General features: G+C 66.2%; 54 protein-coding genes (1 of these 54 running past the window's edge). 40 read left to right on the top strand and 14 right to left on the bottom strand.

The window, feature by feature from the left end; all coding sequences use genetic code 11:
* Positions 1-350: hypothetical protein (locus VVD47_RS06005; protein ID WP_327602489.1), on the bottom strand; the 350-nt coding region annotated here is incomplete at its 3' end.
* Positions 351-1,084: 734 nt separating this feature from the next.
* Positions 1,085-1,858, bottom strand: coding sequence for an SDR family NAD(P)-dependent oxidoreductase (locus VVD47_RS06010; protein ID WP_327602490.1), 774 nt, complete (start codon positions 1,856-1,858; stop codon positions 1,085-1,087).
* Positions 1,859-2,305: 447 nt separating this feature from the next.
* On the opposite strand from VVD47_RS06010, the gene VVD47_RS06015 reads away from it, so the two are divergent.
* From VVD47_RS06015 to VVD47_RS06045, 7 genes are all read left to right on the top strand, one after another.
* Positions 2,306-3,235 (top strand): TauD/TfdA dioxygenase family protein, encoded by a 930-nt coding sequence (locus tag VVD47_RS06015; RefSeq protein ID WP_327602491.1) that lies wholly within the window; start codon positions 2,306-2,308, stop codon positions 3,233-3,235.
* 97 nt (positions 3,236-3,332) lie between these two features.
* Positions 3,333-4,376 carry an ABC transporter substrate-binding protein gene (locus VVD47_RS06020; protein WP_327602492.1) on the top strand — a complete coding sequence of 348 codons (1,044 nt, stop codon included), beginning with the start codon at positions 3,333-3,335 and terminating at the stop codon, positions 4,374-4,376.
* Positions 4,377-4,397: 21 nt separating this feature from the next.
* Positions 4,398-5,264, top strand: a complete 867-nt coding sequence (locus VVD47_RS06025) for an ABC transporter ATP-binding protein (RefSeq protein ID WP_327602493.1) — start codon at positions 4,398-4,400, stop codon at positions 5,262-5,264.
* Complete coding sequence (locus VVD47_RS06030) at positions 5,257-6,147, top strand: ABC transporter permease (RefSeq protein ID WP_327602494.1); 891 nt, start codon at positions 5,257-5,259, stop codon at positions 6,145-6,147. Before VVD47_RS06025 ends, VVD47_RS06030 begins: the two co-directional genes overlap by 8 nt.
* Complete coding sequence (locus tag VVD47_RS06035) at positions 6,144-7,532, top strand: amidase (RefSeq protein WP_327602495.1); 1,389 nt, start codon at positions 6,144-6,146, stop codon at positions 7,530-7,532. The genes VVD47_RS06030 and VVD47_RS06035 overlap by 4 nt, the downstream gene beginning before the upstream one ends.
* A 60-nt stretch (positions 7,533-7,592) precedes the next feature.
* Entirely contained in the window at positions 7,593-8,648 is a 1,056-nt protein-coding gene (locus VVD47_RS06040) for an ABC transporter substrate-binding protein (protein ID WP_327602496.1), read from the top strand.
* A 344-nt stretch (positions 8,649-8,992) separates the two neighbouring features.
* On the top strand, positions 8,993-10,342 hold the full coding sequence (locus tag VVD47_RS06045; protein ID WP_327602497.1) for a sulfatase family protein: 1,350 nt from the start codon (positions 8,993-8,995) through the stop codon (positions 10,340-10,342).
* 19 nt (positions 10,343-10,361) lie between these two features.
* Here the strand turns inward: VVD47_RS06045 and VVD47_RS06050 are convergent, their stop codons facing one another.
* Positions 10,362-11,030, bottom strand: coding sequence for an O-methyltransferase (locus VVD47_RS06050; RefSeq protein WP_327602498.1), 669 nt, complete (start codon positions 11,028-11,030; stop codon positions 10,362-10,364).
* 91 nt (positions 11,031-11,121) lie between these two features.
* Positions 11,122-12,012, bottom strand: a complete 891-nt coding sequence (locus VVD47_RS06055) for a class I SAM-dependent methyltransferase (protein ID WP_327602499.1) — start codon at positions 12,010-12,012, stop codon at positions 11,122-11,124.
* A 313-nt stretch (positions 12,013-12,325) separates the two neighbouring features.
* On the opposite strand from VVD47_RS06055, the gene VVD47_RS06060 reads away from it, so the two are divergent.
* The 12 genes from VVD47_RS06060 (at position 12,326) to VVD47_RS06115 (ending at position 25,715) form a co-directional block, all read left to right on the top strand.
* The gene (locus VVD47_RS06060; protein ID WP_327602500.1) at positions 12,326-13,288 is read left to right on the top strand and encodes an aliphatic sulfonate ABC transporter substrate-binding protein; all 963 of its coding nucleotides are present in this window, start codon (positions 12,326-12,328) and stop codon (positions 13,286-13,288) included.
* Positions 13,289-13,656: 368 nt separating this feature from the next.
* Complete coding sequence (locus tag VVD47_RS06065) at positions 13,657-15,339, top strand: rhodanese homology domain-containing protein (RefSeq protein WP_327602501.1); 1,683 nt, start codon at positions 13,657-13,659, stop codon at positions 15,337-15,339.
* A 22-nt stretch (positions 15,340-15,361) separates the two neighbouring features.
* The gene (locus tag VVD47_RS06070; RefSeq protein WP_327602502.1) at positions 15,362-16,282 is read left to right on the top strand and encodes an AraC family transcriptional regulator; all 921 of its coding nucleotides are present in this window, start codon (positions 15,362-15,364) and stop codon (positions 16,280-16,282) included.
* 157 nt (positions 16,283-16,439) lie between these two features.
* Positions 16,440-17,000, top strand: a complete 561-nt coding sequence (locus VVD47_RS06075; RefSeq protein WP_327602503.1) for a carboxymuconolactone decarboxylase family protein — start codon at positions 16,440-16,442, stop codon at positions 16,998-17,000.
* A gap of 2 nt (positions 17,001-17,002) precedes the next feature.
* On the top strand, positions 17,003-18,097 hold the full coding sequence (locus VVD47_RS06080; RefSeq protein ID WP_327602504.1) for an acyl-CoA dehydrogenase family protein: 1,095 nt from the start codon (positions 17,003-17,005) through the stop codon (positions 18,095-18,097).
* Entirely contained in the window at positions 18,094-18,939 is an 846-nt protein-coding gene (locus VVD47_RS06085) for an ABC transporter ATP-binding protein (protein ID WP_327602505.1), read from the top strand. The genes VVD47_RS06080 and VVD47_RS06085 overlap by 4 nt, the downstream gene beginning before the upstream one ends.
* A 57-nt stretch (positions 18,940-18,996) precedes the next feature.
* Entirely contained in the window at positions 18,997-20,250 is a 1,254-nt protein-coding gene (locus VVD47_RS06090; RefSeq protein ID WP_327602506.1) for an ABC transporter substrate-binding protein, read from the top strand.
* A gap of 39 nt (positions 20,251-20,289) precedes the next feature.
* The gene (locus VVD47_RS06095) at positions 20,290-21,045 is read left to right on the top strand and encodes an ABC transporter permease (protein WP_327602507.1); all 756 of its coding nucleotides are present in this window, start codon (positions 20,290-20,292) and stop codon (positions 21,043-21,045) included.
* Between the two features lie 181 nt (positions 21,046-21,226).
* Positions 21,227-23,290: a carbon starvation CstA family protein gene (locus VVD47_RS06100; protein WP_327602508.1), complete on the top strand. Its 2,064-nt coding sequence runs from the start codon at positions 21,227-21,229 to the stop codon at positions 23,288-23,290.
* On the top strand, positions 23,283-23,657 hold the full coding sequence (locus VVD47_RS06105) for a YbdD/YjiX family protein (RefSeq protein ID WP_327602509.1): 375 nt from the start codon (positions 23,283-23,285) through the stop codon (positions 23,655-23,657). The genes VVD47_RS06100 and VVD47_RS06105 overlap by 8 nt, the downstream gene beginning before the upstream one ends.
* A gap of 323 nt (positions 23,658-23,980) precedes the next feature.
* Positions 23,981-25,171 (top strand): hypothetical protein, encoded by a 1,191-nt coding sequence (locus VVD47_RS06110; RefSeq protein WP_327602510.1) that lies wholly within the window; start codon positions 23,981-23,983, stop codon positions 25,169-25,171.
* Between the two features lie 76 nt (positions 25,172-25,247).
* Positions 25,248-25,715 carry a hypothetical protein gene (locus tag VVD47_RS06115; protein ID WP_327602511.1) on the top strand — a complete coding sequence of 156 codons (468 nt, stop codon included), beginning with the start codon at positions 25,248-25,250 and terminating at the stop codon, positions 25,713-25,715.
* A gap of 496 nt (positions 25,716-26,211) precedes the next feature.
* Here VVD47_RS06115 and VVD47_RS06120 read toward each other — a convergent pair whose 3' ends face one another.
* The 3 genes from VVD47_RS06120 to VVD47_RS06130 form a co-directional block, all read right to left on the bottom strand.
* On the bottom strand, positions 26,212-26,496 hold the full coding sequence (locus tag VVD47_RS06120; RefSeq protein ID WP_327602512.1) for a hypothetical protein: 285 nt from the start codon (positions 26,494-26,496) through the stop codon (positions 26,212-26,214).
* Between the two features lie 118 nt (positions 26,497-26,614).
* Entirely contained in the window at positions 26,615-27,118 is a 504-nt protein-coding gene (locus VVD47_RS06125; RefSeq protein WP_327602513.1) for a hypothetical protein, read from the bottom strand.
* Between the two features lie 102 nt (positions 27,119-27,220).
* Positions 27,221-27,817: a hypothetical protein gene (locus VVD47_RS06130; RefSeq protein WP_327602514.1), complete on the bottom strand. Its 597-nt coding sequence runs from the start codon at positions 27,815-27,817 to the stop codon at positions 27,221-27,223.
* Positions 27,818-28,872: 1,055 nt separating this feature from the next.
* Here VVD47_RS06130 and VVD47_RS06135 point away from each other — a divergent pair.
* From VVD47_RS06135 to tauD, 14 genes are all read left to right on the top strand, one after another.
* Positions 28,873-29,733, top strand: coding sequence for a LysR substrate-binding domain-containing protein (locus VVD47_RS06135; RefSeq protein ID WP_327602515.1), 861 nt, complete (start codon positions 28,873-28,875; stop codon positions 29,731-29,733).
* A 352-nt stretch (positions 29,734-30,085) separates the two neighbouring features.
* Positions 30,086-30,598, top strand: a complete 513-nt coding sequence (locus VVD47_RS06140) for a tripartite tricarboxylate transporter TctB family protein (RefSeq protein ID WP_327602516.1) — start codon at positions 30,086-30,088, stop codon at positions 30,596-30,598.
* Positions 30,599-30,600: 2 nt separating this feature from the next.
* Positions 30,601-32,100, top strand: a complete 1,500-nt coding sequence (locus VVD47_RS06145; RefSeq protein WP_327602517.1) for a tripartite tricarboxylate transporter permease — start codon at positions 30,601-30,603, stop codon at positions 32,098-32,100.
* A 76-nt stretch (positions 32,101-32,176) separates the two neighbouring features.
* Positions 32,177-33,151, top strand: a complete 975-nt coding sequence (locus VVD47_RS06150; protein WP_327602518.1) for a Bug family tripartite tricarboxylate transporter substrate binding protein — start codon at positions 32,177-32,179, stop codon at positions 33,149-33,151.
* A gap of 9 nt (positions 33,152-33,160) precedes the next feature.
* A complete protein-coding gene (locus tag VVD47_RS06155; protein WP_327602519.1) occupies positions 33,161-33,946 on the top strand; it encodes an SDR family oxidoreductase in 786 nt (261 codons plus the stop codon).
* A gap of 54 nt (positions 33,947-34,000) precedes the next feature.
* Positions 34,001-35,572, top strand: a complete 1,572-nt coding sequence (locus tag VVD47_RS06160; RefSeq protein WP_327602520.1) for a rhodanese-like domain-containing protein — start codon at positions 34,001-34,003, stop codon at positions 35,570-35,572.
* A 194-nt stretch (positions 35,573-35,766) separates the two neighbouring features.
* Positions 35,767-36,690, top strand: coding sequence for a TauD/TfdA dioxygenase family protein (locus VVD47_RS06165; protein WP_327602521.1), 924 nt, complete (start codon positions 35,767-35,769; stop codon positions 36,688-36,690).
* A 68-nt stretch (positions 36,691-36,758) separates the two neighbouring features.
* Positions 36,759-37,802 (top strand): ABC transporter substrate-binding protein, encoded by a 1,044-nt coding sequence (locus VVD47_RS06170; protein ID WP_327602522.1) that lies wholly within the window; start codon positions 36,759-36,761, stop codon positions 37,800-37,802.
* 22 nt (positions 37,803-37,824) lie between these two features.
* Positions 37,825-38,700 (top strand): ABC transporter ATP-binding protein, encoded by an 876-nt coding sequence (locus tag VVD47_RS06175; RefSeq protein ID WP_327602523.1) that lies wholly within the window; start codon positions 37,825-37,827, stop codon positions 38,698-38,700.
* Positions 38,697-39,593: an ABC transporter permease gene (locus VVD47_RS06180; protein WP_327602524.1), complete on the top strand. Its 897-nt coding sequence runs from the start codon at positions 38,697-38,699 to the stop codon at positions 39,591-39,593. The genes VVD47_RS06175 and VVD47_RS06180 overlap by 4 nt, the downstream gene beginning before the upstream one ends.
* A gap of 90 nt (positions 39,594-39,683) precedes the next feature.
* A complete protein-coding gene (gene tauA, locus VVD47_RS06185) occupies positions 39,684-40,664 on the top strand; it encodes a taurine ABC transporter substrate-binding protein (RefSeq protein WP_327602525.1) in 981 nt (326 codons plus the stop codon).
* 97 nt (positions 40,665-40,761) lie between these two features.
* Positions 40,762-41,613, top strand: a complete 852-nt coding sequence (tauB, locus tag VVD47_RS06190; protein ID WP_327602526.1) for a taurine ABC transporter ATP-binding subunit — start codon at positions 40,762-40,764, stop codon at positions 41,611-41,613.
* Positions 41,610-42,473, top strand: coding sequence for a taurine ABC transporter permease TauC (gene tauC, locus VVD47_RS06195; protein ID WP_327602527.1), 864 nt, complete (start codon positions 41,610-41,612; stop codon positions 42,471-42,473). The genes tauB and tauC overlap by 4 nt, the downstream gene beginning before the upstream one ends.
* A gap of 17 nt (positions 42,474-42,490) precedes the next feature.
* On the top strand, positions 42,491-43,327 hold the full coding sequence (tauD, locus tag VVD47_RS06200; RefSeq protein WP_327602528.1) for a taurine dioxygenase: 837 nt from the start codon (positions 42,491-42,493) through the stop codon (positions 43,325-43,327).
* Positions 43,328-43,371: 44 nt separating this feature from the next.
* Here the strand turns inward: tauD and VVD47_RS06205 are convergent, their stop codons facing one another.
* Positions 43,372-44,658, bottom strand: coding sequence for a serine hydrolase domain-containing protein (locus tag VVD47_RS06205; protein WP_327602529.1), 1,287 nt, complete (start codon positions 44,656-44,658; stop codon positions 43,372-43,374).
* A gap of 126 nt (positions 44,659-44,784) precedes the next feature.
* Here VVD47_RS06205 and VVD47_RS06210 point away from each other — a divergent pair, with 126 nt between their 5' ends.
* Positions 44,785-45,759, top strand: a complete 975-nt coding sequence (locus VVD47_RS06210; RefSeq protein WP_327602530.1) for a LysR family transcriptional regulator — start codon at positions 44,785-44,787, stop codon at positions 45,757-45,759.
* A gap of 87 nt (positions 45,760-45,846) precedes the next feature.
* On the opposite strand, the gene VVD47_RS06215 is transcribed toward VVD47_RS06210, so the two are convergent.
* The 4 genes from VVD47_RS06215 to VVD47_RS06230 all read right to left on the bottom strand — a co-directional run bounded on the left by VVD47_RS06215 (position 45,847) and on the right by VVD47_RS06230 (position 50,179).
* On the bottom strand, positions 45,847-46,284 hold the full coding sequence (locus VVD47_RS06215) for an SRPBCC family protein (protein WP_327602531.1): 438 nt from the start codon (positions 46,282-46,284) through the stop codon (positions 45,847-45,849).
* 233 nt (positions 46,285-46,517) lie between these two features.
* Positions 46,518-48,137, bottom strand: a complete 1,620-nt coding sequence (locus VVD47_RS06220) for an EAL domain-containing protein (protein ID WP_327602532.1) — start codon at positions 48,135-48,137, stop codon at positions 46,518-46,520.
* Positions 48,138-48,496: 359 nt separating this feature from the next.
* On the bottom strand, positions 48,497-48,931 hold the full coding sequence (locus VVD47_RS06225) for a hypothetical protein (protein ID WP_327602533.1): 435 nt from the start codon (positions 48,929-48,931) through the stop codon (positions 48,497-48,499).
* Positions 48,932-48,994: 63 nt separating this feature from the next.
* Entirely contained in the window at positions 48,995-50,179 is a 1,185-nt protein-coding gene (locus VVD47_RS06230) for an esterase/lipase family protein (protein ID WP_327602534.1), read from the bottom strand.
* Between the two features lie 309 nt (positions 50,180-50,488).
* Here VVD47_RS06230 and VVD47_RS06235 point away from each other — a divergent pair, with 309 nt between their 5' ends.
* From VVD47_RS06235 to VVD47_RS06255, 5 genes are all read left to right on the top strand, one after another.
* The gene (locus VVD47_RS06235; protein WP_327602535.1) at positions 50,489-51,532 is read left to right on the top strand and encodes an amino acid ABC transporter substrate-binding protein; all 1,044 of its coding nucleotides are present in this window, start codon (positions 50,489-50,491) and stop codon (positions 51,530-51,532) included.
* 27 nt (positions 51,533-51,559) lie between these two features.
* A complete protein-coding gene (locus VVD47_RS06240; protein WP_327602536.1) occupies positions 51,560-51,694 on the top strand; it encodes a hypothetical protein in 135 nt (44 codons plus the stop codon).
* 186 nt (positions 51,695-51,880) lie between these two features.
* Positions 51,881-52,684: a sulfurtransferase gene (locus tag VVD47_RS06245; protein WP_327602537.1), complete on the top strand. Its 804-nt coding sequence runs from the start codon at positions 51,881-51,883 to the stop codon at positions 52,682-52,684.
* A gap of 11 nt (positions 52,685-52,695) precedes the next feature.
* Positions 52,696-53,715: an amino acid ABC transporter permease gene (locus VVD47_RS06250; RefSeq protein ID WP_327602538.1), complete on the top strand. Its 1,020-nt coding sequence runs from the start codon at positions 52,696-52,698 to the stop codon at positions 53,713-53,715.
* A complete protein-coding gene (locus tag VVD47_RS06255) occupies positions 53,712-54,773 on the top strand; it encodes an amino acid ABC transporter permease (RefSeq protein WP_327602539.1) in 1,062 nt (353 codons plus the stop codon). Before VVD47_RS06250 ends, VVD47_RS06255 begins: the two co-directional genes overlap by 4 nt.
* 183 nt (positions 54,774-54,956) lie before the next feature.
* Here the strand turns inward: VVD47_RS06255 and VVD47_RS06260 are convergent, their stop codons facing one another.
* On the bottom strand, positions 54,957-55,346 hold the full coding sequence (locus VVD47_RS06260; protein ID WP_327602540.1) for a hypothetical protein: 390 nt from the start codon (positions 55,344-55,346) through the stop codon (positions 54,957-54,959).
* Positions 55,347-55,394: 48 nt separating this feature from the next.
* Positions 55,395-55,829, bottom strand: coding sequence for a VOC family protein (locus tag VVD47_RS06265; protein WP_327602541.1), 435 nt, complete (start codon positions 55,827-55,829; stop codon positions 55,395-55,397).
* 429 nt (positions 55,830-56,258) lie between these two features.
* Here VVD47_RS06265 and VVD47_RS06270 point away from each other — a divergent pair, with 429 nt between their 5' ends.
* Positions 56,259-56,565: the beginning of a hypothetical protein gene (locus VVD47_RS06270; protein ID WP_327602542.1), read on the top strand. 1,484 nt of this gene lie beyond the right edge of the window; only the first 307 of its 1,791 coding nucleotides appear in the window; the start codon lies at positions 56,259-56,261; the stop codon falls past the right edge of the window.

Below are 56,565 nucleotides of genomic sequence, written 5' to 3' on the forward strand. Positions count from 1 at the left end.
GTGGCCAGCCGGAACAATGACTCGTCCTGCGGCCAGCTACCGTCATATGTGTAGGACTCTAGGCAGCTAATGTAGCCGTCCTTGACCCACAGGATCAGCCCGACGCCGTTCGGCAGCTCTGGGTGCTCCGCATGACCCTTGGGCATGTCCTCGATCTTCCAGCGTGCGTCATCTAGCAGTGGCGCGCCCGGTTTTACGGCAAGGTCCGTGTAAAGCCCAACGCCCGTGTAGTCGCGGGAAGCGCACTTGGCAGCAGCTAGCTGGGCAAGAATCACATCTCCGTGCGGGTCAGCAGTCGCTATGACTTCGATTGCTCGCCGCTCATACGCGCTGAGTTCTTCCATGGCCATCTAACTATCAATTTATCCGGCAGAACTGCTGGATAACCTGGCGCGTTGCCGGAGAACCACAGAGCCTGCCTTCGTTGGAAACGCCCTCCGGTCAAGGGTTTCGGCTGGAGCACTGTGTTCATGCACAGGTATAAATGCCTGCAAGAAGCAGCAGGCCTGCCGGAGTGTAGCCATGGCTGGTCCGGCATGTCACTTGGGTGCGGCCTCCCGGACAAGCACGGCCCCACTTCCCCTCTGCAGCCGCCGAGCAGCACAGCCATGACGAGGGATCGCGCGTAGCGCGACGGCGAGGACTGTCTGAGCACCGAGCGTAGCGAGGGCGAGTTCCGCAGCCGCTCGTCATGGCGCGCAGCGCAGGGGACCCTGCGAAGCACGGCGGCGGAAGTGGGGCGCGTTCTCTGCATACTCTCTGCCGCGCAGCAGAGAGTATGTCGCCCGCCGGGGCGAACTCCCGGCACTGCGTAACGGGTGAGCACGGGCTCCCCGGCGGGATCCGGTAGAGCACAACTTCAAAGACAACGTCGCTGGATTCCCGCCCTTCGGCAAGCTCAGGGACCGCGCGGGAATGACGGTGCGTGGCGCCTGCATGTGAATGCCCGCTTACCGTTCTGAGCGGGAATGACGGAGCTGGGGTGGTGCAGGCCTCCACCGTGTCCGCTCGGAAGACCACGCGGACATCTCGGCAAGCCAGAGTCTCGCTGCGACGCCGATGCACCGCGAGGGGCCTTGACCGGTCACACCACCCCCGACGTCCCCCCATCCACATTGACGCTCGCCCCCGTCACATAGCTCGCCGCATCCGACACCAGGAAGGCGATCACATTCGCCGCCTCACGCGCCTCGCCCACGCGTCCGAGTGGCACGTTGAGGCCGATCTTCGCGTAGTGCTCCTGCACCGTCACGCCAGCACGCGCAGCGGAACGCTCCTGCTGTCCGCTCTTGAACACGCCGACAGTCACGGTGTTAACAAGGATGTTGTCGGCGGCGTATTCCTTGGACAGCGCCTTGGTGAGTGCGATGCCCGCGGCGCGCGTCACCGACGTGGGCACCGAGCGAGCGGCCGGCTGCTTGCCGCCGATGGTGGTGATGTTGACGATGCGGCCACCGCCCTGCTTGCGCAGGTGCGGCAAGGCGGCGCGGCTGACGCGCACTGCCGCGAAGAGCTTGAGGTCCAGGTCCTGCTGCCACACTTCGTCGGTGACGTTCTCGAAGGCAGCGGCACTCGACGTGCCGGCGTTGTTCACCACGATGTCGAGGCGGCCGAAGTGCGCGACGGCTGCCTGCACAAGGCGCGTCACGTCATCCGGCTTCGTCACGTCGGCCACCACCGCCAGCACCTGTCCACCCGCGGCGCGGATCACATCCGCCACGTCGTTCAACGGCCCTTCACGCCGCGCGGCGATGACCACGCGTGCGCCTTCCGCTGCCAGCAGTTCCGCCGTCGCGCGGCCGATGCCATCGCTGCCGCCGGTGATGAGTGCCACCTTGTCGTCCAGTCCCAGATTCATGTTGCTTCCTTGTTGATGAATGTCGTGCGGTGTCTTGACTACCGTGGATTCCCATAAGCAATGCGCGCACCAGCATATGCCTGAACCCTGCGAAGCCTGATGGCAGGCCGGCACACGCGCGGCGATGCAGCCTGACATCTGAGCAGGGCGAAGCACGCCGGCCCGTTGGTGCTGATTCCTGCGCAGCACGCGCTCGTCCTGGCAAGGCCTCGTTCCACCCTGCATCACTTGCGGAGGACGATCACCGACAGCGGGCTGCATGTATGTCCGTATGACATGGAAAACCAGCAGGGCCGCGGCTTTTCCGTACATCGCGCACGTCATGGCGACACGCCCGACAGGTTGCAGGTTCCCTTGTCTCTCTCCTTGGCATGAAGGTTGCGGAATGGGTGCCACGCGTCTGCACAACGACGCAGACGCCTTCGCCACCCATATCAGGAGAACGACATGAGCATAGAAGTGATTCCCGTAGCAGGCCGCATCGGTGCAGAGATCCGTGGCGTGAGTCTCGCCCCCGATCTGGACGCGCAAACCGTCGCCGACATCCGCAAGGCGCTGCTGCAGCACAAGGTCATCTTCTTCCGCGGCCAACACCATCTGGACGACCTGAAGCAGGAATCGCTGACCACGCTGTTCGGCGGCAAGCCGGTGGCGCACCCGACCTCGCTGCCCAAGGCCGGCAGCGACAGCAAGGTGATCCTGGAACTGGACTCCAACCACGGTGGCCGTGCCGACTCCTGGCACACCGACGTGACCTTCGTGGAGGCGTACCCGCGCGCGTCCATCCTGCGGGGCGTGAAGATTCCGCCGGCCGGTGGCGACACAGTGTGGGCCAACACCGCCACTGCTTACGAGCGCCTGCCCGAGCACCTGCGCGAGCTGGCCGACAAGCTGTGGGCGGTGCACAGCAACGAGTACGACTACGCGCTGCGCCGTGGCACGCCGACCGAGGCGGAGAAGAAGCACTACGCGCAGTTCGCCTCCACGCTGTACGAGACCGAGCACCCGGTGGTGCACGTGCATCCGGAAACCGGCGAGCGCTCGCTGATCCTCGGCCACTTCGTGCGCAACTTCGTCGGCTACTCCAAGCCGGAATCCATTCAGCTGTTCAACCTGTTCCAGACCTACATCACCCGACTGGAGAACACGGTGCGCTGGCGCTGGGCCGAAGGCGACGTGGCGGTGTGGGACAACCGCGCCACGCAGCACTACGCGATCAACGACTACGGCGACCAGCACCGCATCGTGCGCCGTGTGACGGTGGATGGCGAAGTGCCGGTGAGCGTGGACGGTCGTCGCAGCGTGTCGCGCACGCAGGTGCCGAACCCCCGTCAGGCACAACAGGCTGCACAGCCGGCCGAAGCCGTCGCGGCCTGAGCCTTTCTCCGACGAACGACAACGCGAGACACGCCGGATACGCCATCCGGCGTGCCTCCCCCTCCCTCCAGAACTACCCCGAGCCCACGAGCCCATCATGAGAAAAATCGCATCGCTGTTGCTGAACCTCGCCGCCGTCGCCGCCGGCCTGACCGCCGGCGCCGTCTTCGCGCAGAACAACGCACCCAAGCTGGAAGTGAAGGAAATCCGCTACCAGGGCTGGGCCACGCAGGTGACCTTCCCGGAACTCGCCGAAGACCTCGGCTACCTGGCCCCGCTGAAACTGAACTGGGTGGGCAACACCATCAGCGGCCCGCAGGACGTGCAGTCGGTGGCCACCGGTGACATCGACATCGGCGGTGCCTTCAACGGCGCCATCCTGAAGCTGATCGCGGCCAAGGCGCCCATCAAGCCAGTGCTGGGCCACTACGGCATCGACGAGAAGAACTACCACGGCTTCTTCGTGCTGAACGACAGCCCGATCAAGAACGCCCGCGACCTCATCGGCAAGAAGGTGGGCGTCAACACGCTGGGCGCGCACATCGAGTTCACGCTGCGCGAGTACCTGTCGCGCAATGGCCTGACGCCGGCCGAGATCAAGCAGGTGACGCTGGTGGCGCTGCCGCCGGTGAACACCGAGCAGGCGCTGCGCCAGGGGCAGATCGACGTGGCCGCGCTGTTCAGCGTGCTGCGTGACAAGGCGGTGGAGCGCGGCGGCATCCGCACCCTCTTCACCGACTACGAGCTGTTCGGCAAGTTCACCGCCGGCACCTACGTGCTGAACGAGAAGTTCATCAAGGCCAACCCCAACGCGACCCGCCACCTGGTGACCGGCGTGGCCCGCGCCATCGACTGGGCGCAGACGCAACCGGTGGAAGTCGTGCGCGCCCGCTTCGAGAAGATCATCGTCGCCCGCAAGCGCAACGAAGACACCTCCAGCCTCGCGTACTGGAAGAGCACCGGCATCGCCAACAAGGGCGGCGTGGTGGATGACCGCGAGCTGCAGATCTGGATCGACTGGCTGGTCAAGGACGGTCTGCTGAAGCCGGGCCAGTTGAAGGCGAGCCAGGCCTACACCAACGCCTACAACGACTACGCGAAGAACCCGCCCGTCGCTTCGGCGAACACTTCAGCCAAGTAAGTACACGTCCAGGAGCCCGACATGAGCACCCCGACGAGCGCCATCAAGATCCGCTTCGAGCAGGTCGGCAAGCAGTTCACCGTGCGCGGCAAGCGCGGTGAGCCGGCGCAGACCTTCACCGCCCTGCAGGACATCTCGCTGGACGTGCGCGAGGGGGAATTCCTCACCCTCGTGGGGCCCAGCGGCTGCGGCAAGTCCACGCTGCTGGACCTGCTGGGTGGCCTCACCACGCCCAGCACCGGCCGCATCCTGCTGGACGGGAAACCCATCACCGGCTCCGGCCGCGACCGCGGCATCGTGTTCCAGCAGTACGCGCTGTACCCGTGGCGCACCGCCTTGCAGAACGTCGAGTTCGGCCTGGAGATCGGCGGCGAGAAGGCCAGCGTGCGACGCGAGCGTGCCGAGTACTACCTGTCGCTGGTCGGCCTGTCGGCCTTTGCGGACCGCTACCCGCACGAGCTGTCCGGCGGCATGAAGCAGCGCGTGGCCATCGCGCGCAGCCTGGCCTACGACCCGCAGGTGCTGCTGATGGACGAGCCCTTCGCCGCACTCGACGCGCAGACCCGTGAGTCCTTGCAGGAAGAGCTGCTGCACATCTGGCAGAGCACCGGCAAGACCATCATCTTCATCACCCACGGCATCGACGAGGCGGTGGTGCTGGGCCAGCGCGTGGCGGTGATGACGGCGCGCCCCGGCCGCATCAAGACGGTGGTGGAAGTACCGCCGGAACTGCATGCGGACACCGACGACGTGCGTGCCCTGCCCCTGTTCGGCGAAGTACGCCACCACATCTGGAGCCTGCTGCGTCATGAAGTGAGCCAGGCCCAGCAAGACAATGCCGGCGGCAAGCGTGCGCCGGCCAAGGAGGAGGAGTCCGCCCATGCCTAGTGCAGAACTGATTGCGGAACTGCCCGGCGCACTGGCGCCGGCCGGCAACGCACCGACCAATACGGAATCGGCCAGGGAAAGCAGCGCGACGCGACTGCTGTCGCGTGTCGCGGCCATCGCCTCCAACTGGTTCGACCGCTCCGTCGTGCTGCTGGCCATCGTCGCCATCTGGGAGATCGCACCGCGGCTTGAGCTCACCGACCCGGCCTTCCTGCCGCCGCTGTCCGAAGTGCTGCGGGCAGGCTGGGAGCTGGCGCTCAACGGGCAACTCGCCGAGCACACCGGCGCCAGCCTGCTGCGCGTCGGCGTCGGCTTCGCCATCTCGCTGCTGTATGCCATTCCCCTGGGGCTGGCGATCGGCTGGTACCCACGCGTGGCGCGCCTGCTCAACCCGCTGATCGAGATCCTGCGCAACACCGCGCCGCTGGCCCTGCTGCCGGTGTTCATCCTGCTGCTGGGTATCGGTGAGGTGTCGAAGATCTCGCTGGTGGTCTTCTCCTGCTCCTGGCCGCTGCTGCTGAACACCATCGCTGCCGTGCAACAGGTAGACCCCCTGCTGATCAAGTCGGCCCGCACCATGGGCGCAACGCCGCTGCAGCTGTTCACCAAGGTGATCCTGCCCGGCTCGGTGCCGACCATCTTCGTCGGCGTGCGGCTGGCCAGCGCGGCCGCGGTGCTGGTGCTGGTGGCTTCCGAGATGGTGGGCGCCAAGGCAGGTCTGGGCTTCCTCATCATCTACTCGCAGTACAACTTCCAGGTCGCCCAGATGTACTTCGGCATCCTCGGCATCACCGCCATCGGCCTGGTGTTCAACGCCACGCTGGTGTGGCTGGAACGCCGCCTCACCGGCTGGCGCCCCGCCACGGAAGGGAAGACAGCATGAGCGTGACGACACCCGCCACCCGTACGGCCACCAACCCGGCTGACCTCTCCGCCGTCGAACTCGCGACGCTGTATCGCCGCAAGACGCTGTCACCGGTGGAGGCCCTGCAGGCCATCCTCGCGCGCATCGAAGCCACGCAGCCGGTCTACAACGCCTACCGCTACGTCGATACCGGCGGCGCGCTGGCGCAGGCCGTGGCCTCGCAGCAGCGCTGGCTGCGCGGCACACCGCTGGGCCCGCTGGACGGAGTACCAGTGGCCTTCAAGGACCTGCTGCACGTGAAGGACTGGCCGACGCGCAAGGGCAGCCTCGCCACGCCGGACACCCCGCAGCCCGAGGACTCGCCGGCCGCCGCGCGCCTGCGCGAAGCCGGCGCCGTGCTGCTGGGCAAGACCAACACCGCGGAGTTCGGCTGGAAGGGGCTGACCGAAACCGCGCTCACCGGCATCACCCGCAACCCGTGGAACCCGGACTACACGCCCACCGGCAGCAGCGGCGGCGCGGCCGTGGCTGCCGCGCTGGGCCTCGGCCCGCTGCAGGTCGCTACCGATGGTGGCGGCTCGATCCGCGTGCCGGCTTCGGTCAGCGGCGTGTTCGGTCTGAAGCCGAGTTACGGACGCGTGCCGGGTTTTCCGCCGGCGCATAACGGCAACCTCTTCCACATCGGGCCGATCACCCGCTCGGTGGAGGATGCCGCGCTGCTGCTCAACGTCATCGGCGGTTACGACGCGCGCGACTGGACCAGCCTGCCGCAGAGCGGACGCGACTGGCGCGTCGGCCTGCAGGACGGCGTGCGCGGCCTGCGCATCGCGTGGAGCCCCACGCTCGGTTACGTGAAGCTGGCGCCGCACATCGAGTCCATCCTGCGCGAAGCGGTCAGCGTGTTCGCGCAACTCGGCGCCGTGGTGGAGGAAGTCGATCCCGGCTTCGCCGATCCGCGTCCCATCCTCGACGTGCTGGCCGCCGAGCGCGCGATCCGTCTGAAGCGCGAGATCGCCCCGGAGAAGTTCGACCAGGTCGATCCGGAGATCCGCGCCGCGGTGGAACGCGCCAGCGTCTACACGCTGTCGGACTTCGTGGCCGCCAACGAGCAGCGCCAGGAACTCGCCATCCACCTGCGCCGCTTCCACGAACGCTACGACCTGCTGCTGACGCCGGTGGTGGCCGACTCGGTGCCGAAGATCGGCGAGCGCGCCAACGCGCCCTACAACGTGCCTTTCAACCTCACCCAGCAACCCGCCGCCTCGGTGCCTGCCGGCTTCGATGCGCTGGGCCTGCCGGTCGGCCTGCACATCGTCGGTCCGCAGCATCGCGACGGCCTGGTGCTACGCGCGGCACGCGCCTTCGAATCGGCGCGGCCGACACGCTGGCCGGAGCCGCGCTGAGCCCTCATCCACCATCCACCACTTACAACGATCAGAAAAATGCGACTACACCAGATGTTCATGTCCCATCTCCTGCGCGGCGCCTGCCTGCTGCTCGGTCTCGCCGCCAGCGCGCTGCATGCTGCCGACCCCAGCGTCATCCGCATCGGTTCGCCGCAGGTCGGCGTGGGCCAGAAGTTCTTCCCCGGCGTCAATGCACTGGCCATCGCCAACGCCCACGGCTGGATCGAGGAGGAGTTCAGGAAGGACGGCATCGAGATCCAGTGGGTGTCCTTCCGCGGTGCCGGCCCGGCGGTGAACGAAGCGCTCGCCAACAAGCAGCTCGACATCGTGTCACTGGGCGACCTCGCCGCCGTCATCGGCAAGTCCGGCGGCACGGCGACGCGCCTCATCCTTGCCAACAGCCGCGGCGCCAACAGCTACATCGCCACCTCGCCGGGATCCGACATCAAGAGCGTGAAGGACCTGAAAGGCCGCAAGGTCGCGGTGCTGCTCGGCACCGCCTACCAACGCCGCTTCGAGCTGCTGCTGCGCGACGCCAACCTGACGCCGCGCGACGTGAAGCTGGTCAGCCTCGACTGGCCAACCTCGAAAGCCGCGGTGGTGTCGAAGGACATCGACGCCACCTTCGGCGGCAACGACCTGCTGCTCCTGCGCGACAAGGGCGTCGGCATCCCCGTGAGCACCAGGGGGCGCGGCGGCGACTACACCATCCAGTCCGGCATCCTCGCCAGCGAGGACTTCGCCAGCAAGCATCCGGAAGCCCTGACCCGCGTCGTCAGGCAACTGGTGCGCGCCGCCGCCTGGGCCTCGGAAGACGGCAACCGCGACAAGGCGCTGACGCTGTGGGCCAACGGCAGCGGCGTGCCGCTGGAGGTGCTGCAGTACGAGTTCGAAGGCGAGTCGGTGAAGACGCGCATCTCGCCGCTGCTCGACGAAGCCTGGGTGGAGGTCCTCAAGGGCGTCGCCGAGGACGGCCTGGAACAGAAGCTGATCCGTCGCGCGGTGGACGTGGATGCCTGGGTCGATGATCGCTTCCTGAAGGAGGCGCTGAAGCAGGCGAAGCTGGAACGCCACTGGACCGAGCTGGACCGCAACGGCAAGCCGAAGAAGTAGCTGGGGGAGCGTGCCCTGCGGGTGGCTACAGCGAGCGGCACGAAGAAGGCGAAGAGACAGTCTCGATGACAGGGAAAGTCATAGCACCGTCGTTCCCGCGAAAGCGGGAACCCAGTGACTTTCAAAATGCATCAACGACGCTGGGTTCCCGCCTTCGCGGGAACGACGGGATGTCAGATCGCGAACGAAGCGAGCGTCATCCCCGGCGCAGATCGCGAACGAAGCGAGCGTCATCCCCAGCGCCCCTTCGCAACCCCTTTACGTACCTCTGCGCCCTTCGCGGTAGTCACCCGCAAAGCCCAGATCCTCCCGCCGCAACACGATCGACAGGAATCGAATTCCACATGACCACACCCAGGCAACCCAACATCGTCTTCATCGTCGCCGACGACCTCGGCTACGCCGACCTCAGCGTCTACGGCCAGACCGACTACGAAACGCCGCACCTGGACCGCCTCGCCGCGCAGGGTGTGCGCTTCACACAGGCCTACGCCAACTCGGCCGTGTGCTCGGCGACGCGCTTCGCGCTGATGACCGGCCGCTACCAGTACCGCCTGCGTGGCGGGCTGGAAGAACCGCTGGCCAGCGCGAACAAATCCTACGGCCTGCCGCCGGAACACCCCACCCTGCCCTCGCTGTTGCGCGACGCCGGCTACACCACTGCGCTGATCGGCAAGTGGCACCTCGGCAAGCTGCCGGACTTCGGCCCGCTGAAGAGCGGCTACGACCGCTTCTTCGGCAACTACGGCGGCGCCATCGACTACTTCACGCACAAGCCGGCCGTGGGCGCGGAAGTGCCGCGCGATCTCTTCGAGGGTGAAGTTCCGGTGGAACGCATCGGCTACTACACGCAGATTCTCGCCGACGAATCTGCGCAGTACATCCGCGACGCGCAGGACGACAAGCCGTTCTTCCTGTCGCTGCATTTCACCGCGCCGCACTGGCCCTGGGTCGGACCGGAAGACGAAGCCGTCTCGCTGAGCCTCAAGGACCTGTTCCACTACGACGGCGGCAACCTGCGCACCTACGCGAAGATGGTGCGCTCGCTGGACGCAGCGGTCGGCCAGGTGCTCGCCGCGCTGGATGCACGCGGCATCGCCGACAACACCATCGTATTCTTCACCAGCGACAATGGCGGCGAACGCTTCTCGCAGACCTGGCCCTTCACCGGCCAGAAAACCGAGCTGCTGGAAGGCGGCCTGCGCGTGCCCACGCTGCTGCGCTGGCCGAAGGCACTGAAGCCGCAGGTACAGGACCAGGTGACGATCACCATGGACTGGCTGCCCACCCTGCTTGCCGCTGCCGGCACGAAACCCGACCCGGATTACCCGCCGGACGGCGACGACATCCTGCCGGTGCTGCAGGGCGAGAAGACGCCCTACCCGCGCGCGCTGTACTGGCGCTACAAGGCCAACGCCCAACGCGCCGCGCGCGACGGCAACTGGAAGTACCTCAGGATCAACGACAACGAATTCCTGTTCGACGTCGTCGATGACCAACGCGAACGCGCCAACCTGCGCGAACGCCACCCCGAGGTCTTCGAGCGTCTCCGCAAGCAATGGGCGGAATGGGACAGCGGCATGCTGCCGCTGAGCGACGAGATCTTCACCCACGGCCTGTCGCCGGACGTTCAGGCAGACCGCTATGCGCCGGAGGCAGAGAAACGGCGCCGTCCGCCGACACCGGTGAGTTGAGGAGAACGCTTGCGCGGGCTCAACCCGTCACCCGCAGCACCGCGAGGCCGTCGTAGCCCTTGCTGCCCACGGTCTGGATCGCAGTCGCCTCGACACGCGGGTCACCCGCCAGCCCGTCGAACAGCGTGCGCACGCCCTGCACGCTGGTGTCGCTGCTGTGCGCATCGATGACCGCGCCACCACGCACCACGTTATCCACCACGATGACGCTGCCCGGCCGCGTGAGCTTCAAGGATCCTTCCAGGTAGCCGCGGTTGTTTTCCTTGTCGGCATCGATGAACACGAAGTCGAAAGGGGCCACGCCTTCATCGTGCAGCGCCTGCAGGGTGCTGAGCGCGGGGCCGATGCGGATGTCCACCTTGTCCAGCAGGCCGGCGCGTTCGATGTTGCGGCGTGCAACTTCGGCATGCTGCGGGTCCAGCTCCAGCGTCACCAGGCGGCCATCTGCGGGCAACGAGCGCGCCAGCCAGATGGCGCTGTAGCCGCCCAGCGTACCGATCTCCAGGACGCGTCGCGCGCCCTGGATGCGGGCCAGCAGGTTCAGCAGCTTGCCCTGGTTGGGCGAAACGTTGATGGCGCGGATGCCGGCCGCTGCCGTGTCGGCCAGCACTGCGTCCAGCGCCGGGTCAGGCAAGGCCGTGGAGGCGACCAGGTACTCGTCCACCGCCGACCAGAGTTCCTGCGACATGCTTGTTCTCCTTGATACGCGCGGTCACGGCAGGACACCATGACCGCCACGACAGCAAGCCTACGCCAGACCGGTTGCGGAATGTCGTGGCTCAGATCGCCGCGGGGCGCCGCGCCGTCGCGAAGATCAGGTAGCGCTCCAGCTTGATGCCGTCGGCGCTGCGGAATGCCTCCAGCCGCTGGTTCACCGCGGCGACGAAGCGCGCCTGTTCGTCACCGTGGAAGCTCACCTGCGCATTGCCGAAGGAACTGCTGCGACTCCAGGCCAGCAGGTCGGCGGCATCCGGCACGTCATCGACGATGGTGCGCGTGCCGCCCTGGTAGTCGGTGAAGCCGGCTGCGGCCAGCAACGCCTGCAATTCGGCATTGCTCACCGCGCCGAGGTTGCGCCCGTCAGGTTGCTTGGCGGCGGGAATGCCGGCGTCCTGCGCGGCGTCCTTCAGCAGCTGCGCGGACTGGTGCGGCCGTTCCGCGTCTCCGCTGTTGAGGCCCAGCCGGCCGCCCGGCTTGAGCACGCGAAAGATCTCCGCCAGTGCGCGCGGCTTGTCCTCGATCCAGTGGAACACGCTGTTCAGGTACACCACGTCGAAGCTGGCATCGTCGAAACCCGACAGGTCCTCCGCGCGACCGACGCGCACGTCGAGGTTGCGCAAGCCGCGCTCGATCGCCTTGCCCTTGGCCAGCGCGACGCGGTGCGGCAGCGGGTCGACGCCGGTGACACGGCCGGCAGGGCCGACGCGTGCGGCGACGTACGACGACAGCAGCCCGGTGCCGCTGCCGATGTCCAGCACCTGCTCGCCTTCCTTGATCGCCAGATCGGCGATCAGCAGCTTTCCGTGGTTGTACTGGCGCACGCCGACGCGGTCGTAGGTGGCGGCGAGTTCCGGCGAATCGAGGTCGAAGCTCACCGGGCGTTTCTGATTGCCGGTAACGCTCCCGGTGGCACTGGCGACGGCGGTGTCGGGACTGGCGGTCTGGCTCATGGATGCTCTCCTGCATGGCGGCTGGGGGTGAGGCTGCGCTGCAATATCGGTGCCACGCACCCACCTGCATCGCGCATGGCCTTTCACCATCGCCCCTTCCACGCCATCGGGCACCGCGCGCGCATCACTCACCGCTACGCACGTCCTGATGCGCACGCAACAGCGCCGCGCCGGTCTGCGCAATCCCAAGCAGGACAAGGCACAGAAGCTAATCATTACTTCTTCGTTCGGTTCGCGCGATGCGCCGCCGAGAATGGCTCCCGACACGCCGGACTCGCGACTTGCGCCGGCGCCACACCAACAGGGAGATTCCATGAACACGTCCGCCCGCGGCTTCGCAGCCCGCGCCATCTCGTTGCTTGCAGCCAGCCTGCTCATCACCGGCAGCGCCGCCGCGCAGGAGAACACCATCCGCATCGGCTACCAGAAGTCCTCCACGCTGACGCTGATCGCCAAGGCGCGCGGCACGCTGGAGAAGTCGCTGGCCGCGCAGGGCTACAAGATCCACTGGGCGGAGTTCACCTCCGGCACGCCGCTGCTGGAAGCGGTGAATGTCGGCAGCATCGACGTGTCCGCCGACGTGGCCGACACCGTGCCGGTGTTCGCGCAGGCCGCCGGCGCCGACATCACCTACGTGGCGCTGGAAACCCCGTCGCCGGAAGCACAGGCCATCCTGGTGAAGCCGGATTCGCCGTTGAAGAGCATCGCCGACCTGAAGGGCAAGCGCATCGCCGTCACCAAGGGCGCGGGCGTGCATCTGCTGGTCACCAAGGCCCTGGAATCCGCCGGCTTGACGCTGAAGGACGTGGAACTCGCCTACCTGCAGCCGGCCGACGGCCGCGCCGCCTTCGAGCGCGGCTCGGTGGACGCCTGGGCCGTGTGGGACCCGTTCTTCTCCGAAGTGCAGAAGGCCTCCAGCGTGCGCGTGCTCGCCGACGGCAAGGGCCTCACGCCGTACCAGCGCTTCTACCTGGGCTCCAAGAGCTTCGTGACCAAGAACCCGCAAGCCGTGAAGGCCTTCTTCGACGAGATCAGCGCCACCGGCAAGTGGGCCAAGGCCAACCCCAAGGCCGCCGCCGAAGTGCTGGCCCCCGTGGTCGGCACCGACGCCGCCACCGTGGAACGCGCCAACAGCCGCCGCAGCCTGGACGTGCGCAACGTGCAACCGGCCGTGTTCGAGGAACAGCAGAAGATCGCCGACACCTTCGTCGCGCTGGCCGTGCTGCCGAAGCCGGTGGTGACGAAGAACGCGGCGGTGTGGGTGCCGGCGAAGTAAGACACGAAACACTCAAAGTCACTGGGTCCCCGCTTTCGCGGGGACGACGGTGCGGAGGCCACACCTGGCTCCGTCATTACTGTGCAGGCGTAGGTTGGGTTGAGCGCAGCGAAGCCCAACACCCGGACTCCCATACGACGCAGGCCGCTGTCGGGCTTGCTTCGGCAACGCTCGGCACAAGTCGCGTTGCTCAACTCACCTGCGAAGGTGCTCGGACGCGGCGAGGCAAGAAAGTCACTGGGTCCCTGCCTTCGCAGGGACGACGGTGTCCGGATCGATTCAGGGCCCCGTCATTCCTGCGAAGGCAGGAATCCAGCGACGTTGAACTCGCGTTGAACCTCGAACGGTAGCCAAACCACCGCATCACCATGTCGCAAACCACCGCAAAGCTCCCCACGAAAACCCCGCAGCAAGTCCGCGAAGCCCTGTTGGCGCGCCACGAGATCGCGTTGCTGGACGTGCGTGAGGAGCATGTGCATGCCCAGGCGCACCCGCTGTTCGCCGCGCACTTCAACTACGCGCGCATCGAGCTGGATGCCTGGACGCGGCTGCCGCGACGTGACGTGCCAATCGTTGTGATGGATGACGGGGACGGTGGAGACGGCGTCGAAGGACTCGCCGAGGCGGCCGCGCGCCGCCTGATCGCACTCGGCTACACCGACGTCGCGCTGCTGGAAGGCGGACTCGCCGGCTGGCGCGATGCGGGCGGCGAGCTGTTCCGCGACGTGAACGTCCCCAGCAAATCCTTCGGCGAGCTGGTTGAAGAACGTCGCCACACACCCTCTCTGGCCGCGGAAGAAGTCCAGGCCCTGATCGACGCGAAGGCCGACGTGGTGATCGTCGATGCACGCCGCTACGACGAGTACCAGACCATGAGCATTCCCGGCGGCGTCAGCGTGCCGGGTGCGGAGCTGGTGCTGCGCATCCGTGAACTCGCGCCGCGGCCGGAAACGCGCGTCATCGTCAATTGCGCCGGCCGCACACGCAGCATCATCGGCACGCAGTCCTTGGTGAATGCAGGCATCCCCAACCAGGTGGCGGCGCTGCGCAACGGCACCATCGGCTGGCTGCTGGCCGGCCAGAAGCTGGAACACGGCCAGCGCCGCAGCTTCCGCGACGGGCATCGATCACACCCGGAACACGACCCACAGGTGCAGGCCCAGGCCGCACGCGATGCGCGCAGCGTCGCCGACCGCGCCGGCGTGCGCCGGACCGACCCCGCCACGCTGGCCATCTGGCAGGCGCAGCGTGGCCGCACGCTGTATCTCTTCGATGTGCGCGGCCCGGACGAATACCGCCACGCCCACCTGCCCGGCAGCGTGTCCGCCCCCGGCGGACAACTGGTGCAGGAGACCGAGATGTTCGCGCCGGTACGCGGCGCCCGCATCGTGCTGGTGGACAGCGACGGCGCGCGCGCCAACATGACCGCGTCCTGGCTGGCGCAGATGGACTGGGAGGTCTACGTGCTGGACGGTGCCAGCAGCGCGCATTTCAGCGAACGTGGCGAGCGCGTGCTGCCGCGCCCCGCACCGCCCGCCATCACCACCGTGCCGCCCGCCACGCTGGCGGACTGGCTGGCCTCGCCGGACGCACCGCCAGTACTGGACTTCGCGCCCAGCCGTGACTACGTGGCCCAGCACGTTCCCGGCGCGCACTTCGTGCTGCGCTCGCAACTCAGGCAGGCACTCGCGCAGATTGTCGCCGCGCACGGCGGCGGCCCGATACGCCGCATCGTGCTGACCAGCCCCGACGACCTGATGGCGCGCTACGCGGCGGCGGAGCTGCAGACGCTCATCGAAGCGGCAGGCCACACGCAACTGAGCGATACGCAACTGTTCATCCTCGGCGGCGGCACGCAGGCCTGGGTGGCCGCAAAACTGCCGCTGGAGCATGGCGAGACGCGTCTCGCCTCGCCACGCATCGACCGCTACCGCCGCCCTTACGAAGGCACCGACGCGCCACGTGAAGCCATGCAGGGCTACCTCGACTGGGAGTTCGGCCTCGTCGAGCAACTGGGCCGCGACGGCACGCACCACTTCCGCGTGCTGTAGCGCGACCGTCCAGAAAGCAAGCATGTCCACCACGCCGCAAACCGGATTCGACAACGACCGCCTGGTCCACTGGCTGCTCGACAGCCTGGACCTGCAGACCACCGTCTTCCACGTCGGCCAGTACTGCGGCCGCTGGCGTGCCTCCACCGCCGGCCGCGAACTCGCGAGTTACCACCTGGTGCTGCGCGGCGACTGCTGGCTGCATCGCCCCGGTGAAGCGCCGCTACGCCTGCAGGCCGGTGATGGCGTGTTCCTGCTGCGCGACCTGCCGCACTTCCTTAGCGGCGATCCTTTGCCGCCGGCCGCGGGCACGACAGCCGTCATGCAGCCCTTGTCGGCCACCGCGGACGGCAGCACCGGGCTGGCCTGCGGCTTCTTCCATTTCCGCGGCGCGCTCAGCGCGCTGATGATGGGCTCCTTCCCCGACTGCCTGGTGATCCGCCGCGACGACCCGGCGCTGGCCGCCACGCATGCGCTCTTCGAACTGATGCTGGCCGAGGCCGGTGGCGACCCGGACCATCCTTCGCCGCTGGTCGCGCGCCTCACCGAGCTGCTGTTCTTCTACGTGATCCGCGAAGCGGCGCGACAGGACGAAGTGGCCAGCGGCCTGTGGGCCATCTCGCGGCGTGGCGAGTTCGCGCCCCTGCTCGACCAGTTGCTACGCGAGCCCGGCCGCGACTGGTCGGTGGAGGACATGGCGCAACTGGCGCACATGTCGCGCGCCAGCTTCTTCAAGCACTTCGTGGAAGCCTGCGGCCAGCCGCCTGCACAGTTCCTGCTGCAACTACGCATGAAGATCGCGGCACAGCGGCTCAATCGCGGTGACACCATCACGCGCGCCGCGGAGCACGTCGGCTACCAGTCCTACGCCGCCTTCTCGCGCGCCTTCAAGAAAGTCATCGGCCAGCAACCGGGGGCCTACCGGCGCGCCAACGCGCACTGAACCGGGCCGATTGACGGCACACGTCGGCAGACGAGACGCGCGAGCACAAAACTGCGACGCCGGTGCGTAGAACGCCACACGCGTGCTGCCGACAATGAGCGCTCACCCGAACACCGGACCGGACACGCATCCCGTCCACGCAGACACCGAGACCACCATGTCACGCCTGACCGTCCACACCCTCGACAGCGCCCCCGCCGACAGCCGCCCCTTCGTGGAGCGCGCCATCGCCAGCAACGGCTTCCTGCCCAACCTCATCGGCGTGCTGGCCGGTGCGCCGCTGGCGCTGGAGACCTACCTCACCGTGTCCGGCATCAACGCGCGCGCCAGCCTGTCGCTGGCCGAGCGCGAGGTGGTGCAGATCACCGCCGCCACCATCCACGGTTGCGAGTTCTGCGTCGCCGGCCACAGCGCCATCGCGCTGAAGAAGGCCGGCTTCGACAAGGCCGGCGTCATCGCCCTGCAACGCGGCGAGCCGCTGGGCGACCCGAAGCTGGATGCAGTCGCCGCCTTCGCGCGTGCCGTCATCGCCCATCGCGGCGCGGTGCCGGACGCCGCCTTGCGTGAATTCGAAGGTGCCGGCTACGGCGAACAGCAGGCGCTGGAAGTCGTGCTGGGCATCAGCCTCGCCACGCTGTGCAATTTCGCCAACAGCCTCGCGCAGAACAGCGTGAATCCCGAGCTGGACGCCTACCGTCCCGCCGTGCTGCAGGCCTGACGATGACGTCGCCCTCGCACGCTGCACTGCACGGCTGGCTGGCGCAGAACGCCGATTCGCTGGACCAGTCCGCCACCCACGCCGCGCAGGTCGTGCCGGCCCTGGCCGCGGCTGGTGTGCTGCGCGCCGGCGTGCCGGTCACGCTGGGCGGTGACGGTGGCGACGTGCGCGACGGCGTGGAAGCCATCGCCGCTGTGGCAGAACATTCGCTGTCGGCCGCCTTCGTGTTCTGGGGCCAGCGCGCCTTCATCGAATACCTGCTGCAGAGTCCCAACACCGCGTTGCGCGAGCGTCATCTCGCCGCCGTGCTGAGCGGCGAATGTGCCGGTGCCACCGGCCTGTCCAACGCGATGAAATTCCTGTCCGGCATCGAATCGCTGCAGATCGACGCCCGGCCGCGCGACGATGGCTGGACGCTGGATGGCCGCATCCCCTGGGCCACCAACCTGCGCAAGGCGGGCTTCGTGGTCGCGGCCGCCGTGTCGCGCGCCGACGGCCAGCCGCCCTTCATCGTCGCCCTGCCGCACGACCGCGCCGGCACCACCCGCAGCGCGGACCTGGACCTCATCGCCCTGCGCGGCAGCAACACCGCCGCGCTGACGCTGGAAACGGTGCACATCGACGCCCAGGACCTGATCCACGCCGACGCGCGCGCGTTCCTGCCGCGCGTGCGCCCCGCCTTCCTCGGCCTGCAATGTGGCCTGTCCATCGGCCTCGCACGCAGCGCGCTGGCGGTCGCCGACCAACTGGGCGGGACTGCACGGCCTGTGCTGCAGGAACCGTTGCACGCCGCACGCCGGCAACTGCGCGTACTGACCGACGCGCTGCTGGAAGGCCTCACCGACGAGCGCTTCGTCGCCCACCCCGCCAGCCTGTTCCAGATCCGCATCGGCCTCGCCGAGGTGGTGCAGCAGGCGGTCAGCCTGGAGCTGCAGGCCAGCGGCGGACGCGCCTATCACCGCGACCAGCCGCTGCACTTCGCGCGACGCTGGCGCGAGTCCGCCTTCATTCCCATCGTGACGCCCAGCCTCACGCAGTTGCAGGGCGAACTGCAGAAACACGCGGCGCGCGCTGCCGCGCCTGCAGCAGCGACATGAACGTCGGCACGCCCTCCGCCTTCCTGTCGCCCGCGCCGGCCGGCTCCGCCCTGCAGGCGCAGGGGCTGCGTTTCGGCTACGGCAAGCAGGGCGCAATCTTCGATGCGGTGTCGCTACAGGTGCGCCCGCGCGAGATCGTCGCGTTACTGGGCGGCAGCGGTTGCGGAAAGTCCACGCTGCTGCGCGTGCTGGCCGGCCTGGAGCAGCCCGCCGCCGGTGAAGTGCGCTTCCTCGGCGAGCCGCTGCGCAGCCCGCATCCACGCGCGGCGCTGGTGTTCCAGCAGGCCAGCCTGCTGCCCTGGCTGGACGTGCGCGGCAACGTGCGCTTCGGCCTGGATTTCGCGCACCAGCCGAAAGCCGGACGCAAGGCGCTGGACGCACGCGTCGCGCAGGCCATCGAAGCCGTGGGACTTGCCGGCCGCGAACACGCCTTCCCGGCACAACTCTCCGGCGGCATGGCGCAGCGCGTCGCCTTGGCCCGCGCGCTGGCCCGCGAGCCCGCATTGCTCTTCGCCGACGAGCCCTTCAGCGCGCTGGACGCGATCACCCGCGCGGAAATGCAGAACCTGCTGGTCGAACTGGTGCATCGCTGGCACGCCGCCACGCTGCTGGTGACGCACGACATCGACGAAGCCGTGCTGGTCGCCGACCGCATCCTGCTGATGGGCCGTGGCGCGCAGGACCAGCCCGCCGGCATCGTGCGCGAATGGACGGTGGATATCCCGCGCCCGCGCGACGCCCACCCGGCCGCCACCACCGCCTTGCGCCTGGACATCCTCGCCGCGTTGCGCAGCCTGCGCCACGCACCGGACGACATCGCGCTGCCCGCCAGCGCCTCGTAATCACTGCCTCGCAGTCACTTCACCGATCCACGCACGGAGCAACGGAGCCCCGCCACCATGTCCCACGATTCCAGCAACGCCCGCGACGCGCAAACGCCGCACATCTGCGCTTCCACCGACTGCGATTGCGGCTTCACCCGCCGCGACTTCCTGCGCCTGTCCGCACTCACCACCGCAGCCGTCGCATCGCCGCTGCTGCTGGCCGGCGAGGCCCGCGCGCAGTCCTTCAAGGGTGACGACCAGCCGGTGAAGATCGGCTACCTGCCGATCACCGATGCCACGCCGCTGCTGGTCGCGCATGCGCGCAAGCTGTACGAGGCCGAGGGGCTGAAGACCGAAGCGCCGCGCCTGTTCCGCAGCTGGGCGCAGATCGTCGAGGCCTTCGTGTCAGGCCAGGTGAACGTCGTGCACCTGTTGTCGCCGGCCACGCTGTGGGTACGCTACGGCACCAGGTTCCCGGCCAAGGTCGTGGCCTGGAACCACGTCAATGGCTCGGCCATCACCGTGCTGCCCACCATCGACAAGGTGAGCGACCTGGGCGGCAAGGTCTTCGCCGTGCCGTTCTGGTACTCGGTGCACAACATCCTGCTGCAGCAACTGCTGCGCGCCAACGGCCTGGAGCCGGTGACGCGTCCGCGCGACGCGGCGCTGAAGCCGAACGAGGTGAACCTCATCGTGCTGGCGCCGGCCGAGATGGTGTCCGCGCTGGCGTCGAAGTCCATCGCCGGCTACATCGTCGCCGACCCCTTCAACGCACTGGCCGAGCTCAACGGCGTCGGCAAGATCCTGCGCTTCTCCGGCGACCTGTGGCAGAACCACGCCTGCTGCGTCACCTTCCTGTCGGAGCGCGACACCACCGAACGGCCGGAATGGTCGCAGCGCGTCACCAATGCCATCGTCAAGGCGCAGCACTGGACGCGCAGCAACCAGTTGCAGAGCGCGCAACTGCTCTCCGCGACAGGCGCCGGCCGCTACACGCCGCACTCCACGCAGGCCCTGTCCAAGGTGCTGGCCGCGACCGACTACGCCAGCTACGAAGCCAGCGGCGTCGTGAAGCACAAGGGCTGGTACCAGCGCCGCATCGACTTCCAGCCCTACCCGTTCCCGTCCTACACGGAGGAACTCGTGCGTGCGATCCGCGAAACGAAGGTGGAAGGCGACAACAAGTTCCTGGAGACGCTGGACCCGAAGTTCGCCGCGCGCGACCTGGTGGACGACAGCTTCGTGCGCAAGGCCATCGACGCCGTGGGCGGACCTTCCGCCTTCGGCCTGCCGGCCAACCTGCAACGCAAGGAAGTGCGCGTCGTCTGACGCCGCCGCGCCCCCGCAACCCGCATCACACGCATCGCCATGAGTCGTCGCACCCTGCACATCACCTTGCCCCTGGCCGGCATCCTGCTGGCGGCGGCCCTGTGGGCCCTCGGCACGCACGCCCTGCAGGTCGACATGCCCATCGCCGCAGCCTTCGCACCGGAACGTTCGGTGCTGGCGCTATGGCATCTGCTCACCGGCGGCGACATCTGGCGCCACGTATGGGTCAGCCTGCAACGCGTAGGCGTGGGGCTGGCACTGGCCATCGCCATTGGCGTGCCGCTGGGGGTGCTGGTCGGCACCTCGCGGCTGTTCGCGCAGGGCAGCACGCCGCTGTTCCAGTTCCTGCGGATGATCTCGCCACTGTCCTGGATGCCGCTGGCGGTGATGGTGCTGGGCGTGGGTGACGCGCCGGTGTACTTCCTGCTCGCCTTCGCCGCCGTGTGGCCGGTGCTGCTCAACACGGCGGCCGGCGTGGCCCAGCTCGACCCCAACTGGCTGCTGCTCGCCCGCAGCCTGTCCGCCACGCGTCGCGAGACCATCCTGCGCGTCGTGCTGCCTGGCATCACCGCCCATATCCTCACCGGTGTGCGGCTTGCCATCGGCATCATCTGGATCGTGCTCGTCCCCGCCGAAATGCTCGGCGTTTCGGCCGGCCTCGGCTACTTCATCCTCGACACCCGCGACCGCCTCGCCTACTCCGAGCTGATGGCAGGCATCCTGCTGATCGGCTTCCTGGGCTACCTGCTGGACCACCTTGCACGGACCGCGCATGCGCGCTGGCTGCACGCATAGGCACGGGTGCCTATGTACTCAGTGGGAGGCGCGATAGCCGGAAGGTATTGCGCGCGCGCCAATGGCGACGCTGCAGCCATAGCCTCGCACCCCTGAACGGGCCGTGTCATTTGCAGTATGCATAACGAGCAACTAGTCTGGATTGCGCTCCACGCGTCGAGCGCTCACTCCGGAGGCGCTCATGACAACAGTCAGGCAATGGATTGTGTGGTCGGCGGTAGCACTGGTCGGTGCGGGCTCGTTCGCCATGCTGGCGCTGTCACGCGGCGAGCACGTCAATGCGGTATGGATGGTGCTGGCGGCAGTGGCCTGCTACAGCATCGCCTACCGGTTCTATTCGAAGTTCATCGCCGAGCGGGTGTTCGAGCTGGACGACACCCGGCCCACCCCTGCGGAGCGGCGTAACGACGGGCTCGACTACGTACCCACCAACAAGTGGGTGCTGTTCGGCCATCACTTCGCTGCCATCGCTGGCGCCGGTCCCCTGGTCGGGCCGATTCTCGCGGCGCAGATGGGCTACCTGCCCGGCACGATCTGGATTCTCGTCGGCGTCGTGCTGGCCGGCGCGGTGCAGGACTTCCTCGTGCTGTTCGTATCCGGCCGCCGGGACGGCCGCTCGCTCGGCGAGATCGCCAAGCAGGAGCTGGGACCCGCCGCCGGCATCATCGTGATGATCGGCGTACTGGGCGTGATGATCATCATCCTGTCAGCGCTGGCGCTGGTGGTGGTCAAGGCGCTGGCGGAGAGTCCGTGGGGCGTGTTCTCGATCGCCGCCACCATCCCGATCGCCATCTTCATGGGTGTCTACATGCGCTTCATCCGCCCGGGGCGCATCGCGGAGGTGTCAGCCATCGGCTTCGTGCTGATGATGCTGGGCATCATCTACGGCGAGGACGTCGCCGCCAGCCCGACCTGGGGGCCGCTGCTGACGCTGACCGGCCCCCAGCTGACGATTGCACTGGTGGTCTACGGCTTCGTCGCCTCGGTGCTGCCCGTGTGGCTGCTGCTGGCGCCGCGCGACTACCTGTCCACCTTCCTGAAGATCGGCGTCATCGCAGGCCTCGCCGTCGGCATCGTCATCGCCATGCCGGACCTGAAGATGCCGGCGGTCACCCGCTTCATTGACGGCACCGGGCCGGTCTTCTCGGGCCAGTTGTTCCCCTTCCTGTTCATCACGATTGCCTGTGGCGCCTGCTCGGGCTTCCACGCACTGGTCTCGTCCGGCACCACACCCAAGCTGATCGAGAAGGAAAGCCACATGCGCCCCATCGGCTACGGCGCGATGCTGTGCGAATCCGCGGTGGCGATCATGGCGCTGATCTGCGCGTCGGTGCTCGATCCCGGCATCTACTTCGCGATGAACGCACCGGCCGCAGTGATCGGCACCACGGTGCAAAGCGCATCGGAGGCCATCAACAGCTGGGGCTTCACGATCACTCCCGAAATGCTCACGCAGATCGCCAAGGATGTCGGCGAGCATTCGATCCTGTCACGCGCCGGCGGAGCCCCGACTTTCGCAGTCGGCATGTCCTACATCATCAGCGAAGTCTTCAACAGCCGCGCGATGATGGGCTTCTGGTACCACTTCGCGATCCTCTTCGAAGCGCTGTTCATCCTCACCGCCGTCGACGCCGGCACCCGCGCCTGCCGGTTCATGGTGCAGGACACGGTGGGCATCGTCGTCCCCGGCCTCGCCCGCAGCACCTCCTGGTTCGGCAACGTGGTGGGCACGGCCGTCGCCGTGTCGTCCTGGGGCTTCTTCGTCTACCAGGGTGTCACCGACCCGCTGGGCGGCATCAATACCCTGTGGCCCCTGTTCGGCATCGGCAACCAGATGCTGGCCTCCATGGCGCTGCTGCTGGGCACCGTGGTGCTGTTCAAGATGAAGAAGGAACGCTATGCCTGGGTCACGGTGCTGCCTACCATCTGGTTGTTCGTCACTTCGATGACGGCCGGCTGGCAGAAGATCTTCCATGACAACCCGGCCATCGGCTTCCTCGCCACCGCCAACCGCTTCAAGGGCGCCATCGCCGACGGCACCCTGCTGGCCCCCGCCAAGAGCGTCGAGGACATGGGGCGCATCGTCTTCAACAACCAGCTCAACGCCGTGCTGTGCGCCTTCTTCATGCTCGTCGCCGTGGTCATGCTGGTCGCCACCGTGATCCACGTCCGCAAGGCACTCGCCAACCCTCTTCCGACCGCCCATGAAACCGGCGGCCCGGTCAGCGGAGCCGCCCATGCCTGAACTCGGCTTCCTCACCTCCACCCGTGCAGCGCGCGAGGCGGGCGAGCAATCGCTGCACGACGCCTACGCGCACTACCTCGCCGATCAACGCAGCACCAACCCCGCTGGCGTGCCGATGAGCGCAGAGGAATTCCGCCGCTACAGCCTCGGATCGGACTGGCTGTCGGACGTGCGGGACATGGCGAAAAAAGTGGTCCAGACCTGCCGGCTGATGGTCGGCATCCACGACTACGAGTACTACCTCGCCCACATGCGCGAGCGGCACCCCGACGCCGTGCCGCTGACGCGCGACGCCTTCTACCGCTACTGCCTGGAAGCCCGCTACCCCAGCGACACCCGCCGGGGCAGCGGGCGCTGTCCCTGCTGAAGCACTCACCGCGTTCGCCTGCTTCCGCGGCGTTCTGGCGAGCATGAGGATGACGCCGGCCTGGCGGTGCTGCGCCGAGCAGCCGGTCGGCTGACGCGACAGTCCATCCGGGGAACCGCAATCGCCTCCTGCTGGGTTGTCTGCATCTGCACCGCCGGATCGTCACGCCCCGGACATTGAGCCCGATCAACTCTCGATGAGAGCGATCGTCCTTTCATGCTCAATCATCTTCAATCGATATCCAATCGTCCAGGCCCCGATTTCCGGGGCTTTTCCGCTTCCTATACTCGTTTCCGACGCACACGAAACACAAGGAAACGCACATGCAGACGCATCACGCAGACGCCGGATACGTACCCGTCGTCCACCTCTACGCCACCGAAGCTGCATACCGCGGCACGACCTACGAATCGCAGCTGACCGAGGCGGTGAACCACATCACCGACACCTTCGCGCGCAATGGCGGGCAGGTGACGCACCAGTCGATCTTCATCCGCGATGCGGCGCGGATCGGTGAAGTCCATCGCACCCTGCTGGCGCTGTACGGCGACGGAGAGCACCCCGCCACCACCTACATCGCCCAGGCTCCCTGTGACGAGAGCAAGCTGCTGTCGGTCGAGGCCACCGGCATCGCCGGCGCGACAGTGGAGTATCGCGGCGCACAGTCCACCGTCGTGCATCACGACGGCATCACCTGGGTGCAGACCGCCAATGTGGGTACCGGCACACGGCAGGAGCCGAGCGCCTACGACCAGACCGGACACGCCCTGACTGACGCAGAAGGCGCGCTCGCCAGTGCCGGCGCGCGCGTCGAGCAGATCGTGCGCACCTGGTTCTACGTCGGCGAAATCACCTCGGCAGACGCCCACGCCACCAGCGCGCAGCGTTACCAGGAACTCAACCGCGCGCGCACCGATTTCTTCCAGGGCATCGACTTCCTCACCGGCTACACACCCGCGTCCATCCGCCACGCCGTGTATCCCGCTTCCACTGCCATCGGCATGGCCGGCCAGGACATCCGCCTGAGCACGCTGGCGCTGCTGACAAAGCGCGACGACGTGCGCACCGTGCCGCTGGAGAACCCACGCCAGGTCGCCGCATTCGATTACGCGAAGCACTACAGCCCGCAGTCACCCAAGTTCTCGCGCGCCATGGCGATCGCCTACGGCGACAAGGCCAGCATCTACATCTCCGGCACCGCCTCCATCACCGCATCGGAAACGCAGCACATCGGCAACGCCGCACTGCAGACCGAAGAGACGCTGGACAACATCACCGCGCTGATCTCCGCAGAGAACCTCACGCGGCACGGGCTGCCCGGCTTCAGCGCCGGGCTCCGCAATCTCGGCATCGTGCGCGCCTACGTCAAGCACGCCGCGGACTACCCCGCCGTCCGCGCCGTCTGCGAGAAACGCCTGGGCGCGATACCGGTGATCTACACCATCGGCGACGTCTGCCGCGACGACCTGCTGGTCGAACTCGAAGGCATCGCACACGCCACGGCAGCTGCGTAGATCGTCCGTTCGCGGACCAGCCCGCATCTCACGGCGGTACTCACCAACAGAAACCGGACAGGAAAAAGGAAACAGCATGTCGCACATCTCCCTCTCAGCCAGCACCGACACCAGCCTCGACGATCTCTACGACCTGCTCGACGACACCATCGCGCGCGTGGAGAGCTACGCCTGGGTCACGCACCGCCGCGCACGACCCACCGTGGAGTCCGCCATCAAGGACATCCGCCGCTTCCGCGAAGGCGAACTGGACACCGACCTCGGCACCAAGCGCTGGTTCAAGGCACTCGCCAAGCTGGCGGAAGAAGTGGGCGACATGACGCCGGAACAATCCGCCTACGTCATCGCCGTCGCCGAAGTCGCCCACGCCGCCGCCCACCTCGGCCACCTCAACCTCGCCCTGAGTCGCGGCGACCGCACCGAGACGGATCGCAGGTATGTGCTGCTGCAGACGGCGTATGTGAACTTCGGGCTAGTGGGGGTTGGTGAGTTTCTCGGGCTGGTGGGACAGGCACGGCAGCAAGTCGAATCCACTGCTGCGTAAGGTCGAAGCGCATGGCGCCCCGCGCGCCGCCGTTGGCTGAGCCCGTCGAAGCCAGGTTACGCAAGTATTGCCAGCCCTTCGACAAGCTCAGGGCACGGGCGCTCGCCGGTTGAGCGCATCCGGCGCAATGCCCTGCGGTCACTGCGCCCTATATGCTGCCGGCTCCCGCCGCAAGGCCAGTGGTCACCCGTTACGCAGCGCCGGGAGTTCGCCCCGGCGGGCGACATACTCTCTGCTGCGCGGCAGAGAGTATGCAGAGAACGCGCCCCGCTTCCGCCGCCGTGCTTCGCACGGTCCCCTGCGCTGCGCGCCATGACTAGCGGCTGCGGAACTCGCGCTCACGCGCTCAGACAGTCCTCGCCGTCGCGCTACGCGCGATCCCTCGTCACGGCTGTGCTGCTCGGCGGCTACAGAGGGGGGATTTGGCCGTGCAGACTTGATCCGGTGAGCCTCAACGTGGAATTAGAGGTCGGGCTGCACTACGCGGCATGGTTTTTCAGCCTCTATAGAGCTGGCGTAAGAAGTGATCTCCTTCGTCGCTCTCCGCCAACAAGTGGTGACCTGACCAGTTGTCCCAACCCGACGATAACGAGAAATTCTCGGCCACGAAACTTTGGTGAATCATCTCTCCAGCACCGATCACCGGTTTGCCCGAGCGGGAGAAGCCCTTCTCTTTCTCCAGGAGTTCAACAACCGACTGCCAGTAGCTATCTGGCAGGCCGCCACACTCCAAAGACAGATGGCCATTGGCAGCTTCAAATAGCGCGAGTTCCGTTGTCATTGCTGAGAGCCGCAGATACTCATTTATCGGTGACCTCTAACGTTTGACATGAGAGGCGCTTGGAGGCCGTAGGCCGGAAAGCGTCCTCTCGATGGAAGGGTTGGGCGTCAACCTGCAGTCATTCATCGGGGTAGCTATCCCCGCATCCATCGAACCACTTGCCATCTGCATAACTCACAGGGGCGATTGGATAACAAACAACAAGGCCCTCGATGAACTTGAGAAATGACAGGTCTAGCCGTTCTACTGATCGACCGGTGTCAATGCGCACGACGCGCCAACTATCCCCGCTGTCAAAGCCAAACCCTTGGCCAATGCTGTCACAGGCGAACAACCACACTATTCCTTTTGCAGCCGGGCTATCGGCGTCAATTTCATAAATCAGAGTGTCTTTGAAATACTCTTCAGACGCATTTTCTAATGTGGGAAGGAAGTAGTACGGCGCAAAACCATCTTCATCTAGCCATTCGCCGTGGCCAACCTCTTTGAGGTATTGAACGTACTCGAAGGGGGCTTCAATGTGCGTCTCATTCAAGTTAGCAGTTTCAGATTCTGAGAACCGCTTCAGGCTACTAAAGTCCGGCACCCCATTCTTTGTTAGTCCTTTTAGATGCTCATACATGACTTCATTCTTGTGACCCTCAACGTGGAAGTGAGGGGCAGCCGGAGCGAAGCGTAGGGAACCACGAGCGCAGCTTGTGGCCATCCCCGCTCGACTGCCGGGTTAGGTAAAAGCCCGAGTGAGTTCATAATGGCCTACTGTTTTCCGACTAGTGAAGTAATTCCCTTGAAGTAGTTCGCCGCCTTCAAGGCTAAGTTTTAGAATAGCTGCACCTTTATATGGCGCCTGAGGAACGGAGCCTGACTTATGTTTCGGCGTGGTGAGAAATACATAATAAAGTACGCCGCGACCTGTTTCGGGATCTCTTTTTGGCTTTGCCAACAATGTTTCCGAATCGGAATCTTCAGCATCTACATCCATTCCAATCTTCAGAAAATCCTGTTTTAGGATCGCCTTTGCGTAAGACGTTCCGCTTTTGCCTTCCCACTCCCAATGAATCACCATCGTCCAAGTGCCGTTTAGATTTGGAAATAGCCATTTGTTCAGCGCAGGGAACTTCTCCCAAAGCCATTGCCATCCAAAATGGAACAATCCAAGCAAAAGAAGATGCAGTGCCGCTGAGCCACCGCTTGCGATTGATATGGCAGTTGAAAATCCAGTTTGATTATCGTAAACGGCCCATAAAATCAGCCCGGTAACGACAGAGTAAGCAACGGCGACAAGAGTGATAATTCGCCCAATAGGCAGAAGGCCGATCATTTTAGCGTCTCAAAGTGGGTTTCGTGTCCATCCTCGAATATGGATAGACCGTGCCCTTCACTAACTATGCCGATCATTAAAACTCCAGGAATAGTTGATCCAAAAATGCCTGCAACAAAACGTCCTCCAATAGGTCGGTTTCTATCTAAATGGACGTCTCGAGCAATAGGCGGTGAGAAGTATTGAGCAACATGAGTGATCAAGCCCGCTTCATTAAGTATGTGAAATCCGTCGTGGTATTTGCTTTTAGTACTCGATAAATGTGACAGGACTTCGGCGGTTGTGCCTGAGATGCTTGGCAAATCTCCTCGCAGATTTATGATCGGCAAGTAGATTGGTGTGTCACATACAATAATTCCGATGCCAGAAAAATCCGTATCGGACTTCAGCCATATCTCGTGAAGCAGGTTTCTAAACTCAAGCCTAGTCATAGCAGAATGAAGTGACGTACCTAACTTGTTTTAGGGAGCAGCTTTGCTGCCTAACATGGCGCCGGCCAGCATCCGGAAAGGCTTGTCACACAAGGTTTTCTGCCTAGGCGACCCTCTGTTCAATACCCATTAACAGAATCGACAAAAACTTCACTTCGCAGACAAGGCCGCAGCATACCGTCTGCATGCTTCACACGGCGCTATCCATGAAGGCAAAGCGCGGCAATCCGGCACGAATCCCACTCCCCCTCTGCAGCCGCCGAGCAGCACAGCCGTGACGAGGGATCGCGCGGAGCGCGACGGCGACGATGTCTGAGCGCGCAGCGCGAGTTCCGCAGCCGCTCGTCATGGCGAGCAGCACAGGGAACCACGCGAAGCGCGGCGGCGGAAGCGGGGCGCGCTTTTGGGTTACCTTTTGCCGCGCAGCAAAAGGTAACTCGCCCGCCGGGGCGAACTCCCGGCCAAGCGCAACGCGCAAGCACCGCAATTACGGCGGGAGCCAGTTCCGCCGGGTCAACCTAGTATCGCGCGCAGCATAAGCTACGACGCAATCCTGCTTTAGCGACAACGGCGTCCATGCCAGACTGACACCCCACCGCCCGCAGTCCCGCCTCCCGCATCACCATGCTCCCCACCCTGGACCTCGAACTCCTGCGCAGCTTCGTCGCTGCGGCGGATGAAGGCAGCTTCACGTCTGCCGGGGAGCGCGTGGGGCTGACGCAGTCGGCGGTGACGCAGCAGATGCAGCGGCTGGAGGCGCAGGTGGGGGTGGCGTTGTTCCAGCGCGAAGGGCGGACCAAGCAGCTCACCGATCACGGGCGGCAGTTGCTGCGTTATGCGCGGGAGATGCTGAGCCTGAACGACGATGCGATGCGCTCGCTGTCGGACAGCGCGCTGGTGGGCTCGCTGCGCATCGGGGCGCCGCATGACATTGCGGACACCTTGCTGCCGCCGCTGCTGAGCCACATCGCGCGCTCGTCACCGAACCTGAAGCTGGAGATCAACGTCGCGCGCAGTCCGCACCTGATGGAGGCGCTGCATCGCGGCGAGCTGGACATGACGATCTCCACGCGCGAGGACCCGCGGCTGCACGGCATCGTGCTGCGCACCCTGCCGACGCTGTGGATCTGCGCGTCGCAGTTCGTGCATGTGCCGCAGCAGCCGCTGCCGCTGGTGTTGATCGACGAGCCGAGCATCTTTCGCCGGCTGGCGCTGGAGGCGCTGGATGCGCAGCGCGTGCCCTGGCGGCTGGCCTACAGTTCGTCCAGTCTGATCGGCATCAAGGCGGCGATCCGCGCCGGGTTGGGTGTCACGGCGCGCACGCTGGAGATGCTGACGCCGGACCTGCGCACCCTGGGGCCGAACGAGGGCCTGCCGCCCTTGCCGGACGTGACCTATTACCTGTGGATCCGCAAGAGCACGGTGAACCCGCTGGTGCGCCAGGCCTTCGACCTGATCGCCAGCCGGCTGGTCGCCAACGGCTGAGCATTCGCACCGCTTTCCGGTCGTCAGGAATGGCGGCGACCGATTAGCGATTGCAAACAATCCATTCCTGACGCTAATGCATTGCCCCTCGACCGCAGGCAAGGGCGTCGTGACCCGGATCGTGCAAAGCCCTTACTGGCGGCGCATTGCGGCGACAGCACCTTCTCCACACTTCGCCAACCCCGGCTTCATCGCATAAGCAAATCAGTTATCCGACGTTCGTCACAGCAGGTCAGCCTCATAGAGTCCTGACAGAGCGATGCGACGCGTGGATGCCATGTGCATCCACCCGCCCGCATCGCAGCGTCGCCCGGCAGAACGGGCGCGTGTTCCGGTCAAAGGTCTGCTGTCCATGTCGTCGCTCTCTTCGCTTCTCTCCAACCGGTTTTTCTCGAACGGTGTCTCCAGCGCTCTCCGCCAGAAGGATTTCCTCGCGGGTCTGCTGTTCCTGCTGATCGGCATCGTCGTCACCGTGCAGGGCGCGGAACTGGCGCAGGGCTCCGCGCAGCGCATGGGGCCGGGTTACCTGCCCTTGCGCCTGGGGCTGCTGCTCGGCGCGCTGGGCTTCGTCATCGCATTGCGCGGACTGCGCGGCGCTGACGATCCGCTGCCGGCCTTCGCGCCGCTGCCCATCGTGGCCGGCACCGTCGGCCTGCTGGGCTTCGGCTTCGCCATCGAGACGACGGGGCTGGTGCCGGCGTCCGCACTGCTGATCGTCGCGGCGCGCGTGGCGAGCTGGAAGGGTGCGCGCTTCGAGTTGCCGCTGCTGGTGCTTGCGCTGTCGGCCATCGTGGTGCTGGTCTTCCGCTACGGGCTGGGCCTGCCGGTGGACCTGTGGCCTGATCTGTCGGGCTGGGGAGGCTGAGCATGGAGCTGCTGCACAACCTCGCGCTCGGCATGTCGGTGGTGATGACGGTCGATAACCTGATGTACTGCTTCTTCGGTGCGCTGCTGGGCACGGTGGTGGGCGTGCTGCCCGGCGTCGGGCCGGTGGTCACCATCGCGCTGCTGTTGCCGATGACATTCGGCCTGCCGGCAGTCACCGCCATCATCATGCTGGCGGGCATCTACTACGGCGCGCAGTACGGCGGCTCGACGACCGCCATCCTCATGAAGCTGCCCGGCGAACCCTCGTCGGTGGTGACGGCCATCGACGGCCATGCGATGGCGCAGAAGGGTCAGGCCGGCGTGGCGCTGGGCATCGCGGCCATCGGCTCCTTCATCGCCGGTTCCATCGCCGCGCTGTTCATGGCGCTGTTCTCGCCGGCGCTGGCCAGCCTCGCGCTGGAGTTCGGCCCGGCGGACAACTTCGCGCTGATGGCTTTCGGCCTCATCGGTGCGGTGGTGCTGGCACGCGGCGATCCGTTGAAGGCCATCGCGATGGTGCTGACCGGCCTGGTGTTCGGCCTGGTCGGCACCGACGTGTCTTCCAACCAGCCGCGCCTGAGCTTCGGCTTCAGCTCGCTGGCCGACGGCATCAGCTTCGTGGTGATCTCGATGGGCCTGGTCGGCGTGTCGGAGATCATCGCCAACCTGGAGCGGCCGGAAGGCGAGCGCAGCATCCAGCACCGCATCGGCCGCGTGTGGCCGGACCGTGCGGCCTTCGCCGCGTCCTGGCGCGCGATCCTGCGCGGCACCGGCATCGGTTCGCTGCTGGGCGTGCTGCCCGGTGCGGGTGCAGCGCTGGCGGCCTTCACCGCCTACTCCACCGAGAAGAAGCTGGCGAAGGACCCGTCGCGCTTCGGCCAGGGTGCCATCGAAGGCGTGGCCGCGCCGGAGTCCGCCAACAACGCGGCGGCGCAGACTGCGCTGGTGCCGCTGCTGACGCTGGGCCTGCCCTCGGGCGCGTCCACCGCATTGCTGCTCGGCGCGCTGACTATCCAGGGCATCGTGCCCGGCCCGCAGATCATGGACGACATGCCAGACCTGTTCTGGGGCGTCATCGCCAGCATGTGGATCGGCAACATCATGCTGGTGGTGCTCAACCTGCCGCTGATCGGGCTGTGGGTACGCATGATGCGCATCCCCTACCGCCTGCTCTACCCGGCCATCCTGCTGTTCTGCGCGATCGGCGTGTTCAGCCTGTCCAGCAATCCGGCAGACGTGTTCCTCACCGCGATCTTCGGCCTGCTCGGCTACGTCTTCATCAAGCTGGACTGCGACCCGGCGCCGCTGTTGCTGGGCTTCATCCTCGGCCCGCTGATGGAGGAGGACTTCCGTCGCGCGCTGATCATCACCCAGGGCGATTTCGGCGTCTTCGTGTCGCGACCGATCAGCGCGACGCTGCTGGCGGCGGCGCTCGTCCTGCTCATCACCCTGCTCGTGCCGGCGATCCGTCGCGGCCGCGAGGTGGCTTTCCAGGAGTGAGCGCCGCTCGCTTCCTTTCTCTGAACCCCGAGTACCGAACCCCGTACCCGAACGTCATCCCACAAGGAGCTTCAACATGAAACGCAATACCCTGCGCATCCTGGCCGGCGCTGTCATCGCTGCCGTCGGCCTCAACGCCCACACCGCCTTCGCCGCCGACTACCCCGAGAAGCCGGTGCGCCTGATCGTCCCCACCGCCGCCGGCGGCAGCCTGGACACCATCGCGCGCCTGCTGGGCCAGCGCCTCGAAGCCACGCTGGGCAAGCCCTTCGTGGTGGAGAACCGCGCGGGAGCCAACGGCAACACCGCTTTCGAATTCGTCGCCAAGGCCAAGCCGGACGGCTACACCCTGCTGGTCGCGTCCGACGCGCTGGCCATCAACCCCAGCCTGTACCAGAACGTGAACTACGACCCGGTGAAGAGCTACGCGCCGGTCGCGCTGGTGACCACCGCCGCGCAGGTGCTGGTGGTGAATCCCGCGTTGGGCGTGAAGGACCTGAAGGGCTTCACGGCCGTCGCCAAACAGAAAGGCAAGGGGCTGAGCATCGGCTCGCCGGGCAGCGGTAGCGCCGGCCACCTGTCGGCCGTGCTGTACCAGGCCGAGACCAAGACCGAATGGACCCACGTCGCCTTCAAGGGCGGCGGCCCGGCCGTCACCAACGTGGTGGGTGGTCACATCGACGGTCTGTTCGTAACGCTGGCGCCGGCCGTGCCGCAGATCAAGGCCGGCAAGCTGGTGGCGCTGGCCGTCACCACGCCCAAGCGCGCCGTCGCACTGCCGGACGTGCCCGCCGTGGGCGAGAGCCTGCCCGGCTTCGACGTGACCAACTGGCAGGGCGTGTTCGCCCCGGCCGGCACACCGGCTGCGGTGGTGAACAAGCTGAACGCGACGATCCAGAAGATCGTGGCCGAACCGGAAATCCAGGCCAAGCTGGTGGACCTCGGCTTCGAAACCGCGGCTGGCGCACCGGCCGAGCTGGGTAAGCAGGTGCAGGAGAATTTCGCCAAGTGGGCGAAGATCATCCCGCAGGCCAACATCACCGTTGACTGAGCACCGGGCATGGACCTGCAACTGCATGACGACCGGGTGCTGGTGGTCGGCGCCAGCGAAGGCATCGGCTACGCCACCGCCCGCGCACTGGCGAAGGAAGGCGCGCGGGTGACCATCGCCGCGCGCACGCCGGACAAGGTGGCCCGCGCGGCGGAAACGCTGACGAAGGAAACCGGCCGCCCGGTCGGCGCGGTGGCGGTGGACGTCACCGATGCGGCCTCCGTGCAGGCCCTGCTCGACGGCTGGACCGAACCGGCGCTGGACGCGCTGGTGGTGGCCACCGGCGGCAGCCGCCGCGCGCGCTTCGAGGAGCTGGACGACGAAGCCTGGCTGCACAACTACGAGCACAACGTGCTGGGCGGTGTGCGTCTGGTGCGCGGCTTCCTGCCGAAGCTGCGGGCCGGCAACAGCCCGCGTGTGCTGCTGTTCGGCGGTGCCGCTGCCAAGATGCCCTACCCCAACCAGGTGGTGTCCAACGTGCACAAGGCCGGCCTGCTGGCGCTGACGAAAACGCTGGCGGCCGAACTGGCCACCGACGGCATCCGCGTCAACGCCATCAACCCCGGCCGCACGCTGACCCGCCTGTGGCGCGACCGCGCCGAGACCATGGCGCGCGAACAGGAACTGCCGGTGGACGAGGTGATCGCCCACTTCGCGGAGGAGATCCTCATCGGGCGCTTCGCGCGGGCGGAGGAGATCGCCGACGTGGCGACCTTCCTGCTGTCGGCGCGCGCCAGCTACATCGTGGGCCAGTCCATCAACGTCGATGGCGGCATCGCGCGCGGGCTGCTCTGAACCGGAGAAGCGTGGTTGCACGCCTCTCCTTCCTCTCTTGCTGAAAGTGAATCCATGACCCGGAAAGCCGGACCCGCCACGCTGCGCCAGTGGCTGAACGACGGCGCGGAGCTGGCCCTCATAGATGTCCGCGAGCCCGGCCAGTTCGGCGAAGGCCATGCCTTCTTCGCCATCAACCTGCCCTACAGCCGCTTGGAGGTGGACGCTCCTGCGCGCCTGCCGCGTCGCGACGTGCGCATCGTGCTGATCGACGCCGATGACACCAATGGCGGCGTGGCAGAACGCGCCGCCTCGCGCCTGCATGAAGCCGGCTACACCGACATCAGCGTGCTGGAAGGTGGCGCTGCAGCCTGGCCGCAATCCGGCTGCGCCTTGTTCAAGGGCGTGAACCTGCCGTCCAAGACTTTCGGCGAACTCGTCGAGCAGGTATGCCACACGCCGCACCTGTCCGCCGCCGAACTGCAGCAGCGCCTGCAGGACAAGGCACCCCTGCTGCTGGTGGATGGCCGCACGCCGGCCGAGCACCGCAAGATGGCCATCCCCGGCGCGCTGCCGGTGCCCAACGGCGAACTCGCCCTGCGGGTGCTCGCGCTGCTATCCGACAAGCAGACACCGGTGGTCGTGCACTGCGCCGGCCGTACCCGCAGCATCATCGGTGCGCAGACCCTGCGTCACGTCGGCCTGCCCAATCCGGTCATCGCGCTGGAAAACGGCACGCAGGGCTGGCGACTCGCCGGCCTGGAACTGGAACACGACAGCCCGCGCGAAATTCCCGACATCGAGCTGACTGCGACGCACAAGGCTCAGCGCGAAGGTGCCCACCGCTACGCGCAACGCGCCGGCGTCGCCTTCCTCGACGCCACTGCCGCGCAGGCCTGGCTCGATGACCCGACGCGCAGCAGCTACGCCTTCGACATCCGTACCGCCGACGAATACGCCGCCGGCACCCTGCCCGGCGCACATCACGCACCCGGCGGCCAGTTGGTCCAGGCCACCGACCAGTACGTGGCGGTGCGGCCGGCGCGCATCCTCGTACTGGATGACGAAGGCATCCGCGCGCCGACGGTCGCCGCCTGGTTGAGCCAGCTCGGCTTCGAGGCCGCCGTCGTCGAAGGCGGCATCCGCGCCGACCTGCGCCTGCCGACGATCACGCCGCCTGCGCTGCCGGTCGCGCCCACCAGGGCGCAGGCCTCGACCCTGCGTGAGCTGGCCCAGGCCGGCACGCCTATCCTCGACCTGCGCCCCAGCCTGAACTACCGCGCGGACCATCTGGCCGGCACGCAGTGGACGACACGCGCGCGCATCCGCAGCCATGCCGCGGAAACCGTGGTGCTGATCGCCGACGACGAAGTGCTCGCCGCGCTGGCCGCTCGCGATCTGCAGGAAGCGGGAACAAAGACGGTACTGCTCGCCGACTGGCAGACCGCGCGGGACAGCGGCCTGCCACGTGAAGCCACACCGGACTCACCGAGCGACGCGGAGGCCATCGACTACCTGTTCTTCGTGCACGACCGCCACGACGGCAACCTGGACGCGGCACGCCGCTACCTGGCATGGGAAACCGGCCTGCTGGCGCAATGCACCGAGGACGAGCTGGGCGTTTTCCGCCCGCTGCCGCAAGCCTGACACTCGACGCCTGTTCTGGACGCATCTGCGCGCGTGTAACGAACCTGCGCACGCGCAGGGGCCTTCATGCAGATAAGGACATGCCGGCAATCCTGCTAAGCAAAACAGGAATCAGTATTTAGCGGCGCGTCGCCGTGCTCGTAGATTTGTCGTCGTCCATACCGAGTGCCTGCCACAGAAGCGGGCCATTGATCATGACGGCATCGTCTGCAGCTCTGGCATCCACCTCGTCGGCACCACCTCGTGTCGCTGCGCTGTCGCGCCCGGCCGCCATCGACATCCGTCCCTTGCCCGGCCCGCTGGGTGCGGAGGTCATCGGCCTCGATCTGGACCAAGCGCTGTCTGCCGAAGACTTCGCGCGCATCCACCGCGCCCATCTCGATCACCACGTGCTGGTCTTCCGCGACCAGCGCATTACGCCGCAACAGCAGGTGGACTTCAGCCGTCGCTTCGGACCGCTGCAGATCCACGTGCTGCGCAACTTCCAGCTTGCCGGCCATCCGGAGGTGCTGATCATCTCCAACATCAAGGAAGACGGTCAGCCCATCGGCCTGGGTGACGCCGGCCATTTCTGGCACTCCGACCTGTCGTATGTGGAGCGGCCAAGCCTAGGCTCGATGCTGCATGCGCAGGAGCTGCCGTCGGAAGGCGGCGACACGCTGTTCGCCAACCAGCACCTGGCCTGGGACACGCTGCCGGACGCGCTGAAGAAGACCGTCAGCAACCTGCGTGCCGAGCATCACTACTTGGCGCGCTACGAGGAACTGCGTGCGCGCAACCCGTGGCGGCCGAAGCTGACGCAGGCGCAGATCGACGAAGTGAAACCGGTCGTCCACCCCGTGGTGCGCACGCATCCGGAGAACGGCCGCAAAGCGCTGTTCGTCAGCGAGCACTTCACGACGCGCATCGTCGATCTGCCGGAAGACGAGAGCCGCGAGCTGCTGGCGCAACTCTTCGCGCACACCACGCAGGACGCGCTGGTGTATCGCCACCGCTGGCAGCCGCATGACATGGTGTTCTGGGACAACCGCGCGGTGACCCACCTTGCTGCCGGCACGTCCGACCACCTGCGCCGCAAGCTCTACCGCACGACCATCGAAGGCAGCCAGCCGTTCTAGGCGCCGCCCGCACTGCCCACGCTACTCACTCATTGCCCACATTCAATCAAACCGCCACAGAGGAAATCATGGCCCTGCCCCGCCCTGCCACACGTCGCCTGCCGCGCACGCTCGCCACCCTGCTCACCAGCGCCAGCCTGCTGGTGACCGGCCTCGCCACGCCGGGCCTCGCACACGCCGAAGGCCAGTTGCGCATCGCCGAGCAGTTCGGCGTGGTCTACCTGCTGCTCAACGTGGCGCAGGACCAGAAGCTGGTCGAGAAGCACGGCAAGGCGCAGGGCATCGACATCAAGGTGGAGTTCGTGAAGCTGTCCGGCGGCGCCAACGTGAATGACGCGCTGCTCGCCGGCAACATCGACGTGGCCGGTGCCGGTGTCGGCCCGCTGCTGACGATCTGGGACCGCACCTACGGCCGCCAGAACGTGCGCGGCATCGCCTCGCTGGGCAACTTTCCCTACTACCTCGTCACCAACAACCCGAACGTGAAGTCGATTGCCGACTTCAGCGACAAGGACCGCATCGCGCTGCCGTCTGTATCGGTCTCGGTGCAGGCCCGTGTGCTGCAACTGGCCTCCGCCAAGCTGTGGGGCGACAAGGAGTTCGCGCGGCTGGACAAGCTGCAGGTCGCCGTGCCGCACCCGGACGCCGCTGCAGCGATCATCAAGGGCGGCACCGAGATCACCGCCCACTTCGGCAACCCGCCATTCCAGGAACAGGAGCTGGCCGGCAACCCGAATGCGCGCGTGGTGCTGAACTCCTACGACGTGCTGGGCGGCCCCGCCTCCGCCACCGTGCTGTACGCCACCGAGAAATTCCGCAAGGACAACCCGAAGACCTACAAGGCTTTCATCGACGCGCTGAACGATGCCGCCAAGCTCATCGCCAGCAACCCGGAACAGGCCGCCGACATCTTCATCCGCACCAACAACTCGAACGTGGATCGCGCGCTGCTGCTGAAGATCATCAAGAGCCCCGAGGTGCAGTTCAAGCTGACGCCGCAGAACACCCAGGGTCTCGCCGAGTTCCTGCACCGCGTCGGCGCCATCAAGAACAAGCCCGCTTCGGTGAAGGACTACTTCTTCGACGACGCCCACATCAACGGCGGCAGCTGAGCACCGACAAAGGAAATACAGCGTGGCCACCGTGACCAGTCTGAAATCCAGTTCCTTCGAAGGCGCGCCGCTGTTGCAGGTGGATGGCGTGAGCCTGGAGTACCGCACGCCGCATCACGTGGTGCGCGCGACGCACCAGGTCAGCTTCGACGTGCATGAAGCGGATCGTTTCGTGCTGCTGGGTGCGTCCGGTTGCGGCAAGTCCACGCTGCTCAAGGCCATCGCCGGCTTCCTGCCGCCGGTGGAAGGGGCGATCCGCCTGGACGGACGCGCGATCAGCGCACCGGGACCGGACCGCATCGTGGTGTTCCAGGAGTTCGACCAGCTACCCCCCTGGAAGACCGTGCTGGACAACGTGGCCTTTCCGCTGCTCGCCTCGCGCAAGCTGGGACGCGCCGAAGCTGTCGAGCGTGCGAAGCACTACATCGACAAGGTGGGTCTCACCCCCTTCACCAATGCCTTTCCGCACACGCTGTCTGGCGGTATGAAGCAGCGCGTGGCGATTGCGCGTGCGCTGGCCATGCAACCGCGCGTGCTGCTGATGGATGAACCCTTCGCCGCGCTGGACGCGCTGACCCGCCGCAAGATGCAGGAAGAGCTGCTCGCGCTGTGGGAGGAGGTGCGCTTCACGCTGCTGTTCGTCACCCACTCCATCGAGGAAGCGCTGATCGTCGGCAACCGCATCGGCCTGCTGTCGCCGCACCCCGGCCGCCTGCGTGCGGAGATCAACAGCCATCAGTTCGATCTGCTGAGCCAGGGCAGTGCGGAGTTCCAGCAGACCACGCAGCGCATCCACGGTCTGTTGTTCGACGATGTGGCGAGCAGCGCTGCTGTGCAGTCGGCGCACGCTGGCCTGTTGCATCGCCAGCAGACGGGATCGCAAAGGCTCAGCGCATGAACGCGCCGCTGTCGCCCGCGCAGTCGCTCCCTCCTGATCCGCCGATCCGCCCGGAGTTCGAGCACGCGCTGCCGCCACTGTCGCCGCGCGCCGCCGAACGTCCGCTGCCGTGGACGCAGCGCATCTGGCAGCAGGACTGGTTACGCCGCGGGCTCATCCTCGTCGTGCTGGCCATTGCCTGGGAGATCGCCGCGCGCATCCAGAACAACGACCTGCTCTTCCCCACCTTCCTGCAGACCGGCAAGGCGCTGGTGCAAGGGCTGAGCGATGGCGAGCTGCTGATGCGTGCCGGCATCTCCATCGGCGTGCTGCTGCAGGGCTATGCGGCAGGCATCCTCGCTGCCTTCGTGCTGACCACGCTGGCCGTGTCCACCCGCTTCGGCCGCGACCTGCTGTCCACGTTGACGGCGATGTTCAACCCGCTGCCCGCCATCGCGCTGCTGCCGCTGGCACTGCTGTGGTTCGGCCTCGGCAAGGGCAGCCTCATCTTCGTGCTGATCCACTCGGTGCTGTGGCCGCTGGCGCTCAACACCTACGCCGGCTTCCAGGGCGTGCCGGAAACGCTGCGCATGGCCGGCCGCAACTACGGCCTGCGTGGCCTGCGCTACGTGCTGCAGATCCTGGTTCCCGCAGCACTTCCGTCGATCCTCGCCGGCCTCAAGGTGGGCTGGGCCTTCGCCTGGCGCACGCTGATCGCCGCCGAACTGGTGTTCGGTGCCTCGTCCGGCAAGGGCGGCCTGGGCTGGTACATCTTCCAGAACCGCAACGAGCTGTATACCGACCGGGTATTCGCCGGCCTGGCGCTGGTCATCATCATCGGCCTGCTGGTGGAGACACTGGGATTCCAGACGCTGGAACGGGTGACGGTGCGCCGCTGGGGGCTGCAGCGCTAAGTTCTGAATTGCTTATCGGAAGTCATTCGTTCCGCCGGCACAAAGTGCATTGTTAGAGTCGGCTCCTGCTCACAACGAAGGGAGAAGAACATGACAATCAACTTCAGGAACCTGGGTCTGGCGATTTCTCTGGTCGCACTGGCCACCACTACGGCCTCTGCTGCCGACGTCACCGTCGCCTACCAGACCAGCGTCGATCCCTCCAAGGTCGCGCAAGCCGATGGCGCCTACGAGAAAGCCACCGGCAGCAAGATCAACTGGCGCAAGTTCGAGTCGGGTGCCGATGTCATCACCGCCGTCGCCTCGGGTGATGTGCAGGTCGGCTATGTCGGCTCCAGCCCGCTGGCTGCCGCCGCCAGCAAGGGATTGCCGGTGGTGACCTTCCTGGTTGCTGCGCAACTCGGCTCGGCCGAAGCGCTGGTCGTGCGCAACGGCGCCAACATCAGCAAGCCGGCTGACCTGGTCGGCAAGAAGGTGGCCGTGCCCTTCGTGTCCACCACCCACTACAGCCTGCTGGCTGCACTGAAGCACTGGAAGATCGACCCGGCCAAGGTGCAGATCCTGAACCTGCGTCCGACCGAGATCGTGTCCGCCTGGCAGCGTGGCGACATCGACGCCGCCTACGTGTGGGACCCGGCGCTGGGCAAAGCCAAGGAGAACGGCAAGATCCTCGCGACCTCGGCCGACGTGGCCAAGTGGGGCGCACCGACCTTCGACGCCTGGATCGTGCGCAAGGACTTCGCCGACAAGAACCCGGACTTCGTGAAGCAGTTTGCCAAGGTCACGCTGGACAGCTACGCCGCCTATCGTGCCGACCCGAAGAAGTGGGCCGCCAATGCCGCCAACCTCGAGAAGGTCGCCCGCGTCAGCGGTGCCAAGCAGGAAGAGATCGCCAGCCTGCTGGAAGGCAACCACTTCCCGCTCGCCAGGGAACAGGCAACGCTGCTCGGCACGCCGACCGTGAAGGCCGTGGCCGACACGTCCAACTTCCTGAAGGAGCAAGGCAAGGTGGATAGCGTGCAGTCCAGCTACGCGCCTTACGTTTCGGTCAGCTACGTCCCTGCCAAGTAAGGGACTGGCAGCGTCGGTCGGTGGTCGCCTCTGTGGAGGCGTCACCGGCCTTTCGTCCTTCTGGTCGTCCTTCTGGTGTCCTTCATTCCCCGCGCACATGTCCGCCCACTCCTCGTCACCTGTCGTGCCAGGTCTCGTCTTCGAGCGCCTTGGCGTGCGCTACCCCGGCGCGCGTGGTGAAGCCGCCCTGCAGGATGTGAACCTGCACGCCGAACCCGGCAGCCTGGTGGTCGCCATCGGCCAGTCCGGTTGCGGCAAGACGACCCTGCTGAACGTGGCAGCCGGCTTCGTGTCGCCGACCTCCGGCCGAGCCTTGCTCGATGGACAGCCGATCCTCGGCCCGTCCGCCGAGCGCAGCGTGGTCTTCCAGGAAGACGCGCTGCTGCCCTGGCTGAACGTGCTGGACAACGTCGCGCTCGGCCTGCGTCTGCGCGGCCTGGGCAAAGCGGAGCGGGATGCCCGCGCCCGCGCGGTGCTGGCGCAGGTCGACCTGCAAGGCGCCGAGCGCAAGTTCATCTGGGAATTGTCCGGCGGCATGCGGCAGCGCGTGGGCCTGGCGCGCGCATTGGCTACCGATGCACGCGTGCTGCTGCTGGACGAACCCTTCGCGGCGCTGGACGCCTTCACCCGCGAGCAGATGCAGGAGCTGCTGCTGCGCCTGTGGCGCGCCGATGCGCAGCACGCAAACAGACAGGTGCTGCTCATCACCCACGACATCGAGGAAGCGGTGTTCCTCGCATCCGAGCTCGTGCTGCTGTCACCCGGCCCCGGCCGCATCGTCGAGCGCATCACGCTGGATTTCGGTCGTCGCTACATCGCAGGCGAAGCCACCCGCAGCATCAAGTCCGACCCGGCGTTCATCGCGATGCGCGAGCATGTGCTGGACCGCGTCTTCGCACAGCGTGGCGCCAGCAGTGCCGCACTCGTGACGCATGGAGCACAAGCATGAGCCAGAGTGACCTCAGCCTCGCCTTGCCCATCACGCCCGAAGCGCAGGACGCGGATACGCCTGTCGCGACAACGCAGCGCCGCATCCTGAGCGTCGGGCAGATCAGCGCGCTGACGCTCACCACCCTGCTGTTGCTGTGGTGGGCCGCCACCGCCAGCGGCCTCATCGCGCCGCTGTTCCTGCCCTCGCCGCAATCGGTGCTGGCCAAGTTCTGGCAACTGGCGACGCGCGGCTTCATGGACGCGACGTTGTGGCAACACCTTGCCGCCAGCCTGGGGCGCATCCTGCTCGCCTTGCTGGCCGCCATCGCCATCGGTGTGCCGCTGGGCATCGCCATCGGCCTGTCGCGCGTCGCGCGCGGCATCTTCGATCCGCTGATCGAGCTCTACCGCCCCATCCCGCCGCTGGCCTACCTGCCGCTGATCGTCATCTGGTTCGGCATCGGCGAACTGTCGAAGGTGCTGCTGATCTTCCTGGCGGTGCTGGCCCCGGTAGTGATCTCGACGGCTGCCGGCGTGCGCAGCACGAATCCCTCGCGCATCCGCGCAGCACAATCGCTCGGCGCGACGCGGGCGCAACTGGTGCGTCACGTCATCCTGCCCGGCGCGCTGCCGGACATCCTGACCGGTGTGCGCATCGGCCTGGGCACCGGCTGGTCCACGCTGGTCGCCGCCGAACTCATCGCCGCCACGCGCGGCCTGGGCTTCATGGTGCAGTCGGCTGCGCACTTCCTGAATACCGATGTGGTGGTGCTCGGCATCATCGTCATCGCATTGATCGCCGTGGCGCTGGAGGCCTCGCTGCGCGCACTGTCACGGCACCTCGCACCCTGGCATGGCCGCTTTCACGGCAAGGACTGAACACCGACATCACCGACATGACCGAGCTTTCGTTCCAGCCCCTCACCCCCGCGCTCGGCGCCGTCGTCGAAGGCCTGCGCCTGGACCAGCCCCTTGCCGAGACAGCGCGCCAGCAAGTGCATGCCGCGCTGCTGAAGCACCAGATCCTGTTCTTCCGCGAGCAGTCGCTGACGCCGCGCCAGCACCGCGATTTCGCCGCACGCTTCGGCGACCTGCATGTGCATCCGATCTACCCGAACGTGCCGGACCAGCAGGAAATCCTGGTGCTGGACACGCACGCCGACAACCTGCCGGACAACGACAACTGGCATATCGACGTGACCTTCATCGAGACACCACCGCTGGGTGCGATCCTCGCTGCCAAGCAACTGCCGCCTACCGGTGGCGACACGCTGTGGGCCAGCGCGGCGGCGGCCTTCGATGCGCTGTCGGCACCGTTGCAGAAGCTGCTGATCGGCCTGACCGCCGAGCACGATTTCGCCAAGTCCTTCCCGGCCAGCCGCCACACGCTGACGCCTGCCGCGAAAGCGCAATGGGAAGCGACGCGCACGAAGCATCCGCCGCTGACCCACCCGGTGGTGCGCACCCACCCGGAGAGCGGCCGCAAGTCGCTGTTCGTGAACGAAGGCTTCACCACGCGCATCAACGAACTGTCGCAACGCGAGAGCGATGCGCTGCTGGCCTTCCTGTTCGTGCACATCGCGCGCCCGGAGTTCACGCTGCGCTGGCACTGGCGCGAAGGCGACGTCGCCTTCTGGGACAACCGCATCACCCAGCACTACGCGGTGGCGGACTACCTGCCCCACCGCCGCGTCATGCACCGCGCCACCATCCTCGGCGACAGGCCGTTCTGATCGCCAGGCAGGAATCAGCCGGCGAGGCATGGCGATGGGCGGGCTCAGCGCTGTACTCCGCCAATCTGCTCTGCCACCTCGCCAGCTGCCGTCAGGGCTTGGTACACCGCATCCCGCACGTCCCGCACGTAGGCGCCGGCCATGCCTTCGAACGTGGTGTTGGTGAAGGCCACGACCGTGAGCCTGCGCCGGGGGTCGATGAACCAGTTGTGTCCGTAGGCGCCGCCCCATCGCATGCTGCCCGCGGACTGCGGCGTCTGCGCGACCACGGGATCGACAAGTACCGCGCCGCCGTAGCCGAAGCCCCAGCCCGGGCCCTGGGTCTGCGCGTGTGCGCCGACATGCGGGCGCAGCATGTCGGCCACCGTGGCGGGTCGCAGCAACTCGCCACCCCTGTTCTGCAGCAACTCCGCCAGCCTGAGGAAATCGGCGGCCGTACCGGCCATGCCGGCGCCACCGGACGCATAGGCCCGGTCGTCGAGAATGCGTCGCGGCGAGAAGGACACCGGCGCGCCGAAGAAGGGCACGGTGGCCGATTCACCCATGCGTACCGGCGCGCTCTTGCCCGGCTCGCCATCGCCGTAGTGCGTCACCAGGCGCTGCGGGTCACGAACCGTGAAGGCCGTGTCGTGCATCGCCAGCGGCGTGGTGACCAGGGTGGCGACGGCTTCGGGCAGCGACTGCCCGCTCACCTTCTCGATGACGGCGCCGAGTACATCCGTCGCCATGGAGTATCCCCAGGCGGTGCCCGGTTCGTAGATCAGACCAGCGCGCGTGATGCGGCTCAGGTTCTCGGCCAGACCCAGTTCCGGCCGGTTGAGCCCGTTCGATATCTGCAGTTGCTGGTAGGGCGCCTCCGCCGGTTGCATGAAGTCATAGCTGAGGCCGGCGGAATGCGTGAGCAGTTGATGGACGGTGATGACAGGTGTGCTGCCGTCGCGGCTCGCCGGGTGAAAGTCCGGCAGCCAGCGCGTCACCGGGTCGTCGAGGCGCAATCGGCCCTGCTCCACCAGCCGCATCGCCGCGACGGTGACGATGGGCTTGGTGACGGAGGCGAGCAGGAAGATCGCGTCCTCGCGCATCGGCGTACCGGCTTCGCGATCCGCGAGGCCGGCCGCGCGGTGATAGACGAGCCTGCCCTCGTGCGCGACGAGGACGACCGTGCCCACGATGCGCTGCTCGGCGATGGCGCGGTCGATGGCGGCATTCAAGGCAGCGAAGCGCGGGAGAGGATCGGCGGGCACGGTGGTCTGCGCAGCCGCCAAGGGGGCAAGTGTCAGGCCGGTGGCCAGGGCTGCCGTGCGCGTGAGGTGGGGAACGGGAATCGGCATGGAGTGCTCCGGGGAAGGCTCGGGATGCGGCGATTCTCCGAGCTTGCAACCCGATCCGGAACGCACATGATTTCCTGACACTCGAAACCTTATGTCCGGAATTCCTCTACACCGAGGCCCGTATCCATGAAGAACCTGCAAGGCATGGTGTCCTTCGTCGAAAGCGCGACGGCGGGCAGCTTCACCGCGGCGGCCAGCCGGCTCGACCTGACGCCTGCGGCGGTCGGCAAGAACGTGATGCGGCTCGAGCAGGAGTTGCAGGTGCGGCTGTTCAATCGCACCACGCGCCGGCTGGAACTCACGCCCGAAGGCAGCGCGTTCCTGGAGAAGGCCCGCGAGGCGCTACGCCTGCTCGACGAGGCGGTCACCGACCTGGGCACCTACGGTGCCGAGGCGGTGGGCCGCGTACGTATCTCCACCGGCGTGTCCTTCGGCCGCCGCTTTGTGCTGCCGGCCTTACCGGCACTGACGGCACGGCACCCGCGTCTCGAGGTGGAGCTGAGCCTGGACAACCGGCCGGTGGATCTCATCGCGGAAGGAATGGATATGGCCGTCCGCGGTGGCGTGATGACGGATTCGAACCTCATCGCACGTCGCGTTTGCGCGCTGCACAGCGTCCTGGTGGCCTCTCCCACCTACCTGCACAACCACGGCGTGCCCACGACGCCTGCGGACCTGGCGGGGCATCGCCTGCTCGGCCTGCGCTTCACCTCCGGCAAGGTCTCGCCCTGGCGCTTCCGGGCAGATACCGAAGAAGGATTCATCGACTGGACGCCGCAGGCGCAGATCTGGACCTCGGACCCCGAATCCTTCCTGGATCTCGCGTTGGCCGGCGAGGGCATCTGTCAGGCCGGCCTGCTGTACGCCGCGCCGCACCTGCGCGCCGGCGCCCTGCGCCTGGTGCTGCACGGCCAGTACGACAATGGAAAGCGGGAGATCGCCCTGTGCTATCCGCATCGCAAGCTGCTGAGCAAGCGTGTGCGGGTCGTGGTCGATGCGCTGCTAGGCGCCTTCGCCAGCGAAGAGGACCTGCAACTGGACATCGCGGACGCGCCGCGCGCATGGTGCGCCGACACCGGCGCACACGCGAAGCAGCAGTGAAGTGACACCTAGCGGCGCCACGCCAGGCTCGTGGCACACGACGCCGGCCCACCCGTCAGCGGGGGCCGGTGCGCGAGCACCCCCGGTTCACTTCTCGCAGATCCCCTTCAACAACGCGAGCGCCTTCGGGAAGGTGTCCTGCATGAACTGCTCGTACTCCGGCACCGTATCGACCGTGACGACGAAGCGCGTGCCGCCCGGCACGGCCGTGAAACGGTAGTTTTCGTAGGCGGGTGTCCAGCTGCGCACCTTCTCGCTGCTCGTGTCTTCCACGCCCTTCTCGATGACGCCGATGTGCTTGATCGACACGTACTCGGCCGGCTTGTGTTCCGCGATCACCGAAACCATGCCATCGCCACCGGGCGACAGGAACTGGATCCTCGCGCCCTCGTCCCACGAGCCGGTGAAGTAGGAGCCCTCGCAGAACGCCGCCGTCCATTCCTTGTAGGTCTCCGGCCCGATCGTGGCCTTCCAGACGGCTTCGGGCGATGCGTTGATGGTCACCTCGAACATCAGTGTCTTCATGGTCGGTCTCCTTTGTCGGTGCAGGCAGCTGTAGCGGATCGGTCTTCCGATCCGGCCTTCGATCAGTCCTTCGGTATTTGCGCCGGTGCTTCACCGGCGCCTCTTCCGTTGCGACTTCCGCCGGGCGCAACTGTTCCATGGCGCAAACGAATCGGTGCCGGGTCAGGTATCTCGCGGACGACGAGGCATCATCCGCCGCAGTATCGTCGGCCCCGGTTACAGCACGGCTCCGCTCATGCCGGCGCCACCTGCGGGCCGTGCCCCGTGTCGCCGAATGCCCCGCCGACCGCACCCACCGTGCTGGCGCGCAGGAAGTCGCGGAACTCGCTCATCGGCATGGCGCGGGCGAACAGCCAGCCCTGCCCCAGGCCTACGCCCTGCGCCTGCAGCAGGCGCCGCTGCTCGTCGGTTTCCACGCCCTCCGCCACCATCTTTATGCCCAGCTCGCTGGCCATGCGGATGATGTGTGGCGCCACGCTGCGGGTCGCCGCATCGGTACTCATGGTGTCGACGAAGGACTTGTCGATCTTCAGGCCGTCCACGTGCATGTCCTGGAGGTAGGACAGGCTGGAATAACCGGTGCCGAAATCGTCGATGTAGACCGGGTGGCCCGCCGCACGCAGGGCATCGATGGTCTGGCGACAGGCGACGTTGTTCACGAAGCCACGCTCGATGACCTCGAACCAGATCTGCTCCGGCCGCACGCCGGCCCGCTTCAGCAAGGGACCGAGGTAGTCCAGGATGACCGGCGACTGCAGGTCCTGCGGCGCCAGGTTGATCGACACGTGCAGCGCCGGGTTGGCCGACAGCATCGCGCCCAGGTCGGCCACCACGCGCTTCACCAGCCAGTCGGTGATCGGCCGGATCATCCCGATGGATTCCGCCATCGGGATGAACGAGTCCGGCGTGACGACGCGGCCATCCGGCAGGCGCCAGCGGATCAAGGCCTCGGCGCCGGTGCAGCGGCCGCTATCCATCGCCACTACCGGCTGGTAGCACACGAAGAATTCATCGCGGCGCAGCGCTTCCGTCAGGGAATGCTGCGGGCCGCGCATACGCGACACGCAGCGCAGCAGCAGCCAGGTCAGCAATCCGCTGATGCCCAGCCCGATCGGCAGCGCGATGAACAGCAGCGGAACCCACACCGCCGTCATCTGCGGCAGGGGCTCATAGGCCACGACGGCCATGGGGGACTTGTCCGAGCGGCGGATATCCACGTAGCGCCCGTTCTCGACGCTGCCGCTCGGCACCTGGATCAGCACGTGCTGCAGGAAGCTCTGCTCGGTGTTGCTCCATGCCGCGATGACCTCCCCCGTCTTGGTGTCCAGCACCCCCAGCCGGATGTGCGAATCCAGCGGCACGATGTCGACGTAGAAGCGCGGGTCCACCACCACGACGTGCTGGCCGACGCGGAAATTGATGAGCGGCGTCGCGGCCTCGCCGTGATGGTCGATGCGGTACCAGATGCGGTTGCCCTGCAGGCGACGCCACCTGGACATGTCCAGCGGCGGGCGCGTCTCGTGCTCGCTCCACGATGAACACAGCGGTGTGTCGCCGTGCACATGGATGATCTCGCGCACGTAGCGATGTTCCAGTTCCGCGCGCCGCATGCTCAGCAGGTGATCCTGCCCGCAGGCGCTGCCGACGAATCGCTCAGCCTGTTGCGAGGCCTCCAGCGCGTCCTGCACGACCAGTTCGGCGCGCAGCAGCACACGGCTGGAGAACTCGTCCACCCGCGCGCGGAAGAAGTGCTCGGCCACCATGCGCGAAGCCATCAAGGCCGCGGCCAGGGGCACGCAGACGCCGATGGCGACTGCGCAGAAAGTGAGAAACCAGGAGCGTCTCCTGTCCATGTGGGGCCTCGTCGGCGAAGGGCTCGCGCTGCGCGTCTGCCGGCAAGGTGTGTCCACTCGCCTGGCGCACGGAGCATCCCGCCACGGTGGCTTTCTGGGTGCAGTGCTTCCCGTGGCAGGCAAGGGGAAGCACATCCGGACGGCGCTGCTTCAGGCAGGTTTTTTCGTCCTTCGCCACTATCGCGCACCTGCCCCGCGCGAGCCATCCACCATCCAGGCGGGATTGACCGAAGTCAGCAGGCCGTCAACGCCACGCGAAGACACGGAACTTTCGTCGCGTCGCCCTGGCCTGTCGCACACGGGCTGGCCGCGCGTGCCGCGGGGGTACGTCCCGGGACGATGCCGTCCCGCAGGCACCGCTACCCGGTGATCAGCTTTTCCACGTCGGGTTCGCAATCGCGCGCCCACGCGATCGCATCCGCGGACTTGATGAAGGGCGGCTCGCCGCCTTCGGCGAGACGACCGTCCGCCATCGCGCAGAGCACTGCCGAGGCAAGCATGGAGGACAGGTACTCACGCATGTCCGCGTGCGTCACCAGCGTGACCAGCAAGGACCGGTCTTCCAGCTCCGCCTGCTCCTCGTCGGAGAGTTCGGAGAGGTCGAAGTCCTCCTTGTACAGCTCGAAGCCGGCGTCCTGCCCCTTGTACTTCGCCGGCAGGAAGCCCTCGAAGTCATCCCATGTGAAGTCGGTATCGATGTCCAGCTCGAAGCCCGCGGCGCGGATGGCCGCGGCCCAGTCTGCAGGGGTCGGCAGTGAGCTCGGGCGGATGAAGACGTTGTTCTCGACGGACATGTGTGTGTCTCCAGAAGCAGCGCGTTGAAGCGGATGACGACCGTCGCAACAGCGGGAAATCAACTACCTTCCAGATTTGGGCCGAAATTCATCGCTTGGGTCTCCCGAGCACGATCGACGGGCATGAATCCACTCGGCCACCTTCTGAAATAGTGCCTCGGACTGGTAAAAAGACGAATGCCTTAGACCCGACCCTTTTGGGAAAAATCTGAAAATCTCTAAAGATCTTAAGGTTGTTTCCTTCGGCAAGCTGGAGGCACGTATCTCACAGAGCCAGTTCGACAGAAGAGAATCCTCGCCAAAACCAAGTTTGTGCGCGCGAACAAAAAATGGCAGCACCACCATTGGGATATGAAGAAAAATAGAAATCCCTCCTAAAAATAGCAGCGCAATAATGGAGTAGCTTGCAAAATCCGCAGCCCCGTCCTCCCCGTACATCAAGCCTCCAACGACAAAAGCGATGAATATTATCTCGAGAAATTTTATTAAAATTGAATTCAGTACACTCGATGCCTTATGAGCGACTTCACCCACATTGAACAGCACAGAAAGCCAAGCACCTGCCTCGTCACCAAGAACATCAGCTACAAAAACATCCGTTTCGCAAAATTGGGGCAATGACACCGCAGAAACCACCTGCTCTTGCCTCCTCAAAAGCGCCACCCCCAATCTTCCAATACTTTCGGAAGTCCACTTCCACGCCAAGTATGTGCAGTAATAAATCAAACCAAATACAACAACTGCCCAGAAAGGATGCCAAAATGACTCCATCGGCACGAAACTTACGCCTAAAAATACATCCAAATTCCGACCACCAACCGCCAAGACCAATACACTCGAAACAAGAGAAAATATTCGCCGGGTAACAATCAACGGAAATTCTATCCCACGCTTCCGGCAAAAAACAAACGGAGTGCCCATCGTAACCAACCCTGAAATGGAGTGGCTACCCAAGTGGCCCAATGCATACAGGGCTACATTTCCGCCGTGGCTATGCGCTATCACATAGGTATCTTTCGGCTTATACTTTTCTATCGAAGTTACGAGAAAATCTCCAAGACCTTCACCAGCGCGCATCCTTGCAGAATGAGAATTCTCGCCACTCCATTCGAAAGCCTCGAAGTCGGCTCCTCCGCATAGCGCAGAATTTATGTAGACACAAAGCGGACTATTGGATTTCGTCCACGGCGCACCAGACGCATAGGTGCCATGCACAAGAATTACCAACGTACGATGATTTTCTGCCATTTTCGGCCCAACCAATTTATTCGTATACAACAATGATGGCAAGTTCAGTTGCTAACCAAGAGACTTAATTACTCTCTGAATAATTACAAACAATATGACGTATTGGATGCCCTCGAAATGGCACAGCTATCATAAGCATGCGCGACTTATCCTTTAACCGTGCCATGGTTTTGGAGGTCATCCAAACTGCGTCTCGACATATGCAGTTTGCCGCCATTCCTCCTGCTTAGCTTAGAAGCAAATCGGATTTGCCCGCGGCAAACCGGTTGTTAGCCTTCGGCTCTTCCCATCCTCCCCAGGACATTCCCGATGCGCCACACTTTCAGCCGCCTCTCTGCCCAATTCTTCGGCGGCGCGATCGTCTCGCTGCTGGCCTTCTCCACGACCGCACAGGCCGGCAAGACGCTGGACAACATCCGTCAGAAAGGCAGCATCCAGTGTGGCGTCAGCACCGGCGTGGCGGGCTTCTCCTTGCCTGACAGCCAGGGCAACTGGTCGGGCTTCGACGTGGATTACTGTCGCGCACTCGCCGCCGCCGTACTGAACGATCCGAACAAGGTGACATTCACGCCGCTGAACTCGCAGCAACGTTTCGCGGCGCTGCAGTCCGGCGAGGTGGATGTGCTGGCGCGCAACACGACGTGGACGCTGACGCGCGACGCATCGCTGGGCCTGCAGTTCGCGGCCATCACCTACTTCGACGGCCAGGGTTTCCTGGTGCCGAAGAAGCTGAAGATCACCAGCGCAAAGCAGTTGAAGAACGCCGAGATCTGCGTGCAGAGCGGCACCACCAACGAGAAGAACCTGGCGGACTATTTCCGCGCGCAGAACATCAAGGTGCGCACCGTGGTGTTCGAGGGCTTCGAGGCCTCGTTCAAGGCCTTCTTCTCCGGCCGCTGCCAGGCCTATACCACCGACGTGTCGGGCCTGGCCGGCCTGCGCAACAAGGAGGCGAAGAACCCGGACGACTACGTGGTGCTGCCCGAGATCATCTCCAAGGAACCGCTGGGCCCGGCGGTGCGCCGTGGCGATGACGAATGGCTGGCCATCGTGAAGTGGGTGGCCTACGGTCTGATCGAAGCCGAGGAAGCCGGCCTGACGCAGGCCAATGCGGACGCCTGGAAGGCGACCAGCAAGGACCCGGTGGTGCAGCGCCTGCTCGGCACCGGCGAGGACAGCGGCAAGCTGCTGGGGCTGGATCGCGAGTGGCTGTACCGCGGCATCAAGGCAGTGGGCAATTATGGCGAGATCTTCGAGCGCAATGTCGGCCCGAACTCGGTGCTGAAGCTGCCACGCGGCGTGAACCGCCTGTGGAACCAGGGCGGCATCCTCTACGCACCGCCGGTGCGCTGAGCACCTGTCCGCACACGGAGGGCCGGCATGGACGACTCGCTGAAGGAACTGCTCGGCTGGGCGACCTTGCTGGTGCTGGTGTGCGCCCTGCTCTACCCCTTGTACGACGCCGAGTCGCGGCCACCGGAAGGTGGCGGCGGCAGTCCGACCGGCAAGGAATGAGCCGGCACGGAGGGGTCGGCACGAATGAATGGCGACACAGGTATCGCGCAGGCATCCTGCGCAGCAAGACCTGCGCGCCTTGCCAACCTGCGCTGCGCGACCCATGCTCTGAACAGCGTCACGGCGCGAGCCCGGTCTCACCTCGCAACCACTGACACCCTCCGGCCTTCTTTCCTCTCTCCCGCCATGAGCAGCACGCTGATCGACCCCGTCGTCCTGAAGACCCCCGGCCATCTCGTGGTCGTCGACCTGCGCCCGCGCAGCGACTACGACGCCGGCCATGCCCCTGGCGCCCTGCACCTGGACATCGCCGAGTGGACCGCACTGCCGCTGACACCGGACAACCCGGCGGAGCAACAGGCGTTGTGGTCGGCCGAGATCGGCAAGCTGGGCATCGACGGCAGCCGGCCGGTGGCGGTATATGACGCCGGGCGCATCACCGACGCGGCGCGGGCCTGGTTCATCCTGCAATGGGCCGGCGTGGACGCCGCGGTGGTCGACGGCGGCTGGCCGGCATTGCGGGCGCTGCCGGGCTTCGAGGCGGAGACCGTGGCGCAGGCGCCGGTGCCCGCAACTTACCAGCGCCCTGCAGGCCATCGGCCCGTGGTCGGCCTGGTGGACCGGCATGGCCTGCGCACGCAGCTGGACGGCGCGGTGCAGGTCCTGGATTCCCGCAGCAAGGCGGAATACACCGGCGAGGACCTGCGCAGCAATGCGCGTGGTGGCCACATTCCCGGTGCGCACCTGCTGAGCCACACGGCCCTGCTCGACGCGCGCGGCCATCTCAATGCCCCCGAGGTGCTGCGCAGGCAGTTCGCCGACGCCGGCCTGGGCGCCGGGCAGCCCATCGTCACCCACTGCCAGGGTGGCGGCCGCGCCGCGCTGGCCGCCCTGGCCGCATTGCGCGCCGGCCTGCAGGACGTCAGCGTCTATTACCTGAGCTTCGGCGACTGGGCACGGGACGACAGCTGCCCCATCGTCAAACCCTGACCGGCACGCCTTTGTCCGCCACGCGTCCCGCGCAGGCACACGAGCTGCGCGCCACCACGACGCCGGCCTCGCCCTGGCCTTCACGCCTGCTGCAGATCGTCATCGTGCTGGCGGTCGTGCTGGGCATCCTGTGGCTGTTCGGCAACGTCATCGACAACATGCGCGCACGCGGCATGCAGGCGGGCTTTGGCTTCCTGCTGGAACCGGCCGGCTTCGAGATCGGCGAGAGCCTTCTTGCCTTCGATGCGTCGCAGCCGTTCTGGCGTGCCTTCCTCGCCGGGCTCGCCAACACCCTGCGCGTGGTGCTGCCAGCGCTGGTGCTCGCCACCGTCATCGGCTTCGCGGTGGGCATCGCGCGCCTGTCGCCGGCACTGCCGGTGCGCCTGCTGGCGACCGCCTACGTGGAGCTGTTCCGCAACGTGCCGCTGCTGCTGCAGTTGCTGATGTGGTACTTCGTGCTGACCACCCTGCTGCCGGTCGCCAGCGAGGCGCTGCAGCCGCTGCCGGGCGTGTTCCTCAGCAAGAGCGGCCTGGTGCTGCCGTGGATCGCCGACGGCGCAGTCAGCTGGCCGGTGCTGGAAGGCTTCGGCATCGACGGCGGCGTGGCGCTGACGCCGGAATTCGTGGCGGTATGCCTGGGCCTGTCGGTGGGCACCGCGGCCTTCATTGCGGAGGCGGTGCGCGGCGGCATCCAGTCGGTGCCCCGCGGTCAGGTGGAGGCGGCGCGCGCCATCGGCCTGCCCCCCGCCGGCGTGCTGCGCTTCATCGTGCTGCCGCAGGCACTGAAGGCCATCGTGCCCCCGCTGGGCAACCAGTACCTCAACCTGCTGAAGAACTCCTCGCTGGCAGTGGCCATCGGCTACCCGGACCTGGTGTCCATCGCCAACACCTCGATGAACCAGACCGGGCGCGCCTTCGAATGCGTGGCGGTGCTGATGGCGGTCTACCTCGCGCTGTCGCTGCTGGTGGCCGGCATACTCGGCAGCTTCAACCGTCGCGTCGCACTGCGTGGCACGGGCGCACGGACATGAGCCCGCTGCCCGCACGCAGCCGCAGCGGCGTCCTGCCAACGCTCTTCCCGGACCGCTGGAACGGCACCCTGTCCGTGCTCGCACTGGCCTTCATCGGCTGGGCGCTGTGGCACGCGCTCGACTGGGCGGTGCTGCGCGCGGTGGCCGTGCCGGACGCCGAGCGCTGCTTCGCGGAAGGCGTGGGCGCCTGCTGGGGCGTCATCGTCGAGAAGCATCGCGCCCTGCTGTTCGGCCGCTATCCCTACGCCGAGCAGTGGCGGCCGCTGCTGGCCGTCAGCCTGCTGCTGCTCGCGGTCGTCGTCACGCTGTACCCACGCAGCCCGCGCACGCTGCGCATCGCCGTGTGGCTGCCTGCCCTGCCCGCCTTCTTCCTGCTGATGGCCGGCGGCGTGACGGGCCTGACGCCGGTGCCCAGCCGCCAGTGGGGCGGCCTGCCGCTCACCGCCATGCTGTGGTTGCTGGCGGTCGCCATCGCGCTGCCGGTAGGCGTGCTCACTGCACTGGGACGTCACTCCAGCCTGCCCGCGGTGCGCACGCTGTGCGGCCTGTTCGTGGAACTGCTGCGCGGCGTGCCGCTGGTGAGCATCCTGTTCATGGCCTCGTTCATGGTGCCGCTGCTGCTGCCGCCGGAAGCACGCGTCGACATGCTGCTGCGGGTGCAGGTCGCGCTGGGCCTGTTCGGCGGCGCCTACCTGTCGGAGAACATCCGCGGCGGCATCCAGGCGGTGCCTGCCGGGCAGGTGCAGGCGGCGCTGTCGCTGGGGATGACACCTCGCCAGGCCGAGTGGCTGGTGGTGTTGCCGCAGGCGCTGCGCCACGCCCTGCCGGCGATGTTCAACAGCTTCATCGGGCTGTTCAAGGAAACCACGCTGGTCACCGTGGTGAGCCTGTACGAACTCACCGGCTCGCTGTCGCTGGCCATCGGTGGCGACCCGGAATGGCGCCCCTTCTTCCTGGAGGCCTACCTGTTCATCGGCCTCATCTACTGGCTGTGCTGCTTCAGCCTGTCGCGTTACAGCCGCGGGCTGGAACGGCGGCTGGCTGCGACTTCTGCATGACCGCGAGCGTCGCGATGAGGTTGTTCCACGCGTGGAACGATGCGGCGGTGTGCGATGTGGATATCCACAGTTTCTGTGGATGATTCCGTGGATAGCGCCGGGACTACCTCGCTAAACCTCTGAGCCGAAGACGAATTCCGGCGCTGCCCTTTTGAGGGCAGCGCCGGAGCACGGACCGCGCACTCAGCCCAGGCGATGGAAGCCGACCAGTTCCGGCGTGAAGCTCACGCTGGCTTCGCCCACCGAACCGAGGATGCCCTCGCGCACCGCGTCGTTCGGGCTCCCGTACACCTCCATGCTGCGCACCTGGCAGTACTTCATGACTTCGGCGATGTTCGGGTCCGACACCTGCCAGTGGCGCAGGATGGCTTCCGAGTCGGGGAACAACTGGAAGCTGAAGCAAAGCCCCTGTGCCTCGTCGATGTACACCTGCACCATCAGCTGCGGCGCGTTCTGCTTCGCGAACTCGACGGCGCTCAGGATGGCACGGCGGAATTCCGCGACATGCGCCCGATCGAAAGCCATGGTGTTGCGCAGGAGGATCGCGCCGCCGCCTGCTGTCTGCTGTGTCATGCGTGGTCTCCTTCGACCTGCGTGAGCTCGACGTCAACGCTTCGACATTCAACCCTCGAAGCTGATCTTCACTGACGCGGCACTGCGCTCGGCCTCGCCGTGATACACGGCCTCGATGTTGTTGCCGTCCGGGTCCAGCACGAAGGCCGCGTAGTAGCCGGGGTGGTATTCACGCTCGCCCGGCTTGCCGTTGTCGGTGCCGCCGTTGGCCAGTGCGGTTGCGTGGAAGGCATCCACCATCGCCTTGTCCTGTGCCTGGAAAGCCACGTGGTTGCGGCCCGTCAGCTTGCCCTGTGCGGCAGGGCTCTGTGCGTCGCTGAGGCATAGCTCATCCGCCCAGAAGAAGCCCGGGCCGGTGCCTCCCACCGGCACTTTCAGCACGGCGAGGACGGCTTCGTAGAATTTCTGGCTGGCCGGCAGATCCTTCACCACCAGCTGGATGTGGTCGATGAGACGACCACGATGCAGTTCCTGCGTTTCCATGATTCGCGTCTCCTTCTTCACCGGGAGGAATACCTCGGGCTCATCACGAGCCTCCGGCCCCTCACGCGAGACTACGAAGCCAGTCCGATGTTCCCTGACGGACACCTGTCTCCTGACAGTTCTCGTCAGCAGCGAGGTTGCTGCGGCCGCAGCAGCAGGCGTCGTGACCAGCGGCTTTCCGGACAGCGGACAGGACATGGCCCGCAGCGTCCCCGCTGCCCGCCAGCACGCAGACGCTGTTGCCCTTCGCGCACAGCCGCCTTCCCCACGATTTATCTGTTGCGCAGGCAACACCGGACAGGCCGCATCGCGACGCAATGACATAAGCACATGCATGAGACAACGGGTGGAACGCCGCTTGCCACTAAGGGCGTGTGCACCGGTGCGGCAACGACGCCAGCCGGGCCATCAATCGACCAGGGAGCATCCATGAGCAAGCCCGAGCACGACACGCAGACCCCACTCCAACCGGACGACGCCGTTTCCACGGGCCGTCGCAGCTTCTTCGGCAAAGCCGGCTCGCTGGCTGTCGGCGGTGCGCTGGCCGCCAGCGGCAACGCACAGGCACAGGGAGACGCCGCCGTGCCGGACCTGCGCGTACTCGGCCAGACCGGCGGTGACCTCAACGAACAACTGCGCCGCAACACCCTGCGTGTGCGGGTGGCGCGCGCCAAGGCCAACTACGACCAGCCGGTGCCCAACCACCTCGCCAATGGCGACGAAGACCGCTATGCCA

The organism is Uliginosibacterium sp. H1 (assembly GCF_036017065.1).
GTDB lineage: Bacteria > Pseudomonadota > Gammaproteobacteria > Burkholderiales > Rhodocyclaceae > Uliginosibacterium.

Coding starts and splice junctions, on each gene's coding strand:
- VVD47_RS06225 (WP_327602533.1), bottom strand. CDS start 48,931: ATGTCCGTCGAGAACAACGTCTTCATCCGCCCGAGCTCACTGCCGACC.
- tauA (WP_327602525.1), top strand. CDS start 39,684: ATGACAATCAACTTCAGGAACCTGGGTCTGGCGATTTCTCTGGTCGCA.
- VVD47_RS06090 (WP_327602506.1), top strand. CDS start 18,997: ATGTCCCACGATTCCAGCAACGCCCGCGACGCGCAAACGCCGCACATC.
- VVD47_RS06160 (WP_327602520.1), top strand. CDS start 34,001: ATGACCCGGAAAGCCGGACCCGCCACGCTGCGCCAGTGGCTGAACGAC.
- VVD47_RS06180 (WP_327602524.1), top strand. CDS start 38,697: ATGAACGCGCCGCTGTCGCCCGCGCAGTCGCTCCCTCCTGATCCGCCG.
- VVD47_RS06105 (WP_327602509.1), top strand. CDS start 23,283: ATGCCTGAACTCGGCTTCCTCACCTCCACCCGTGCAGCGCGCGAGGCG.
- VVD47_RS06120 (WP_327602512.1), bottom strand. CDS start 26,496: ATGACAACGGAACTCGCGCTATTTGAAGCTGCCAATGGCCATCTGTCT.
- VVD47_RS06100 (WP_327602508.1), top strand. CDS start 21,227: ATGACAACAGTCAGGCAATGGATTGTGTGGTCGGCGGTAGCACTGGTC.
- tauC (WP_327602527.1), top strand. CDS start 41,610: ATGAGCCAGAGTGACCTCAGCCTCGCCTTGCCCATCACGCCCGAAGCG.
- VVD47_RS06070 (WP_327602502.1), top strand. CDS start 15,362: ATGTCCACCACGCCGCAAACCGGATTCGACAACGACCGCCTGGTCCAC.
- VVD47_RS06145 (WP_327602517.1), top strand. CDS start 30,601: ATGGAGCTGCTGCACAACCTCGCGCTCGGCATGTCGGTGGTGATGACG.
- VVD47_RS06255 (WP_327602539.1), top strand. CDS start 53,712: ATGAGCCCGCTGCCCGCACGCAGCCGCAGCGGCGTCCTGCCAACGCTC.
- VVD47_RS06235 (WP_327602535.1), top strand. CDS start 50,489: ATGCGCCACACTTTCAGCCGCCTCTCTGCCCAATTCTTCGGCGGCGCG.
- VVD47_RS06230 (WP_327602534.1), bottom strand. CDS start 50,179: ATGGCAGAAAATCATCGTACGTTGGTAATTCTTGTGCATGGCACCTAT.
- VVD47_RS06155 (WP_327602519.1), top strand. CDS start 33,161: ATGGACCTGCAACTGCATGACGACCGGGTGCTGGTGGTCGGCGCCAGC.
- VVD47_RS06035 (WP_327602495.1), top strand. CDS start 6,144: ATGAGCGTGACGACACCCGCCACCCGTACGGCCACCAACCCGGCTGAC.
- VVD47_RS06125 (WP_327602513.1), bottom strand. CDS start 27,118: ATGTATGAGCATCTAAAAGGACTAACAAAGAATGGGGTGCCGGACTTT.
- VVD47_RS06170 (WP_327602522.1), top strand. CDS start 36,759: ATGGCCCTGCCCCGCCCTGCCACACGTCGCCTGCCGCGCACGCTCGCC.
- VVD47_RS06030 (WP_327602494.1), top strand. CDS start 5,257: ATGCCTAGTGCAGAACTGATTGCGGAACTGCCCGGCGCACTGGCGCCG.
- VVD47_RS06060 (WP_327602500.1), top strand. CDS start 12,326: ATGAACACGTCCGCCCGCGGCTTCGCAGCCCGCGCCATCTCGTTGCTT.
- VVD47_RS06245 (WP_327602537.1), top strand. CDS start 51,881: ATGAGCAGCACGCTGATCGACCCCGTCGTCCTGAAGACCCCCGGCCAT.
- VVD47_RS06020 (WP_327602492.1), top strand. CDS start 3,333: ATGAGAAAAATCGCATCGCTGTTGCTGAACCTCGCCGCCGTCGCCGCC.
- VVD47_RS06065 (WP_327602501.1), top strand. CDS start 13,657: ATGTCGCAAACCACCGCAAAGCTCCCCACGAAAACCCCGCAGCAAGTC.
- VVD47_RS06210 (WP_327602530.1), top strand. CDS start 44,785: ATGAAGAACCTGCAAGGCATGGTGTCCTTCGTCGAAAGCGCGACGGCG.
- VVD47_RS06260 (WP_327602540.1), bottom strand. CDS start 55,346: ATGACACAGCAGACAGCAGGCGGCGGCGCGATCCTCCTGCGCAACACC.
- VVD47_RS06040 (WP_327602496.1), top strand. CDS start 7,593: ATGTCCCATCTCCTGCGCGGCGCCTGCCTGCTGCTCGGTCTCGCCGCC.
- VVD47_RS06025 (WP_327602493.1), top strand. CDS start 4,398: ATGAGCACCCCGACGAGCGCCATCAAGATCCGCTTCGAGCAGGTCGGC.
- VVD47_RS06150 (WP_327602518.1), top strand. CDS start 32,177: ATGAAACGCAATACCCTGCGCATCCTGGCCGGCGCTGTCATCGCTGCC.
- VVD47_RS06130 (WP_327602514.1), bottom strand. CDS start 27,817: ATGATCGGCCTTCTGCCTATTGGGCGAATTATCACTCTTGTCGCCGTT.
- VVD47_RS06015 (WP_327602491.1), top strand. CDS start 2,306: ATGAGCATAGAAGTGATTCCCGTAGCAGGCCGCATCGGTGCAGAGATC.
- VVD47_RS06055 (WP_327602499.1), bottom strand. CDS start 12,012: ATGAGCCAGACCGCCAGTCCCGACACCGCCGTCGCCAGTGCCACCGGG.
- VVD47_RS06075 (WP_327602503.1), top strand. CDS start 16,440: ATGTCACGCCTGACCGTCCACACCCTCGACAGCGCCCCCGCCGACAGC.
- tauB (WP_327602526.1), top strand. CDS start 40,762: ATGTCCGCCCACTCCTCGTCACCTGTCGTGCCAGGTCTCGTCTTCGAG.
- VVD47_RS06080 (WP_327602504.1), top strand. CDS start 17,003: ATGACGTCGCCCTCGCACGCTGCACTGCACGGCTGGCTGGCGCAGAAC.
- VVD47_RS06215 (WP_327602531.1), bottom strand. CDS start 46,284: ATGAAGACACTGATGTTCGAGGTGACCATCAACGCATCGCCCGAAGCC.
- VVD47_RS06110 (WP_327602510.1), top strand. CDS start 23,981: ATGCAGACGCATCACGCAGACGCCGGATACGTACCCGTCGTCCACCTC.
- VVD47_RS06010 (WP_327602490.1), bottom strand. CDS start 1,858: ATGAATCTGGGACTGGACGACAAGGTGGCACTCATCACCGGCGGCAGC.
- VVD47_RS06085 (WP_327602505.1), top strand. CDS start 18,094: ATGAACGTCGGCACGCCCTCCGCCTTCCTGTCGCCCGCGCCGGCCGGC.
- VVD47_RS06135 (WP_327602515.1), top strand. CDS start 28,873: ATGCTCCCCACCCTGGACCTCGAACTCCTGCGCAGCTTCGTCGCTGCG.
- VVD47_RS06205 (WP_327602529.1), bottom strand. CDS start 44,658: ATGCCGATTCCCGTTCCCCACCTCACGCGCACGGCAGCCCTGGCCACC.
- VVD47_RS06050 (WP_327602498.1), bottom strand. CDS start 11,030: ATGTCGCAGGAACTCTGGTCGGCGGTGGACGAGTACCTGGTCGCCTCC.
- VVD47_RS06240 (WP_327602536.1), top strand. CDS start 51,560: ATGGACGACTCGCTGAAGGAACTGCTCGGCTGGGCGACCTTGCTGGTG.
- VVD47_RS06220 (WP_327602532.1), bottom strand. CDS start 48,137: ATGGACAGGAGACGCTCCTGGTTTCTCACTTTCTGCGCAGTCGCCATC.
- tauD (WP_327602528.1), top strand. CDS start 42,491: ATGACCGAGCTTTCGTTCCAGCCCCTCACCCCCGCGCTCGGCGCCGTC.
- VVD47_RS06165 (WP_327602521.1), top strand. CDS start 35,767: ATGACGGCATCGTCTGCAGCTCTGGCATCCACCTCGTCGGCACCACCT.
- VVD47_RS06140 (WP_327602516.1), top strand. CDS start 30,086: ATGTCGTCGCTCTCTTCGCTTCTCTCCAACCGGTTTTTCTCGAACGGT.
- VVD47_RS06265 (WP_327602541.1), bottom strand. CDS start 55,829: ATGGAAACGCAGGAACTGCATCGTGGTCGTCTCATCGACCACATCCAG.
- VVD47_RS06115 (WP_327602511.1), top strand. CDS start 25,248: ATGTCGCACATCTCCCTCTCAGCCAGCACCGACACCAGCCTCGACGAT.
- VVD47_RS06045 (WP_327602497.1), top strand. CDS start 8,993: ATGACCACACCCAGGCAACCCAACATCGTCTTCATCGTCGCCGACGAC.
- VVD47_RS06095 (WP_327602507.1), top strand. CDS start 20,290: ATGAGTCGTCGCACCCTGCACATCACCTTGCCCCTGGCCGGCATCCTG.